Raw genomic sequence first — 57,671 nt, 5'->3', positions numbered from 1 at the left:
TCGATACGCACGATGGCGATATCTTCGCGGCCTTCGGCACGGCGTTTTTCCAGCAGATCGTAGTAGACCTTGCCGCTGCACAGGACCAGACGAGTGACATTCTTCGGATCGAGGGTATCGATTTCCGGGATCACGGTCTGGAACGAGCCTTCGGCCAGTTCTTCCAGGGTCGAGATGGCCAGCTTGTGGCGCAGCAGCGACTTAGGTGTCAGCACGATCAGCGGCTTGCGCAGCGGACGGATGACCTGACGACGCAGCAGGTGGTAGATCTGAGCCGGCGTGGTCGGTACGCAAACCTGGACGTTGTGCTCGGCGCACAGCTGCAGGTAACGCTCCAGACGTGCCGAGGAGTGCTCCGGCCCCTGCCCTTCATAACCGTGTGGCAGCAGCATGGTCAGACCGCACAGACGGCCCCACTTGTGCTCGCCACTGGTGATGAACTGGTCGACAACCACCTGGGCACCGTTGGCGAAGTCGCCGAACTGGGCTTCCCAGATCACCAGCGCATTCGGCTGGGTGGTCGAGTAGCCGTATTCGAACGCCAGGACCGCTTCTTCGGACAGGAACGAATCGTACAGGTCGAAACGTGGCTGGCCTTCAAAGAGGTTCTGCAGCGGGATGTAGGTGCTGGCGTCCTTCTGGTTGTGCAACACCGCGTGGCGGTGCGAGAAGGTACCGCGACCAATATCCTGACCCGTCATGCGAATCGGGTGACCTTCGAACGCGAGGGTGGCGTAGGCCATGGTTTCGGCGTAGCCCCAGTTGATCGGCAAGCCACCGGCCTGCATCTTCTGGCGATCTTCGTAGATCTTCGAAACCTGCCGCTGAACCACGAAGCCTTCCGGCAGCTCCAGCAGCTTGGCCGACAGTTCCTGCAGGGTCTTCAGATCGAAGCGGGTGTCGTGACGCGCAGTCCAGGCGTGGCCCAGGTAAGGACGCCAGTCGACGAACAGCTCTTTGTTCGGCTCTTTGACCAGGCTTTTCACTACGTGCAGGCCGTTGTCCAGCGCGTTGCGGTACTCGTCGACCTTGGCCTGGACGCGCTCGGCGTCAAGACGGCCCGACTGGGTCAGGGCTTCGGCGTAGAGTTCGCGGGTGGTGCGCTGCTTGGCGATCTGCTGGTACATCAGCGGCTGGGTGCCGTTCGGCTCGTCGGCCTCGTTGTGGCCGCGACGACGGTAGCAGACCAGGTCGATGACCACGTCACGCTTGAACTGCATGCGGTAATCGACCGCCAGCTGGGTCACGAACAGCACCGCTTCCGGATCATCACCGTTGACGTGCAGGATCGGCGCCTGAATCATCTTGGCGACGTCGGTGGCGTACTCGGTGGAACGCGAGTCCAGCGGGTTGCTGATGGTGAAACCAACCTGGTTGTTGATCACGATGTGCACGGTACCGCCGGTCTTGAAACCGCGGGTCTGCGACATCTGGAAGGTTTCCATGACCACGCCTTGACCGGCGAATGCCGCGTCACCGTGGATGGAAATCGGCAGTACCTTGTCGCCAACGGTGTCGTTGCGACGGTCCTGACGGGCACGTACCGAACCTTCAACCACTGGCGAGACGATCTCCAGGTGCGAAGGGTTGAACGCCATGGCCAGGTGAACTTCGCCACCGGCGGTCATCACGTTGGACGAGAAGCCCTGGTGGTATTTGACGTCACCGGAGCCCAGCTCGACCTTCTTCTTGCCTTCGAACTCGTCGAACAGGTCGCGCGGGTTCTTGCCGAAGGTGTTGACCAGGACGTTCAGACGGCCACGGTGAGCCATGCCGATGACAACTTCCTTGGTGCCGTAGGAACCGGAGCGTTGAATCAGCTCGTCCAGCATCGGAATCAGGCTCTCGCCGCCTTCCAGGCCGAAACGCTTGGTGCCCGGGTATTTGGTACCCAGGTATTTTTCCAGACCCTCGGCGGCGGTGACGCGCTCGAGCAGGTGGCTCTGAATATCCGCGGAGAAGACTGGACGCCCACGTACGCTCTCCAGACGCTGCTGGAACCAGCTGCGCTGCTCGGAGTCGACGATGTGGGTGAATTCGGCGCCAATGGTGCGGCAATATGTCTGCTGCAAAGCGTCGAAGATTTCGCGTAGGCTCGCTTCCTCTTTGCCGATGAACAGGTCGCCGGCACGGAAGGTCGTATCAAGATCGGCATTGGTCAAGCCGTAATGATTGATCGACAGGTCTACTGGCGCAGGGCGCTGCCACAACCCCAGGGGGTCGAGCTTAGCGGCTTGGTGGCCGCGCATACGGTAGGCCTGGATCAGTCGCAGAACTTCAACCTGCTTCTTCTCGTGTTCACTGCTCACGCTCCCGGCGGAAACCGGTTGGGCGCGGCGCTGGTTCTTTGCCAGCAGTACGAAATGGTCGCGGATTGTAGAGTGCGATACATCGGTAGCGGTGCTGCCTTCGGCGGGCAACTTCTGGAAGTAAGTGCGCCACTCTTCTGGCACAGCGTTAGGGTCGTGCAGGTAAAGCTCGTAGAGCTCTTCCACATATGCAGCGTTACCACCTGAAAGGTGGGCGCTATCCCACATGCGCTGCATCACGCTTTCTTGCATGCTTGGTCACCCTCGGTTAGGGGACGGATCGGCAAGAGCCACAGCACGCCTGGAAAAGTCCTAATGCAGCGACCCAACCAAGCCACCAAGGATCCTACAGATTTTCCGGGTACCAGCCCGGAAGCCCCTGCTGGTCTCATATCTTCATAGGTAAAAGCTTGGGCTTTGTGGGCCCTAGCTCGGGTTTCACCTTGGTGCGGGCAAGGGCCCGCACCTTGGCGTACTACGGGTACAACACTTTTAAAATCAGGTACCGCTTTGCAGCAGCATGTTACGTACGTGACCGATGGCCTTGGTCGGGTTCAGACCTTTAGGGCAAACGTTTACGCAGTTCATGATCCCGCGGCAACGGAACACGCTGAACGGGTCATCCAGCGAAGCCAGACGCTCCTGGGTCTTGGTGTCACGGCTGTCGGCCAGGAAACGATAGGCCTGCAGCAGTGCAGCTGGACCGAGGAACTTGTCCGGGTTCCACCAGAACGACGGGCAGGAAGTCGAGCAGCAAGCGCACAGGATGCACTCGTACAGGCCGTCCAGCTTTTCGCGTTCTTCCGGCGACTGCAGACGCTCGATGGCCGGAGCCGGCGTATCGTTCTGCAGGAATGGCTTCACCTTCTCGTACTGTTTGTAGAAGATGCTCATATCGACGACCAGGTCACGAATGACCGGCAATCCAGGCAACGGGCGAACGATCAGCTTGTTGCGCTTGACCACGGCCGACAGCGGCGTGATGCAGGCCAGGCCGTTCTTGCCGTTGATGTTCATGCCATCGGAACCGCAAACACCTTCACGGCAGGAACGACGATACGAGAAACCTTCGTCCTGTTCCTTGATCAGTGCCAAGACATCGAGAACCATCAGGTCCTTGCCGCCGGTATCGACCTGGAACACCTGCATCTTGGGTGCCGAGTCGGTATCGGGGTTGTAACGATAAACTTCGACTTGCAACATTGTGGCCACCCTTAGTAAGTCCGGACTTTAGGCTCGAACGCCGGAACGGTTTTCGGCGCGAAGTTGACGGCGCGCTTGGCGACGCGCTTCTCACCCGGGAAGTACAGGGTGTGGCACAGCCAGTTTTCGTCGTCACGGTCTTCGAAGTCTTCACGGGCGTGAGCGCCGCGGGACTCTTTACGGACTTCTGCAGCGATGGCAGTGGCTTCAGCGACTTCCAGCAGGTTCTGCAGCTCCAGCGCTTCGATACGCGCGGTGTTGAAGGCCTGGGACTTGTCGTTGATCTTGACGTTGGCGATACGCTCGCGCAGGCCAGCCAGTTGCTCGATACCCTTCTGCATGTATTCGCCGGTACGGAATACACCGAAGTAGTTCTGCATGCAGCTTTGCAGTTCGCGACGCAGGGTAGCCACGTCTTCGCCGGTGTTGCGCTCGTTGAGCTTGTTCAGACGGCTCAGGGCAACATCGATGTCGGTGTCGCTGGCGTCGAGGTATTCGATACCGTCGCTCAGTGCTTTTTCCAGGTGCAGGCCGGCGGCGCGACCGAAGACCACCAGGTCGAGCAGCGAGTTGCCGCCCAGGCGGTTGGCACCGTGAACCGATACGCACGCCACTTCACCGACCGCGAACAGGCCCGGGATGATGTGGTCGACGCCATCGGCGTCCTGGGTCATGGCCTGGCCATGGATGTTGGTGGCAACGCCGCCCATCATGTAGTGGCAGGTTGGCACAACAGGAACCGGCGCAACCACAGGGTCAACGTGAGCGAAGGTCTTGGACAGCTCGCAGATGCCTGGCAGGCGGCTGTGCAGTACTTCTTCACCCAGGTGGTCAAGCTTGAGCATCACGTGGTCGCCGTTAGGGCCACAGCCGTTGCCGGCGATGATCTCTTTAACCATGGAACGGGCCACAACGTCACGACCGGCGAGGTCTTTGGCGTTAGGCGCATAACGTTCCATGAAACGCTCGCCATGCTTGTTGATCAGGTAACCGCCTTCACCGCGGCAACCTTCGGTGACCAGTACACCAGCGCCGGCGATGCCGGTCGGGTGGAACTGCCACATCTCGATGTCCTGCACCGGAACGCCTGCACGCAGAGCCATGCCAATACCGTCACCGGTATTGATCAGGGCGTTGGTGGTGGAGGAGTAGATACGGCCTGCACCGCCGGTGGCCAGAACCGTGGCCTTGGCTTTGATGTACAGGGTTTCGCCGGTTTCGATGCAGATGGCGATCACACCGACGAACGCACCTTCCTGGTTCTTCACCAGGTCAACGGCGTAGTACTCGTTGAGGAAGGTGGTGCCTGCTTTCAGGTTGCCCTGGTACAGGGTGTGCAGCAGCGCGTGACCGGTACGGTCGGAAGCGGCGCAGGTACGGGCGGCCTGGCCACCTTTACCGAAGTCCTTGGACTGACCGCCGAACGGGCGCTGGTAGATACGGCCTTGCTCGGTACGCGAGAACGGCAGCCCCATGTGGTCCAGCTCGAACACGGCAGCAGGACCTTCCTGACACATGTATTCGATAGCGTCCTGGTCACCGATATAGTCGGAACCCTTGACGGTATCGTACATGTGCCAGCGCCAGTCATCGTTCGGGTCGGCCGAAGCGATGGCGCAGGTGATGCCACCCTGGGCCGATACAGTGTGCGAACGGGTCGGGAAGACCTTGGTGATCACGGCAGTCTTGTGACCGCCCTGAGCCAGCTGCAGCGCTGCGCGCATGCCGGCACCGCCGCCACCAATGATGATGGCGTCGAATGAAATCGTAGGAATGTTAGCCATGAATCAGATACCCCAGAGAATCTGCACACCCCAGACGAAGTACGCGAACATCGCGACACCACATACCGCCTGGAACAGGAAACGTACGGCAGTCGCCGACTTGCCCAGCGCCATCGGCGTCAGGTAGTCGGTGGCAATGGTCCACATGCCGACCCAGGCGTGAGCGCCCAGGGCCACAAGGGCCAGCAGACTGAAAATACGCATCGCGTTGTTGGAGAACAGAGCGTGCCACTGGGCAAACTCGATGCCCGGGTGCGCGACCAGGTATCCGATCAGGAAAATGAAATAAGCCGCGAGAACGACCGCAGAAACGCGCTGCGCCATCCAGTCATAGAGGCCCGAACGCGAGAGGTTCGTGACGTTGGTTACCATATCCAAACTCCTGCCAGCACAATCACCACCACGGAAACGGCGATGATAATTTTCGAGCCCAGTCGGCCGCCTTCCAGCGTTTCACCGATGCCCATGTCCATGATCAAGTGGCGCACACCGGCTACCAAGTGATACAGCAAGGCGGACAGGAGGCCCCATGCCACGAACTTGGCCAGCGGACTGGTCAAGCATGCCTTCACCTCGGCGAAACCTTCCTCCGAACCCAGGGATTTGCCCAATGCATAAAGCATGAAGCCAAGGCCGAGGAAGAGGATGATGCCGGAAACACGGTGAAGAAATGACGTAACGCCGGTAATGGGGAGTTTGATGGTCCTTAGGTCTAGGTTTACAGGTCGTTGGCTTTTCACGGCTTTTTTCACACTGAAGAGCCCCTAGCAAGCAGGGCAAAGTTGTTGGTAAGTGTACTGGTCAGGTACCCACCACCCAGGGAGTGACGACCCCAGCAACACGGGCTTGCAAGCCCCTGGCGGTCGGGGGCCGATTATAGACAGTTAGGCTACTAATGACAACGCAGACACCTAGCCCAAATAGCGCATTGCCTTTAGCGAACAAAAGGCGTAAACGGGCGGTAATTTCGAGGAAAAACAGCGCCCAAAGCCCTTTACAACCGTGCTTTAGGCAAATTGACATTCAAATTTATCTCACTATAGTGGTGCGGGCCCTGCGTGGGGGGTCTGTCTGATGATTTCAAGCATTAATAGGAGGCCACATGGCTGACAAAAAAGCGCAGTTGGTCATCGAGGGCGCAGCCCCCGTCGAGCTGCCCATTTTAACCGGCACCGTTGGTCCCGATGTTATCGACGTTAGAGGGTTGGGGGCCACGGGTCACTTCACTTTCGACCCTGGTTTCATGGCGACCGCATCCTGCGAGTCGAAGATCACTTATATCGACGGCGACAAGGGTATCCTGCTGCACCGCGGCTATCCGATCGAGCAACTGGCCGAAAAATCCGACTACCTCGAGACTTGCTACCTGCTGCTCAACGGCGAACTGCCGAATGCCGAGCAGAAGGCTCAGTTCGTCAGCACCGTGAAGAACCACACCATGGTTCACGAGCAGTTGAAGTCCTTCTTCAACGGCTTCCGCCGCGACGCCCACCCGATGGCCGTCATGTGCGGCGTGGTTGGCGCCCTGTCGGCGTTCTACCATGACTCGCTGGACATCAATAACCCGCAGCACCGCGAAATCTCCGCGGTCCGCCTGGTCGCCAAGATGCCGACCCTGGCAGCGATGGTGTACAAGTACTCCATGGGCCAGCCCATGATGTATCCGCGCAATGACCTGTCGTACGCGGAAAACTTCCTGCACATGATGTTCAACACCCCGTGCGAGATCAAACCGATCAGCCCGGTGCTGGCCAAGGCAATGGACCGGATCTTCATCCTCCACGCCGACCACGAGCAGAACGCATCGACCTCCACCGTCCGTCTGGCCGGCTCTTCGGGTGCCAACCCGTTCGCCTGTATCGCTGCCGGCATCGCTGCACTGTGGGGCCCTGCCCACGGCGGCGCCAACGAAGCGGTACTGACCATGCTCGATGAAATCGGCGATGTCTCGAACATCGACACGTTCATCGCCAAGGCCAAGGACAAGAACGATCCGTTCAAGCTGATGGGCTTCGGTCACCGCGTTTACAAAAACCGCGACCCGCGCGCCACCGTGATGAAACAGACCTGCGACGAAGTCCTGCGCGAGCTGGGCATCAAGAACGACCCGCAGCTGGAACTGGCCATGCGCCTGGAAGAGATCGCCCTCACCGATCCTTACTTCATCGAGCGCTCGCTGTACCCAAACGTCGACTTCTACTCGGGGATCATCCTCAAGGCGATCGGCATTCCAACCAGCATGTTCACCGTGATCTTCGCCCTGGCGCGGACCGTCGGCTGGATCTCGCACTGGAAAGAAATGCTCTCCAGCCCGTACAAGATCGGCCGCCCTCGCCAGCTGTACACCGGCTACGAGTCGCGCGACATCGTCAAGCTGGAAGACCGCAAGTAAGCCTTTGGGCCGAACACGAAAAAGGCTGCCCTCGGGCAGCCTTTTTTATTGCGCTCTCATCGCGGGCTGCGGTTCTGTGGGAGCGGGCTTGCCCCGCGATTGCCCAACAGTTGCCTCAAGCCCGCCAACTGATGCAACTGTACTTACGGCTTCTCGGCCCGCTCTTTCAACGCCCTCAAGGTATTGAACGGCGCATCGACCACAAACTTGTTCGCCACCATCGACGGCACGCTGCCGCCCGGCTCGGTGTGCACCTGGTAAGTCACTTCGGTGCCGCCGTCTTTTGGCTGCAGCTTCCAGAACCCATCAACCTTGGCCACCCGCACGAAGCCCTTCTCTTCCGGCAGGTATGTGGGCACGCCTTGAAGCTTGCGGATCAGGCTGCCATCAGCCGCTACGGTAGTGGTGACATGCATGACCGAATCACGCGCAGTCACCGGCCACGGGGTATTGAACTGAGTGTAGGTCCAGCTCTGGTCACCTTCGGTTTTCAGCAGCTTTTGCGTCTTGCACTCATGAATCCAGGCGCAGGCCCCGACAACGTCTTCCTGCAGGGCCCTGACCTTGGCCAGTGGCGCCTTGATAAAGGTAACGCCGCGATAGGCCTTGTAGTCGGAACCGGCAACCTCACTGAGATCGACCTTGATTCCGTCTTCGTTCTTGGCCTGCTTCCAGTCCTCGGCTTGCGCCAGGGGCACCAGCGCCGCTCCCAGACCCAACACCAGTGCCATGTGCTTAAACGATCCCATGCTTTTGTTCCTTATTGTCGAAGATCCGCGTTTCAAACTGCCGTCATTTGCTCCAGCCACCCCAGGATCCTGATCGCCTCGTCGCGGTCGTTGCCGCAGATCTCGGCCTCTGCCTTGAAACCACCACACACCGGCGGGCGCTCGGGCTTGCCGAACAAGCCGCAGAGGTTGGCAACCGACAAGTGCAGGCAGCGCTCACCGGCGGGCTTGCCCTTGGGCATTCCCGGTATCGGCGAGCTGATGGAGGGCGCAATGCAGCAGGCGCCACAACCTTCACGGCAGTTCATGACAACAGAACCCTCGGAGTAACAAATGATGAATGAACTCGGATAGTAACCGCTTAAACAGGCGTTTGAAATTGCTCGCAGGATGAAATATCAACCCCAAAGGGGTGACTGGACAGTCAGTTTGCCCTACTGCTTGAACTCGAACTCTATCGCCGCACCTTCGACGTCCTTGCGACTGTCGTTACGCAGTTGCAGTTGCATTTCGTTGCTGATCAACCGGCCATTGAGCTGAAACGGGCTGTCGGAAGGCGGTTTCTCACCAAACAGGTAGGGCAGCAATGGCTTGGGCAAAGGTGCCTGCTCCTGGGTATCGGGCTTGAGCTCCTTGACCATGCCCGAGGGCAGGCTCAGGTCGAGCTTGGTCTTGGGCAATGGCGCGGGCGCCGCCTTGGCATTTTTGCGTGCGCTGCGCTGGGTGGCCTTGGTGCTTGCCTTTTTACGCACCGGCGGCGCTTTTGCCTGCTTTGGCTTGGCTGCAGGCTTGGCGCTTTTGCTAGTGGAGGTTTTGCCGGCCGGTGCGGTTTCGGCCACTGCTGCCCAGGTGCAAGCCAAGCCACCGAGCAAACACAGGGACAGCCCGATACAACGCAACGCTTTCATAGGCACCGACGATTATCCCTAAAAATGCTTATGCTCCCCGTTCCTGACACGACTGGCAAGTCTAGAAAAAAGCGCCCGAAGCCGATTCCTGGCACAGCTGGCTGGCGAGCATGCCCAGGGTCATCACCGCCCGCTCCGCTTCACGGTTCCACGGGATGCCGCAGTTCAGGCGGATGCAGTGGTTGAACTGCTCGGTATTACTGAAGATCAGCCCCGGAGCGATACTGATGCCCTGCTGCAGTGCGCGCACATGCAACTCCTGGGTGTTGACCCGGCCTGGCAGGCTCACCCAGAGAATGAAACCGCCGGTGGGCCGGGTCATCTGCGTACCTTCCGGGAAATGCTGTTGCACCGCCAGCTGGTAGGCGCTGAGATTTTTCCGATATTCCTGGCGGATGAAACGCAGATGCCGGTCGTAACCACCGTTCTCCAGGTAGGAAGCCACCCCCATCTGCGTCACGCTGCAGGCCGAGTGAGTAGTGAAGGTCTGCAAGCGCTGGATTTCCGCCTGGTACTTGCCGGCAACCATCCAGCCGATACGCACACCGGGCGACAAGGTCTTGGAAAAGCTTGAGCAATAGATCACCCGCCCGAGCCGGTCGAAGGCCTTGAGCGCCTTGGTCTTGCCCTGCTCGAACATCAGCTCGCCATAGATATCGTCTTCGATGATCTGGATGTCGAAATCAGACGCCAGGCGCAACAGCTGCTTCTGGCGATCTTCCGGAATGGTGCCGCCCAGCGGATTGCTCAGGCGCGCGGTCAGCACCAGGGCCTTGATCGACCACTGGTTGGCCGCCAGCTGTAACGCTTCGAGACTGATGCCGGTGGACGGATCGCTGGGGATCTCGATGACCTTCAGGCCGAGCAGGTCGGCCAGTTGCAGCAAACCGTAGTAGGTCGGCGATTCGGCGGCGATCAGGTCGCCCGGCCGGGTCAGCACCCGCAACGACATCTGCAGGGCATCGACGCAGCCATGGGTGACCACCACTTCGCTGGGGTCGACCACCACGCCGGCATCGCGCATGCGAATGGCGATCTGCCGGCGCAACGGCTCGAAACCCGGGCTGAACATGTAGCTGAACGCCCGCGGGCTATGAAAGCGGGTGACCTTGGCCAATTGCTGGTGCAACGCGCGCACCGGCAAATAGTCGACATGCGGCACCGCCGCGCCAAAGGGAAACACCCCGTCGCGCCGGGCTTCGGTCAATACCTGCTGGATGATACTGCTGCGCGTGACCAGCCCCGGGCGCTCGACCCGGGCGATGTCCGGCGTCTGCGCGGTCAACGCAGGGGTCTGGTGCACGTAATAGCCGGACTGCGGCCGCGCGCGAATCAAGCCCTGATCTTCGAGATTGGCATAGGCCTGCAGCACCGTGGCATGGCTGACATTGAGCTGCGAGCTCATCTTGCGCACCGACGGCACCCGCTCACCTGGCTGGTACACACCGCGGCGAATATCTTCGGCCAGTTGCTGGGCGATGCGCTGGTAGAGCAACAGGTTGGTCATGATCAGTTCTCGACACGCAGGCAATGTAGTTGTTTTTGTACGGCTGTTTTCGGCCAAGAATACCGGAACAGTTGCGAAGTGTACTGGGACAGATTGCAGAATAGTCGACAATACAGTTGTGTGACAGAGGCAGGGGTGTGCCATTTGTCACAACCAGGGTGGGGATGTTGAGGCTGCGAGTTTATCCATTCAGTGTGGGGCTGCTGCTGGCCCCTTCCGCCTTTACGGCGGCCTACTTTTCTCTTGGTGTATGGACCGGACACATGGTGGACAGGTGTACGGGGACATGGTTGACACTTTTCGGCAAGCAAACCTGCCGGGAATTCGACCATGCCTTGGAACGCGAGAGACGCCATGAGCTTGAGAGAAGAGTTCGTTCATCTGGCCAATCACCCAGACGCCAATGTCAGGGAGTTGTGCCGACGCTTCGGTATCAGTCCCCAGACAGGTTACAAGTGGCTTAACCGCTACCGGCAGGAGGGTGCGGCAGGCCTTTTGGAACGATCCAGAAAACCTGCCAGCAGCCCTAGGCTGACGGATCGTGGGCTTGAGAAAGAAGTGATCGCCATCCGCAAGGAGCACCCTGCCTGGGGTGGCCGCAAGATCAGGCATCTACTGGGTCAGCGCATTTGCGCCAGTACCGTCACCAATGTTCTGCATCGCCACGGGCTGATCACCTCCGAAGCCAGTGCTGCAGCTACGCCGTGGAAACGCTATGAACGCGAGGCTCCTAATGATCTCTGGCAGATCGACTTCAAAGGCTTCTTCCAGACAGGTCAGGGGCCGTGCTACCCGTGACGTTGATCGATGATCACTCGCGCTTCAACTTGGCGATTCAAGCCTGTGCGCATCAGCGAACCGAATTGGTCCAGGAGCACCTGACCGATCTGTTCAGGCGGTATGGCCTTCCCCTGCAGATCAACGCAGACAATGGCGCGCCCTGGGGGGCACCACGAAACCCTGGAGAGCTGACGCCACTAGGGATCTGGATAGTGCGTCTGGGCATACGCTTGACCTTCAGCCGGCCAGGGCACCCACAGACCAACGGTAAAGACGAGCGCTTCCACCGAACGCTCAAGACAGAGGTGCTCAGGGACCGCACCTTCCGTGATTTGCGGGAGGCGCAGGAGGCGTTCGACCTGTGGCGTGGCGTCTACAACTACAAGCGACCCCACCAGCAGTTGGACTACCAAGTACCGAGGGAGCGCTACCAGATGAGCACACGGCCGTTTCCAAGCCGGGTACCAACCTTTGAATACGGACCCGAAGATATCCTAGTCAAACCCTACGATAGTCAGTTCCGCTTCAGGAAGCGCTCATTCCGGATAGCAAAAGCGCTGGTGGGCCACATTTTGGCTTTGCGCCCGAGCGAGAAGGGACCTGATCACTTCGACGTCTACTTCTGCCACCGCAAGCTGAGAACCATCGATTTCAACAACCCGGATGGCAAGCGATAATGTGTCAACCATGTCCCCGCACATGTGTCCACCATGTGTCCGGTCCATACACCAAGAGAAAAGTAGGCCGCCGTAAAGGCGGAAGGGGCCGGCAGCCGCACCGCACCGAATGGATAAGCCCGCAGCTTCAAAAACCCAACCCAAGCCCCTGAAGAGCCATAAAAAACCCGGAGAGGAACACTCACCGGGTTTCTTCATCCATTACTCAGCGCGCCGCGCCAAGCTTGCCCTTGTCGTCGGAAAAGACGATCTCGACCCGACGGTTCTGCGCCCTGCCCCGCTCCGAGGCATTGGCCTCGACCGGATACTGGTCGCCATAGCCCTCGACCTCGATGCGCTTTTCATCCACACCCAGGTCGATCAGCATATCGGCTACCGCCTGAGCCCGATCCCGGGACAATTTAAGGTTATCCTCAGGCGCGCCCGTGCTGTCGGTATAACCCTCGATACGGATAATGCGCTTGGGGTTGAGCTGGAGGAACTGCACCAGCTTGAGCACCGTGCGGCTGGCCGAGTTTTTAAGCTCCGCATGCCCGGTGTCGAACAGCACGTCGCCCAGGGTCATCACCAAGCCACGGTCGCTCTGCTCGGTGGCCAGGCTGACGATCTGCGCTTCCAGCCATTTGCCCTGCTGCTGCACGCTGGCAAGCTTGGCCTCACGCAACGCCAGCTGCAGGCGCTGACGCTCAAGCTCAAGCTTGGCCAGGCGTTCCTGGTTGAGCACCAGATTGCTGTGCTCGCGGGCAATATCGCTGTAGCGCTGGCTCAGGTAGGCGTAATGGCGCACATCGGCGCCGGTCCCCAGATAACTGGACAGGCGCTCGGCACGGGCCAGCGATTCACCGGCACGAATCACGTCACGCGGCGCGCTGCGCAAAACGTTGGAATCGTCCTTGACCGTCTGGAACTTGGCCGTGGCCTCGTCCAGCGCCGTCTCGCTGCGCTGGCTGGCGCAGCCCTGCAGGCCGACCACACCGACCAACAACAGTGCTGCCAATGGTTTGATCGAACTCACCGCTGCTCCCCCAACTGTTTACGCAGGCGATTGACCCGCGATTGCAGCAAGTCCAGCTGCTCCTTGCTCTTGACCGTCAGCACCCGCGCCTCGGCCAGGCGCGCGTCCAGCTCGGCCTGCTCGGCGCGCATGCGCGCGTCACGGTAGGATTCGCTGGTCATGTTGACTCGGGCCCGAGCCAGTTTTTCTTCGGCCTGCTTCAGCTCTGCCACTTCGTCGGTGGCACCCACCGCCTTGGCCTGCTCCAGTGCCTGCTCGGACAGGCGCAACTGTTCATTCGGGGCCGGGTCATTGGCACATCCGGCCAGGGCCAGCAGTGCCAGAGCGGCGAATAATGGATGAGTTCTCACGCAATCTTCCTACTGTTTAGGGGCATCCAGCGGCGCCTGCATCTGCGCTTTCCAGCGTTCGACATTACGTTGCAGCACCGCCTGGGACACGCCGGAGGCCGGCAATTCTGTCAGCTTTTTTGCCAGTTGTCCGCGCAACCAGGCGTCATTGCATGCCGAATTATGCGACAGCGCCAGGTACAGGCCCGGGCGATCCAGAGGCAAGCCGCGGGCAATCAGCTCGTTGTTCATGCCCAGGGCCTGAGCCATGGCCATCCCGGCGTAGCGCCCGGCCAGCACATAGTCGACCTGACCGAGCAGCAACTTCTGGAAGTCCTGGGTCAGATTCTGCGAAGGTGCCAGCTGCAACTGGCTCTTGGCGTAGGCAGTAAATTCCGGGGTCATGCGCGCTTTTTCCGAGACGCTGCCGCGATGCTCGTGCAAATCGGCCAGGGTGTTATAGACCAGCGGCGAATCGTGGCGAGTCCACACCACGTATTCGTTGCTCAGCAGCGAGGGATGGACGAAGTCGACCGTAGTCAGCTCGGCCACCGCGAAGGGTGAATCGATCAGCAAATCGACACGACCGCTGCGCACCTCTTCCAGGGCCTGGCTGCGGCTGCCGCTGTCGAGGACTTCAACCTTCAGGCCCAGCTCGCTGGCTACCTGCCTGAACAGGTCGACGTTGGCGCCCATCAGGTGCTTGGGGTCTTGCGGATCGCGCCACGAGTACGGCGGCGCATCGGGGCTGCCGGTGGCCACCAGCCGCTCGCACTTGCCCACCGCCCACGCTTGCAACGGCATCAGCACCGCAGCGAACACCAGCGCCGTATTTATCCGGCCACGCCATCCCATGCAACCACTCCCTACTTTCTCGCCAGAATGAAAAAGCCCGATCTGCCGGGCTGTGCAAGGCAGGCCTGCACAGCCCCAACGGACCGGGCTCTTTTATAAGTGAAGCGACTGGATTAAACCAGCTTCTCCAGCTCAGGGATGGCTTCGAACAGGTCAGCCACCAGGCCGTAGTCGGCCACCTGGAAGATCGGCGCTTCTTCGTCCTTGTTGATCGCAACGATCACTTTGGAGTCTTTCATGCCGGCCAGGTGCTGGATCGCGCCGGAAATACCGACGGCGATGTACAGCTGTGGTGCAACGATCTTGCCGGTCTGACCGACCTGCATGTCGTTGGGTACGAAACCTGCGTCGACCGCAGCGCGCGAAGCACCGACGGCAGCGCCGAGCTTGTCGGCCAGGGCGTACAGGTGCTTGAAGTTGTCACCGTTCTGCATGCCACGACCGCCGGAAACGACAATCTTGGCAGCGGTCAGCTCAGGGCGGTCGGACTTGGCCAGCTCTTCGCCAACGAAGGCCGATTTGCCTGCGTCGTGGGCAGCAGCGACAGCTTCAACGGCAGCCGAACCACCTTCAGCGGCAACGGCGTCAAAGCCGGTGGCACGGACGGTGATGACTTTGACGGCAGCGTTCGATTGCACGGTGGCAATGGCGTTACCGGCGTAGATCGGACGCTTGAAGGTGTCAGCCGATTCAACCGAGATGATCTCGGAAATCTGGTCGACGTCCAGCAGCGCAGCAACGCGCGGCAGGATGTTCTTGCCGTTGGAGGTGGCAGGAGCCAGCACATGGCTGTAGCCCTTGCCCAGCTCGGCTACCAGTGGCGCGACGTTTTCTGGCAGCTGGTGAGCGTAGGCGGCGTTGTCGGCAACCAGGACCTTGGCAACGCCAGCGATCTTGGCCGCGGCTTCAGCGACGCCACCGACGTTCTGGCCTGCGACCAGCACATGGATGTCGCCACCGATCTTGGCGGCAGCAGCAACAGTGTTCAGGGTGGCCGGGGCAACGGCACCGTTTTCGTGTTCAGCGATAACCAGGATAGTCATTTAGATTACCTTCGCCTCGTTCTTCAGTTTCTCGACCAGTTCAGCAACCGACTTGACCTTGATACCGGCGCTGCGGGCAGCCGGCGCTTCGACTTTCAGGGTCTTGTTGGTAGAGGCGGTGGAAACGCCCAGCGCGTCTGGAGTAACGGTCTCCAGCGGCTTCTTCTTGGCCTTCATGATGTTCGGCAGCGACGCGTAGCGCGGCTCGTTCAGGCGCAGGTCGGTGGTGACGATGGCTGGCAGGTTCAGCGCAACGGTCTGCAGGCCGCCGTCGATTTCGCGGGTAACGTTGACCTTGTCGCCAGCAACCTCGACCTTGGAGGCGAAGGTGCCCTGGGCGTAACCGCTCAGTGCAGCCAGCATCTGGCCGGTCTGGTTGTTGTCGCTGTCGATGGCTTGCTTGCCAAGGATCACCAGCTGCGGTTGTTCTTTGTCGACCACTGCCTTGAGCAGCTTGGCCACAGCCAGCGAAGTCAGCTCTTCAGCCGATTCGACCAGGATGGCGCGGTCGGCACCCAGTGCCAGGGCAGTACGCAGTTGCTCCTGGGCAGTGGCCGGGCCGACGGTAACGACGACGATCTCGCTCGCAACGCCCTTCTCTTTCAGGCGCACGGCTTCTTCTACGGCAATTTCGCAGAAGGGGTTCATGGACATCTTGACGTTAGCAAGGTCGACGCCGGAGTTGTCCGCCTTGACGCGAACCTTGACGTTATAGTCGACCACTCGTTTGACAGCTACAAGAACCTTCATGGATTCCTCGTTACTCTCCGGTGAAAAGAATGTCGCCTGGGGCAAACCCGGCGATTGCGCGTGGGTACAAGGGCACCTCTAAAAACGATCACAGGTGGACGAATTTAACCCTGACCCAGCGGTCTCGTTTCGGCCTGTCAGTTGCAAAACCCGTGGGTCATTATTTGTCGTGGCGTGTAAACTCCACTACAAAGCGGGTTGTGGCGTAACTGCCCTGCTTTTCGCCTGGTTTTTAGGGGTGCTCCTGCATCCTGCGGTCAGCCTACGGCGAGCGCAAAACCGCTCGTATCTTGACCGTAACGCCCAATCCGGTCAATACGGCAAACCGGTCAGCTTCAAGCCGCGCTTCTTTGATTTTACTGGCCTGCGGCAAATTCAAACAAACGTTTGTATTGGACCCCGCGAGTGGTGTAGATATAATGCGCGGCCAAGAGAAAGCGGTGTAGTCCGTCATCGCTCGAGCTACAGCCCGAGCGTCTGAAAAATGACCGCCTGACACCCGCCAACAAAGAAAAACCGATGAGCCTTGAGTAGGAGAGAACCTGTGGAACGCGAATACATGGAATTCGACGTGGTCATTGTCGGCGCTGGCCCGGCTGGCCTGTCCGCCGCCTGCCGACTGAAGCAGAAGGCCGCCGAAGCCGGTAACGAAATCAGCGTCTGCGTGGTCGAGAAAGGCTCGGAAGTCGGCGCCCACATCCTCTCCGGTGCGGTGTTCGAACCTCGCGCCCTGAACGAACTGTTCCCGGACTGGAAAGAGCTCGGCGCCCCGCTCAACACCGAAGTCAAACGCGACGACATCTATGTGCTCAAGGATGCTGGCAGCTCGATCAAGGTCCCTGACCTGTTCGTGCCCAAGACCATGCACAACGAAGGCAACTACATCATCTCTCTGGGTAACCTGTGCCGCTGGCTGGCTCAGCAGGCGGAGAACCTGGGCGTCGAGATCTACCCGGGCTTCGCCGCCCAGGAAGCCCTGTTCGACGAAAACGGCGTGGTCCGCGGGATTATCACCGGCGACCTCGGCGTCGACCGTGAAGGCAACCCGAAAGAAGGCCTGTATACCCCAGGCATGGAGCTGCGCGGCAAGTACACGCTGTTCGCCGAAGGCTGCCGTGGCCACATCGGCAAACAGCTGATCAAGCGTTTCAACCTCGACAGCGAGTCCGACGTCCAGCATTACGGCATCGGCTTGAAAGAAATCTGGGAAATCGATCCGGCCAAGCACGAACAAGGCCTGGTTGTGCACACCGCAGGCTGGCCGCTGGATGTCATGGCTAAGGAAAACACCGGTGGATCGTTCCTCTATCACCTGGAAAACAACCAGGTAGTCGTAGGTTTGATCGTCGACCTGTCCTACTCCAACGCCTACCTGTCGCCGTTTGACGAATTCCAGCGCCTGAAACACCACCCGGTGATCAGCCAGTACCTCGAAGGCGGCAAGCGCATCAGCTACGGCGCCCGCGCCCTGGCCAAAGGTGGCTTGAACTCGCTGCCGAAAATGGTCTTCGCCGGCGGCGCCCTGATCGGTTGCGACCTGGGCACCATGAACGTGGCCAAAATCAAGGGCAGCCACACTGCCATGAAATCCGGCATGCTCGCCGCCGACGCGGTGGCCGAAGCCCTGCTGGCAGGTGGTGAAGGCGGCGATCAACTCAACAGCTACGTTACAGCGTTCAAAGCCAGCTGGCTGTATGACGAGCTGTTCTCCAGCCGTAACTTCGGCCCGGCCATGCACAAGTTCGGCCCGATGCTCGGCGCGGCGTTCAACTACCTCGACCAGAACTGGTTCGGTGGCAAGCTGCCGTTCACCCTGCACGACACCAAGCCGGACTACGCCTGCCTGAAGCTGGCGGCCGACTCGAAAAAAATCGACTATCCAAAACCGGATGGCAAGCTGAGCTTCGACAAGCTGAGCTCGGTGTTCCTCTCCAGCACCAACCATGAAGAAGAGCAGCCGTGCCACCTGAAACTGGCTGACGCGAGCATCCCGATCGGCACCAACCTGCCGCTGTACGACGAACCGGCCCAGCGCTACTGCCCGGCGGGCGTGTACGAAGTAGTCAGCCAGGAAGACGGCAGCAAGCGCTTCCAGATCAACGCCCAGAACTGCGTGCACTGCAAGACCTGTGACATCAAGGACCCTTCGCAGAACATCACCTGGGTCACCCCGGAAGGCGCCGGCGGCCCGACTTACCCGAACATGTAAGTCAGCCGGCCTAAAAAAGCCCCCTCGCCGTTGTGGCCAGGGGGCTTTTTTACGCTTGTGTCATGCCATTCTGACTTCTTCGAACAACTCAGGGTGGCGATCAAGAAGCTTGAGCAGTTTGACCAGGGCCAGGGGGGGCTTGGTCTTGCCGTTTTCGTAACGGGAAAATGCATTGACCCCACCGCCAAATATTTCCGCTGCTTCCCGCTGATCAAGTGCCAGCTTCTTGCGTACGGCAGCAATAAATTGCGGGTCGACAGCCGCAGCATTGACCTGCCGATTAAAAGCGAGCATCGCCGCACTGACACGCCGCGACTCTGTATCACTGAGCACCCTCTCAGCGCAGGCAGGGCAGTAATCCCCGACAACATCAGTCACCCGGGTTGTCTCACCTTTGTAGGTGTACGGCAGATCGCGCCTGGCACTGACCAGCTCGGCCGCGCCACAGGCTGGACATTTCATTATCACAACTCCTTGAAGGACACGATGAGCACATCATCGATGACCGTCAGTTTCAGGTAGACCCGCCAGCGCCCTGACCGTCGAAAGCCTGCAATGAGGCGTGCCTTTCTCCATGAGCAAATTAACCTAGTAGGTTTAATTTGGCAAATGGGTTGATCCATTTGCCGAGCGCTGGAGTCTGCCCGATCAACGCCCAGGCAGCAGGGAACCATTGTCACAGCAGATGAACTCAGCAGCGCACCGCCTCATCCTCGAAGGGCACCGCTTCGCGTGCGCCAAAGTACAGTGCCGTAAGCAAGCCAACCACACCCATGACCAGGCAGAAGCCCACGCACACCCATGGGCTCCACGGCATCAGGGCGATCAGCAGCAATGGCGTGGTGCTCGCCCACAGGGCGTAGGCAATGTTGTAGGTAAAGGAAATGCCCGAGACGCGAATCTGCGCCGGGAACAAGCCGACCATCACCGATGGCACCACCCCCACCACGCCACAAGACAGGCCAGCAATGGCATAGGCCAGCCCGGTCCAGCCCCAGCCAGCCACCAGGCTGGCGTAAAGGCCGGCGATGCCCAAGGGCAGCAGCAGGCTGTAGATCATCAAGGCCCGCCAGGCGCCGATTCGGTCCACCAGCAAGCCGGCCAGCACACAACTGATATTGAGAAAAACAATGCCCATGCTGCTCAAGGCGAAGGTGTGCCCGGCACTCATGCCGAAGCGTTGCTGCATCACCGTCGGGGTGATCACCACCAGCACCACCACCGCCGAGGTCAGCACGCAGGTGAGCAGCGCTGCCGGTATCAGCGCCCGGCGATGCTCACGCAACACGGTGCGCAAGGGGAAAGCCGGCGGCTGCTCACGGCGCTCGCGCAAGGCCAGGAACACCGGTGTCTCGCTCAACCAGCGGCGCAGCCAGACGCCGATCACGCCGAATACGCCGCCGAGCAGGAACGGGTAGCGCCAGGCGTAATCGAGGATTTCCTGGGGGCTGAACAGCTGCGCCAGGGCCGTGGCAGTCAGGGCGCCGAGCAGGTAACCGAAGGTCAGCCCTGCTTGCAGGAAACCCAGGGCGTAACCGCGGCGCCCGGGCGGGGCGTGCTCGGCGACGAAGGTCCAGGCGCTCGGCACCTCGCCCCCTACCGCGGCCCCCTGAAGGATGCGCAAGGCCAGCAGGATCAGCGGCGCTGCGTAGCCAATATCGGCGTAGGTGGGCATCACCCCGATCAGCAGGCACGGCAAGGCCATCATCAGGATGCTCAGGCTGAACACCCGTTTGCGCCCCAGGTGGTCGGCAAAATGGGCCATCAGGATGCCGCCCAGCGGCCGCGCCAGATAACCGGTTACAAAAATCCCGAAGCTCTGCAGCAAACGCAGCCATTCGGGCATCTGCGGTGGGAAGAACAACTGGCTAAGGGTCAGGGCGAAGAACACGAATATGATGAAGTCGTAGATCTCCAGCGCCCCGCCCAGGGCCGCCAGGCTCAGGGTCTTGTGGTCGCTGCGCGATAGCTGCAGCGAGCGCGCAGGGTCAGTGGCCGTCATAGGGTTATCCGCAAGTGATCGAGTGCCGGTGCGACGGGCGCACCAGGGCAAACGCAAGAGGATAGCAAAAGCTACCCGGCCACACCCAGCGCGGCTTCAGGACTGGCGGCAAAACGCGGTTTGGGCCAGGTCCATTCGCCGTGGGTTGTACGCCGGCCTGGCGGTGCGCTCGGGGATGCCCGGCAAATGGCCGATCACCTGCGGCGAGTCAATGATATGCATGAAGGACTGGATGGTCTCGTTGTCCGGAACCTTGGACAGGCTGACATTCACCGCGCGGCGCTGGTTGTCGGGAATCGAGGGGATCTTCAAGTGTTGCGATTCGTACAGCAAGGCGTGCTGGATCAGCGGATTGACCCGGCAGAACCGCTCCAGATCAACGCCGGCATGGCTGGCCAGGTCGATGTTGCCCAGCAGCAGGTTGAACGGTTGCAGTGCACTCTGCACCAGGCGTTGCAGATCCTCGAAGCTCTCGACCGGGGCTATGCGGTAATAGCCCATGCCATTGAGCATCCGTTCCAGTTGCAGCAACTGCATCGGGTGTTCGTCGGCAATCAGGATCCGCAGCGATTTGTTCGGCATCGTCATGACCAAGGCAGAGAGCGTTAGAGACGTTCCTTGACCATACTGCGCCAGATCATCAATTGCAGGCTATTGGCGGGCACTTCGCCAGAGAGAGGGTCTTTACTGATAGTTGTCGGGAAATCGCCATAAATCAAGCAAGGCCATGACGGAATTTTCACATTTTTTCGACGTTGGCCGGTTACTGCGATTCCCACTGACGCATGCGCAGCCGGCAGTGTTTCATGGCGTTAACAATATGTTTCTCCACTACACTGCGCGAGATGCCCAGCCGCTCGGCGATCTGCGGGTGCGACAGGCCGTCAAGCTTGCGCAGCAGAAAACTCTCGCGACAAGGCTGGCTGAGTTCGGCCAGGGCGCGCTGCATCAGGTCCAGGCGCTGATTGAGATCCATGCTTTGGGATGGCGCGGGGGTAAAGAAACGCTCATCGCTGTCGAGCACTTCAAGCGGCTCGGACTGGCGCAGCAAACCACGTCGATGCCCATCGATCACAAGATTCAGAGCGGTGCGATAGAGAAACGCCCGTGGATGCTCGATATCGTCTTCACCGTTGCGCTCGAGCACGCGGATATAGGCATCGTGGGCAACGTCTTCAGCCGCCTGCCGGTTACCCAGGCGGGCACAGAGAAAACTCACCAGTTCGCGATAGTAGTTTTCCAACACAACACCTGGCCGCGACATCTGCGGGGGTTCCCTGACTCGTGGTTGAGCGGATCTGAATGATGGCAGTATGCAATAATACAAATTATAATTATTCTCAGCAAGATCAGACCTTGATCCCGGTAAATTCCACGGCCCCCACCTCGTTTACCTGGGAGCCTCCCGTGTCTGCCGTGCCGCTTCGGCAGTGAGATGTCACGGGCCATTCCATCCGGCTGGAACCCTGCATGAAACGCTCACCGAATACTCGTCGCCTGCTGTTGTGTGGCCTCGGCCTGCTCAGCCTGGGCGCCCTGCTCGCCTGGAAAACCCTGCCCGCCGGTGGCGACCCGTTGAGCACCGTTACCGTGACCCGTACCGACATCGAAAGCAGCGTCACGGCCCTGGGTACCTTGCAGCCGCGGCGTTATGTGGACGTGGGTGCCCAGGCCTCCGGGCAGATCCGCAAACTGCACGTCGAGGTGGGAGATCAGGTCAAGGAAGGTCAGTTGCTGGTTGAGATCGACCCCTCGACGCAGCAGGCAAAGCTTGATGCCGGGCGTTTCTCGATCGATAACCTCAAGGCCCAGCTGGATGAGCAGAAGGCTCAGTACCAACTGGCCGAGCAACAGTTCAAGCGCCAGCGCAACCTGGCCGCCGGCGGCGCCACCCGCGAGGAAGACGTGCAAAGCGCCCAGGCCCAGCTGAAGGTCACCCAGGCGCGCATCGACATGTACCGCGCACAGATTCGCCAGGCCCAGGCGAGCCTGCGCAGCGACGAGGCTGAGCTGGGTTACACGCGCATTTATGCACCGATGGCCGGCACCGTGGTCGCCGTCGATGCCCGCGAAGGCCAGACCCTTAACGCCCAACAGCAAACCCCGCTGATCCTGCGCATCGCCAAGTTGTCGCCAATGACCGTCTGGGCCCAAGTGTCCGAGGCTGACATCGGCCATGTCAAACCGGGCATGAGCGCCTACTTCACCACCCTGGCCGGCGGCAAGCGGCGCTGGACCAGCAGTGTGCGGCAAATTCTGCCGGTGCCGCCCAAACCCCTCGATCAATCCAGCCAGGGCGGTGGCAGCCCGGCCAGCGCCAGTGGTAGCGGCGCCAGCAGCAAAGTGGTGCTCTATACCGTACTGCTGGATGTCGATAACCCGGACAACGCCCTGATGGCAGAGATGACCACCCAGGTGTTCTTCGTTGCCGGGCGTGCCAGCAAGGTGCTCACCGTACCGGTGGCAGCCCTGGATGATCATGCCGACGGCAATGACCTGCGCATTGCCCAGGTGCTCGACAGCAAGGGCAAGGTCAACCAGCGCCAGGTCCGCACCGGCCTCAGCGACCGCTTGCGGGTGCAGGTGCTCGACGGCCTTGCCGAGGGCGAGCGCCTGCTGATCGGCGCACCTGCCGCAAGCGGGGGTTGAATGTCCACGCCCCTGATCGAACTGCGCGACATCCGCAAATCCTACGGTGGTGTCGATACGCCCAAGGTTGAAGTGGTGCGCGGCATCAGCCTGGCCATTCACCCTGGCGAGTTTGTCGCCATTGTCGGCGCCTCCGGCTCCGGCAAGTCGACGCTGATGAACATCCTCGGCTGCCTTGATCGTCCGACCTCAGGCAACTACTACTTCGCCGGCAAGGACGTCGCCGACCTAGACAGCGATGAGCTGGCCTGGTTGCGCCGTGAAGCCTTCGGCTTCGTGTTCCAGGGCTATCACCTGATCGCCTCGGGCTCGGCCCAGGAAAACGTCGAGATGCCGGCCATCTATGCCGGCACCCCCGCCGCCGAACGCCATGCTCGCGCCGCCGCCCTGCTCGACCGCCTGGGCCTGGCCAGCCGCACCGGCAACCGTCCGCATCAGTTGTCTGGCGGCCAGCAGCAGCGGGTGTCGATCGCCCGCGCCTTGATGAACGGCGGACACATCATCCTCGCCGACGAACCGACCGGGGCACTGGACAGCCAGAGCGGCGCCGAAGTCATAGCCCTGCTCGACGAACTGGCCAGCCAGGGCCACGTGGTGATCCTGATTACCCACGACCGCGAAGTCGCGGCGCGGGCCAAGCGGGTCATCGAGATTCGTGACGGCCTGGTGCTCAGTGATTCGGCAGAGCAATCTGCTGCTCCCGCCGCCAGCGCTCCCGGCCTGCAAGCCGAAGACCTGCGCCAGCGCCTGAACCTCGGCGCCACCGCCAGCGGCGCCTGGAAAGGCGAGCTGGTCGAAGCCCTGCAGGCGGCCTGGCGGATCATGTGGATCAACCGCTTCCGTACTGCCCTGACCCTGCTCGGGATCGTCATCGGCGTGGCCTCGGTAGTGGTCATGCTGGCCGTCGGCGAAGGCAGCAAGCGCCAGGTCATGGCGCAGATGGCAGCCTTCGGCTCGAACATCCTGTACCTGAGCGGCAGCGCCCCGACACTGCGTGAACCGGCCGGGGTCATCACCCTCGACGATGTCGCCGCGGTATCCAGCCTGCCGCAGGTGAAGATGATCATGCCGGTGATCGGCAACTCGCTGATGGTGCGCTACGGCAACAATAACCAGCAGTTCTATGTGGGTGGCAACAACACCTACTTCAGCGAAATCTTCAATTGGCCGGTGGTCGAAGGCAGCTTCTTCACCGAGGCCGATGAACAGAGCGCGGCAGCCGTGGCGGTCATCGGCCAGAAGGTGCGGGAGAAACTATTTGGAGCCGGTAACGACCCCATCGGCCAGTACATCCTGGTCGAAAACGTGCCCTTCCAGGTGGTCGGCATTCTCGCCGGCAAAGGCGCAAGCTCGGGCGACCAGGACAGCGACGAGCGCATCGTGGTGCCCTACTCGGCCGCCGCCATCCGCCTGTTCGGCAGCCGCAACCCGGAGTACGTGACCATCGCCGCCGCCGACTCACGGCGCGTGGCCGACACGGAAGCGGCCATCGACCACCTGATGCGCAAGCTTCACAACGGCAAACACGACTATGAACTGACCAACGACGCGGCGCTGATCCAGGCCGAAGCGCGCACGCAGAATACCCTGTCGCTGATGCTCGGCTCGATCGCCGCGATCTCGCTGCTGGTCGGCGGGATCGGGGTGATGAACATCATGCTGATGACGGTGCGCGAGCGCACCCGCGAGATCGGCATCCGCATGGCCACCGGCGCCCGCCAGCGCGACATCCTGCGCCAGTTCCTCAGTGAGGCGGTGCTGCTGTCGATGGTCGGCGGGGTCACCGGCATTGCCCTGGCCCTGTTGATTGGCGGCGTGTTGCTGCTGGCCGATATTGCCGTGGCCTTCTCCTTGCCTGCCGTGCTTGGCGCCTTTGCCTGCGCGGTGGTCACCGGCGTGGTGTTCGGCTTCATGCCCGCGCGCAAAGCCGCCCGCCTCGACCCGGTCAAAGCCCTTACCAGCGAATAATCCATGAACCTGCCCAGCCGTCTCAGTGTCCTGTCGATCAGTTTGGTGCTTGCCGCCTGTACCTCAAACACCCCTGCACCTTCGAGTGGCCTGCAGGCACCAGCGCAGTGGCAGGGCCAGGCAGCCAGCACCCCGCTGCCCCACGAGAACTGGTGGCAGCAGTTCTCCAGCCCCGCGCTCGATCAACTGATCGAACACGCCCGGCGCAACAGCTTCGATCTGGCCGCTGCCGCCGCGCGTATTCGCCAGGCACAGGCCTCGGCGGTCATTGCCGGCGCGCCGTTGCTGCCTGAACTCAAGTTCGGCCTGGATGCCAGACGCCAACGCCTGCTGCATGGCAACGGCTTCGACCAACTCGATGCCAGCAGCCGCGAACGCACCAGCACCTCGTTCGGCACCCGCTTGAGCGCCAGCTACGAAGTGGATTTCTGGGGCGGTAAAACGGCCGCACGTGACAGCGCCCTGTTCAACCTCGATGCCAGCCGTTTCGATCGCCAGACCGTCGAACTGACCTTGCTCAGCGGCGTTGCCAACAGCTACCTGCAGAGCCTGGCACTGCGTGAGCAGGTGCGTATTGCCCGCCTCAACCTGAGCAACGCCGAGGATGTCCTGCGCCTGGTCGAAACCCGCTATCAGTCTGGCTCGGCCACCGCTCTGGAACTGGCCCAGCAACGCAGCCTGGTCGCCGGCCAGCAACGCCAGGTGCCGTTGTTCGAGCAGCAGTTGCAAGAGGCGCGCATCACCCTGGCAACCTTGCTCGGCGAGCCGGTGCAGGCGCTGCCCGCCCTTGAAGAATCAATTACCCGCCTGAACTGGCCGCAGATCGGCAGCGGCGTGCCCAGCGAGCTGCTCAGCCGCCGTCCCGACATTGCCACCGCCGAAGCCAGCCTGGCCGCCGCCCAGGCAGACGTGCAGGTTGCCCGCGCAGCAATGCTGCCGAGCCTGACCCTGGGCGCCGACCTGGGCTCGGGTGCCGACACCTTTGCCCAGGTGCTGCGCAGCCCCTACTACACCCTGAGTGCCGGGCTGGCTGCGCCGATCTTCAACAACGGCCGCCTGCGCGCCGAGCGCGACAAGGCCCGCGCCAAGCAGGACGAACTACTGGAGAATTACCGCAGCAGCATCATCAACGGCTTTGCCGATGTCGAGAAGGCGCTCAATGGCATCAGCGGAGTAGACCAGCAGCGCCAGTCGCAGGATGAGGAAGTGCAGCAGGCGCAGATCGCTTTCACCCTCTCCGAGCGCCGCTACCAGGCCGGTGCCGAGACCCTGCTGACCGTACTGGAAACCCAGCGCACCCTGTACCAGGCGCAAGACCAGCAGGTGCAACTGCGCCTGGCCCGCCTGCAAGGCAGCGTGGCGCTGTACAAGGCATTGGGCGGCGGATGGCAGGTGGTTCGCTAAATCATTGATCTGCCTGCACAAAACCTGTGGGGCCGGCCTTGCCGGCGATGGCCTGCACAGCAGGCCCAATACAGCCAATCAGCTCACAATCCCGCGCAACGACAAATGCCGCGCATACCAGGGCCGCTGCGGCACCCGGCGCACCAGGTCGCCGATCTTGTCGTCTTCACCAAAGGTAATGCGCAGAGCCAGCTTCATGATCTCGACATCCATTTCCACCGATTTGCCCGGGAACATCCCCGGCGTGGTGCTGCAGCCATGGGTCACCGGCCCCAGCCACGGGTCGTCGACCTCGACCCAGCGCCCCGGGGCGAACCACTGCACGCCATTGACCTCAAGACGCCGAACCTGCCCCGGGTTGTAGCGCTCATGGGCGCGGTACCAATCCTCGATGCGATCATCGATCCAGCCGTGAAAACCCCAGAATACCGGGTTGACATGGGACGAGAACGGATCGCCGAGAAAGTCGTTTTCCGCCTCGTACCAGCGCCCGGCAAAATCGGCCGGGTCCCGGGCAAACGGCACTGGCGCACCGTTGACCGGATCACGTGGCACCGAGGCCCAGCACATGTGCAGCCAATCGTGCAGGTTCATTTCCAGCTCCGAACCGAACGCACCGAGGGTCAGCTTCGACAGGTACAGCGGGTCCTGGTACTGCGATTCCCAGACCTGGAAATTACTGCAGAAGGTCTCGCCGGCCTTGATCGCCGAGACCCATACGCCATAAGCCTCGTCGCCCGGTGCCCGCCAACCGGGCGGTACACAGTAACCGTCATGGTTGTCGTAATAGCGGGCAAAACCCTGGCGGTCGTGTTCGACGCTGGGTTGCGGCAAGGGGAAATGCGGCCACGACGGCAGGTCCTGCATCGACCGCGCCGTACCGAGCATATGCCGGTGCATGAACAGGAAGTCCACCCCCGAACCATTGCGATGCTTGCGCGGGCCGCGGGCATCACGCTCCTTGTCACGCGGGCCGGGCTGCCAGCCCAGGCCACGCAAGGCACCGTGTTTTTCTTCAGACAGCCGATGCCATTTGTCACGGGTCGCGTGCCAGAGCTGATGGAACAAGCGGTGCTCGGCGCTGATCAGCCAGGCTTGCAACTGCGGTGTATAGGGCAGCCGCTCACGGGCTTCAGGAAACAGGCGCTTGACGGCAACGAAGTGACTGTCGGCCAAGGGCAAGACCATCGAGCGATCCAGCGGTTGCAAGCGGCCACTGAGGGTAGCGCTGCCAGCGTTGCCAAAACTGCCCCAGACTTCATCCAGGCTCGCGGTACATTCATAACCCGGCCCGCCCTGGGTGCTCATCAGCCGCCAGCGCACCGTGGCGGTGGACGCCCCGACCAGGTCGCCAAGCACTCGGTAGGCGGCCGGGGCGTCGCTGCGCAGAACCAGTTCGGTATCGACAAAACCACGCAGGCCACGGCCTTTGGCGGCGACGTCGAGGTACATCTGCAAGCCTTCCACAGGCAGCCCGGCGAGCTCGCCATCGGCACCGCTCAAACGCAAATCCCAGACGCCGCGCAATTGATCGGCCAAGTGCTGGCCAGCGGCATCCGCAAGCTCAACGCTGGCCTCGCCGGGGGTGACGATGTCGTCCTGTGGATCGTGGGTCAGTTGCTTGTGCGCGTAATAGGCGGCTGGCACGGTCGCGCCCGCCACCGCCAGGCCCGCTATGAATCCTCGTCGCGAAATCGTCATCGTCCTACCCGTATCAGCCATGAAGCAGGCTTTATCCAAGCTAGGACGTTTCCTGGAGGGGGAAATTTAACCACTGCCGCCCTGTGCTAATTCGATCGGCGGCTATTTCGTTTTCAAGGAACCTCCCTTGGAAAAGGTACCGCCCATGTCAGCCTCCACCTCCCTGACCAACGCCCTGGGCAACGGTCTGCGCAAGCTGGTCGGCAAACCTGCCAGAACCAGTGCCTACGGAGTGTTCGATGTGCAGCTCAAAGCCATCATGCCCCTCAGCCCGTCCCTCAGCCGCTTCGTGTTCAGCGGTGAGGATGTCGGGCAGATGCGTACCCTGGCTGCCGACCAGCGCATCAAGATCTTCTTTCCCTCTGCCGATGGCCAATACCCGAACCTGCCCAAGCAAGGTTCCTGGCAGCAAGCGCGTCGCGGCCTGAGCGCCGAGCAGAGCCCGCCGATGCGCACCTACACCATCCGCGACCTGCGCCGCGAGGCACTGGAAGTGGATGTCGACTTCGTCCTGCACGGCGTCAACGGCCCGGCATCGACCTGGGCGACCCAGGCACGCATCGGCGATCGCCTGCAGATGGTCGCCCCGAACCTGGCCTTCGACGCCGACCCCGGCGGCTACGAATGGCGCCCCCCGAAGAACCTGCGCAACCTGCTGCTGATCGGCGATGAAACCGCCCTGCCGGCAATTGCCGGCATCCTTGAGCAGATGGCCGCAGACCTGCCCGAAGTCCCGGTACAGGCGTTCATCGAAGTCCCCTGCGAAGCCGATTGCCTCGACCTGACCTGCAGCCGCGCCACCGAACTGAACTGGCTGCCACGCGAAGTGCTGCACTGCACCCACGGCGAAGCGATGATCCATGCCATCCGCGAGCTGGCGCGCCTACCGGCAGCCGCAGCGGGCACAGGTGCGAAGGTCGCCCTGGAGGAGGTCGATATCGACCGGCAGATCCTCTGGGAACTGGCTCAACCCGGCAACGGCGACTTCTATGCCTGGATCGCCGGCGAGTCGGCAGCGGTGATGAATATCCGTCGCTACCTGATCACCGAGCGCGGGCTGGATCGCAGCGCCCTGACGCTGATGGGCTACTGGCGCGCGGGTCGCACGTTCGACTGAGAGCCATAAAAAGGGCTCTTCACTGAATCCTGGGTTGGGGGGCGCGAGCTTATCCATTCGCTGTGGCGCTGCTGCCGGCCCCACACTGAATGGAAGCTCGCAGCCTCAACATCCCAACCCAACCCAACTCAACCCAACCCAAGAATCATAGTCCCCAGGATAGCGTGAAGATCCATAAAAAAGCCCGGTGCACTGCCCCGGGCTTTTACATGCCTGGGCCGTTTACAGTCTGGCCACCGCCGCAGCAACCGCCCGAGCAAAGCGCGCCGCCACCTCATCAACCTGCTCGGCAGTAATGATCAGCGGTGGCAGGAAACGCACCACGGCGCCCTGACGCCCGCCCAGTTCCAGAATCAGCCCACGCTTCAGGCATTCACGCTGCACCAGTGGTGCCAGACGCGGGCAGACCGGCGGATGCCCCTGGGCATCGAGCTGCCCTTGCGGATCAACCAGCTCGACCCCCAGCATCAGGCCACGGCCACGAATATCCCCCAACTGCGCGAAGTCCGCCTGCAAGCGGCGCAGATGGCCGGCCAGGCGTTCGCCCATGGCCTGGGCATGGCTGCACAGGTCGTGTGACTTGAGGTAGTTGATCACCGCCGAGCCTGCGGCCATGGCCATCTGGTTGCCACGGAAAGTACCGGCGTGCGCCCCCGGCTGCCAGGTGTCCAGCCACTGGCGATAGACCACCACCGCCAACGGCAGGCTGCCGCCAATGGCCTTGGACAACACCACCACATCCGGAGTGATGCCTGCATGTTCGAAGGCAAACATTTTTCCGGTGCGGGCAAAACCACTCTGGATCTCGTCGACGATCAGCGCCACACCGGCCTTCTCGGTAATGCGCCGCACACCGCGCAGCCATTCGATGTCCGCCGGGATCACCCCGCCTTCACCCTGGACCACTTCGACGATCACCGCCGCCGGCAGTTGCACGCCGCTCTCCGGGTCGCTGAGCAGGTTTTCCAGGTAGTGCAGGTTGACCTTCACGCCCTCTTCGCCGCCCAGCCCGAAAGGGCAGCGATAGTCATAAGGGTACGGCAGGAACTGCACGCCATTGGCCAGCAAGGCGGCCAGCGGCTTCTTCGGCCCCAGGCTGCCCATCAGGCTCAGGGCGCCCTGGGACATGCCGTGGTAGCCACCCTGGAACGACAGCACGGTGTTACGCCCGGTAGCGGTGCGCACCAGTTTCAACGCCGCTTCAACCGCGTCGGTGCCGGTCGGCCCGCAAAACTGGATCTTCGCTTCGCCGCGCAGTTGCTCGGGCAGCAGGCTGAACAGGTCCTGGACGAACTGGTCCTTGACCGGCGTGGTCAGGTCCAGGGTGTGCAGCGGCAGTTCATCGGCCAGCACCTGCTGGATCGCTTCGATCACCAGCGGATGGTTATGCCCCAGCGCCAGGGTCCCGGCGCCGGCCAGACAGTCGATGAACTGACGCCCTTCGACGTCTTCGACATAGATGCCACGGGCGCGCTTGAGCGCCAGCGGAATGCGCCGCGGGTAACTGCGGGCATTGGATTCCTGCAGGCTCTGGCGGGCCAGCAACGGCGACTCATTGAATGCATAAAGTGTTTCAGCAGCGTCTGCGGTGGAAGACACCGGCAGCGCCTGGGCAAGGCTGATAGCGACTGACATCTGGGAAACCCTCGCAAGCAAGCGGATGTGCCCGTCACGCGCCTGTTGCCAGAGGAGTGCGGGTTGTTATCGCTTGAAAAACGCTTCAGCGCCCTGCGGATTTAGCCGATGCCCATCAACGCTGCGGATTTTTTCAACTGCCGCTTTGCACTGACCGGTCACGACGGGTTTGCACGCAACGGAATGTGCAACAACACCCGCAAGCCATCGCTGCGGCTGTCAAAGCGCAAGCTGCCGGCACAGCGCTGGACGATCGCCTGGACAATCGCCAGGCCCAACCCGCATCCGCCGCTCTGGCTATGGCGCCAGAAGCGCTCGGTCAGGTGCTCGATGTCCTGTTCGGGAATACCGGGGCCGTGATCGCGCACCAAAAATGCCACCCGGTCCTGTTCCATCTGCACTGCCAGCTCCACCGGTTCGCTGCCACGGGTATGACGCAGGGCGTTGTCGAGCAGGTTGCGCAGGGCCGTGACCGCCAGTGGCGTGGGCATCCCGAGGTAGAGCTGGGCGGCACCGGGCGCCAACTGCAGATCGATACGCCCGGCGTTGTCGACCCCGGTGTCCAGGATTGCCTGGCGGGCGATCTGCTCGGCGTTGCATTGCAGGCCGTCTTCAAACGACAGTCGGCCTTCCACCCGGGCCAGCAGCAACAGTTGTTCAAGAGTCCGGTGCAGACGATCGGCGCCCTGCTCGGCGTGTTCAAGGGCCTGCTCGCGCACCTCGCCGTCGGTCATCCGTGCCACCTGCAGGTGGGTTTTGATCGCGGTCAGCGGGCTGCGCAGCTCATGGGCGGCATCATCGGTCAGGCGCCGTTCGCGCTCGATGGTCTGGCCAATGCGCAAAAACAGCTGGTTCTGGGTTTCCAGCAAGGGTTGCAGCTCACTGGGCAAGCCGCGCACCTGCAAGGGCTCAAGGGAGTCCGGGCTGCGCCGGCGCAAGGCATCGCGCATCCGGTTGAGCGGCGCCAGCCCCTTGCCAACACCCATCCACAGCAAGCCGAGGCTGCCGAGCAAGGCCATCAGCACCGGTGCCGAGGCCGCCAGCAGGATCGAACGGTTGAGGGCCTCGCGCTCCTGATGGCGGTCGGCGGTGGTAATGCGCACATCGCCATGGGCATAGGTGAAACTGCGCCAGCGAGCGCCGTCGATGGTCTGGTCGCGAAACCCGCTGCGCTGGTCGTCGAGGGGCTGCTCATTATTGTGGCTGCGGGCAAGAATCTCGCCGCGCAGCGAGCTGACCTGGCAGGCCATGCCGTCGACGCTCAACTGGTCGGCGCTCAGGCGCGTGCCCTCGCCCTTGCTCGACAGCGGTTGCGGCAACTGGTCGACCAGGCCGGCAACCATGCGTGCCGATGCCACCAGGCGCTGGTCGAGGGAGAACATCATCTGCATGCGCAGGTCGCGCAGCATCCACGCCGCGGCCAGCACCCAGATGACGATGAAGGCAGTGCCCAGGATCAGGGTCAGGCGCAAACGCAGGGTCATGCTTGCGGCTCCTCCGGCAGTTGCGCCGGGCCCAGGCGATAACCCAGGCCGCGCACGGTTTCGACGATACCGTTGCCCAGTTTGCGCCGCAGGTGATGGATATGCACGTTCAGGGCGTTGCTCTCGACCTCGTCGCCAAAGCCGTAGACGCTGTCCTTGAGCTGTTCGCTGGAGAGCACCCGGCCACGGTTGTGCAGCAGCGCCTGCAATAGCGCCTGCTCGCGCCGCGACAGGTCGACCGGGCGGCCACCCAGGCAGGTTTCGCGGCTGCTGGGGTCGTAGCTTAGCGGGCCATGCTCGATGATGTTCACCGCTCGCCCGGCGGCGCGGCGCAGCAAGGTGTGCAGACGTGCGGCCAGTTCACGCAGGTCGAACGGCTTGAGCAGGTAATCGTCGCCACCGGCCTGCAGGCCCTCGACCCGGTCAGTGACCGCATCGCGGGCGGTGAGGATCAGCACCGGCAGCTCATGGCCCTGCTGGCGCAGGCGCTGCAGCAACTTGAGGCCGTCTTCGTCGGGCAGGCCGAGGTCGAGCACCATGACGTCGAACGCCGCGGCCTGGAGCATGGCCTGGGCCGCGCCGGCGCTGGCCACCCGGTCGACGGTCATGCCCTGGGCGCCCAGGCCGGCGCTGATGCCGCTGGCGATCAGGTCATCATCCTCGCAGAGCAGTACGTGCATGGTCGGGTCTCGATCTTAAAAGGCTTATTCAAGCCCAGGCGGATTAACCCAGGATTATGCCGCGCCAGGCCACAGCCGTCGCGGCCTTGGCGACAGCCGTCAGCCAACGGGTTAACTTTCGGTTAATCGGACTGGGCCAAGCTGAGCCCTTCATCGCATTGCCAAGGCGTCGACATGCGCGTTTTTCTGTTTGCCCTGATGTTCCTGCTAAGCGGCCTGAGCCAGGCCAACCCCTTTGCCCAGAGCGATTTTTTGCCGGTCAACAAGGCCTTCGTGTTCAGCAGCGAACGCCTGGAATCGGGGCAAATGCGCCTGCACTGGCAGATCACCGATGGTTACTACCTGTACCAGAAACGCCTGAAATTCGACGGCCTGGCCTCCGAGCAGCAACCGCAACTGCCACCCGCCCTGCCCCACAGCGATGAGTACTTTGGTGAAACCCAGGTCTACCGTGGCGAGCTGGAGCTGATCCTGCCCGCCAGCGCCAGCGGCGAACTGCGCATGGGCTGGCAGGGCTGCGCCGACGCCGGGCTGTGCTACCCGCCACAAACCAGTGTGGTCAGCCTGGGTGGTACAAGCGCCGCCGCGCAGGCCAGCGACCAGGCCCTGGCCGGCGGCCTGCAACAGTCGACCCTGGCCTGGAACCTGCTGGCCTTCCTCGGCCTGGGCCTGCTGCTGGCCTTCACCCCGTGCTCGTTGCCGATGCTGCCGATTCTTGCAGGTCTGGTACTGGGCAGTGGTGCCAGTGCCCGCCGCGGCTGGTTGCTGGCCAGCGTCTATGTGCTGAGCATGGCCCTGGTCTACGCCGCCCTGGGCGTGGTTGCCGCACTGCTGGGCGCAAGCTTTCAGGCCTGGCTGCAGCAACCCTGGCTGCTGGGCACCCTGGCCGGGCTGTTCGTGCTACTGGCCCTGCCGATGTTCGGCGCCTTCGAGCTGCAGCTACCTGTATGGATCCGCGACCGCCTGGAGCGTGCCGGGAATGGCACCCGCGGCGGCAACCTGTACGGCGCGGCCTTGCTCGGGGCCTTGTCGGGCCTGCTGATGGGCCCGTGCATGACCGCACCGCTGGCCGGCGCCCTGCTGTACATCGCCCAGAGCGGCAATGCCGTGCATGGCGGCCTGGTACTGTTCACCCTCGGCCTGGGCATGGGCCTGCCGTTGCTGTTGCTGGTCACCCTCGGCAACCGCTACCTGCCGCGCCCGGGCGCCTGGATGAACCGGGTCAAGGGCCTGTTCGGCTTCGTCTTCCTGGCCATGGCCCTGTATACCCTGCGTGCGGTGCTGGAGCCTTCGCTGTGGCTGGGCCTGGCCGGTGCCTGGCTAATCGCCCTGGCCTGGGCTGCGTGGCCGGCCTTGCAAGCTATGCGGGCGCTTCGGGCACTGTCGCTGCTGCTGGGCTTGTGGGGCAGCCTGTTGATCGTCGGCGCGGCAGCCGGTGGCAACGACCCCTGGCAGCCGCTGCAGCCGTTCACCGCCGCCAGCGCGCCAATGGGCCTTGCCGTGCCGCATGATGCCTTCACCACCGTCAGCCAGCCGGCCGAACTGCAGCGCGAGCTGGAGGCGGCCAAGGCCCAGGGCCAGTGGGTGATGCTCGACTACTATGCTGACTGGTGCGTGTCGTGCAAGGTCATGGAGAAACAGGTGTTCGCCCGCGCCGACGTACTGGCGGCGCTTGGCGGCGTGCGCCTGCTGCGCCTGGATGTGACCGCCGACGCACCGTCCAGTCGCGAGTTGCTGCAGCGCTACCAGGTCCCGGGCCCGCCCAGCCTGATCTGGATCGGCCCGGAGGGCAACGAGCGCCGGGCCCGGCGCATCACCGGTGAAATCGATGCGGCGAACTTCCTCCAACACTGGGCCGCTACCCGGAGCCAAGGATGATGCTGACCGTCGCACTCGGGCCACTGACCATGGCCCTGAACCACCTGCTGCTGATCTGCGCCCTGGCCCTGGCCAGCCTTGTTGGCTGGCGCGTCGCCAAGCGCGGCGGCGACAACCCCGAGTCGGTGCTGTTCGGCCTGTTCCTGCTCGGCCTGCTCAGTGCACGCCTGGGCTTTGTCATCCAGTACTGGGCGATGTACCGCGAAGACCTGCTGCAGGTCATCGACCTGCGCGATGGCGGCTTTCTGCTCTGGCCAGGCCTGCTGGCGGTAGCCATCGGCGCCTTCTGCCTCGGCTATCGCCGCCCGGCCCTGCGCCGGCCGCTGGGCTGGGGCCTGCTCAGCGGTGGCCTGTTCTGGCTGCTCGGCAGCCTGGCCAGCCACCTGTATGACCAGGGCACTCAACTGCCGGAAATGAGCTTGCGCAAGGCCAGTGGCCAGTCCGTCGAGCTCACCGACTACCGCGGCAAGCCACTGGTGATCAACCTCTGGGCTACCTGGTGCCCGCCGTGCCGGCGCGAGATGCCGGTGCTGCAACAGGCCCAGGGTGATTACCCGGACATCACCTTCCTGTTCGTCAACCAGGGCGAGGCGCCACAGACCGTGGTCACCTTCCTCGCCACCACCGGCCTTAATCTGTCCCACGTGCTGTTCGACAGCGGCGGCCAGCTGGCGCAGAAGGTCGGCTCCATGGCCCTGCCCACCACCTTGTTCTATAACGCCGAGGGTCGCCTGGTCGGCAGCCATCTTGGCGAGCTGTCGCGGGCCAGCCTCAGCCATGCCCTGCAATCTTTCGAGCACGCGCCCGCGCCTGCCGCCCCATCCCCCACAAGGAACGTCGCATGCGATCTCTGCTGAAACTGCCCCTCACCCTGGCCGTGGGCCTGATGACCAGCCAGCTGGCGCTGGCTGAAACACTCCCCAAGGCCATCCAGCAACTGGAGGCCAAAGGCGCAAAAATCAAAGGCAGCTTCGACGCCCCCGATGGCCTGCGTGGCTACGCGGCCGAATACCAGAACCGCGGCCTGGCGCTGTACCTGACCGCCGATGGCAAGCATGTGCTGGTGGGCAGCCTGTTCGACGAGCAAGGCAAGGACCTGAGCCAGGCGCCGCTGGAAAAACTGGTGTACGCCCCCATGGCCAAGGAGGTCTGGGCAAAGATGGAAAAAACCGCCTGGATCGCCGACGGCAAGGCCGATGCACCACGCATCGTCTACTTGTTCAGCGACCCCAATTGCCCGTACTGCAACATGTTCTGGCAGCAGGCGCGGCCCTGGGTCGAATCGGGCAAGGTGCAGTTGCGGCACATCATGGTCGGTATCATCCGCGAAGACAGCCCGGGCAAATCGGCCGCCCTGCTGGCCAGCAAGGACCCGGCCAAGGCCCTGGCACAACATGAAAAGGCCGGCAAGGCCAGTACCCTCAAGGCCCTGGACAAGGTTCCCGAAGCGGTACAAGCCAAGCTCGACGCCAACCTCGCGGTCATGGAAGAACTCGGTTTGTCAGCAACCCCGGCGATCTTCTACCTCGACGACCAGCAGCAACTGCAAACCCAACAGGGCGCTCCGCGTCCGGAGCTGCTGGGCAAGATCCTCGGCAAGCGTTGAGCACGCGATTGATGTAACAACAGGGCGGTCACGGCGTCTTGAGGATACCTGCCTCATCCCACCACAGGACCTCGCCATGACCCGCCCTGCCTACCTTGACCGCTTCATCCGCTCCTCCCTGGACATCCAGCTGCTGCGCTGGAGCCTGATCCTGATTTTCTTCGGCTTTGGCTATGCCAAGTGGTTCGATTACGAAGCCCAGGCCCTGATCCCGCTGATCGACAACAGCCCGTTGCTGTCCTGGCTGCACCTGGCCTTTGGCATCCACGGCGCCAGCTATGCGCTAGGCGTGGCGGAATGGGCGATTGGCGCGGCGTTGCTGGCCGGCATCTGGCAGCCACGGCTGGCGGTGATCGGCGCCCTGGGCTCGGTGCTCACCTACGCCACCACCCTGACCCTGATCGTTACCACTCCGGGCGGCTGGGAGAACAGTGCTGGCGGGTTCCCGGCCATGGGCGGGGCGACGTCCTTCCTGATCAAGGACGCCGTGCTGCTGGCCGCTTCAGTCGCCTTGCTCAAGCACGACCTGCAGCGCAACAGCCCCACCCCGGCCTGAAGCCCTACAGCGCTTCCAGTTCAGCCATCAGGTCACTGAGACGGTCGACCTTGTCATCGCTCAGCTCACTGGCCTTCAGGCTGTCGACATAGGTCGCCAGCTCCTCGACCGTGCTGCACTCGAACATCGCCCGCAGCGGCACGTTCAGTTGCAGCACCTTTTGCACCCGCGAGGCGATCTGGGTGGCCAGCAGCGAATGCCCGCCCAACTCGAAGAAGTTGTCGCGCACCCCGACCCGCTCGGCCTTGAGCACCTCGGCCCAGATCCCGGCCAGGGTGCTCTCCAGTTCGCTGCGCGGCGCCAGGTAGGCCTGGCTGTGCTGGGCGCCGATGTCGATGGCCGGCAAGGCCTTGCGGTCGAGCTTGCCGTTGGCATTGAGCGGCAGTTGCTGGAGCCAGGCCCAGTGCAGCGGCACCATGTACTCCGGCAACTCGGCACGCAGGCGCTGCTTGACTTGCTCCAGCAGCACGCTGGTATCGACACCCGCAGTGCTGGCCACCAGATAGCCGACCAGGTGCTTGCCATTGACCCCGTCCTGCACGCCGACCGCCGCATCGCGAATCTCGCTTTGCTCATGCAGGCGCGCTTCGATCTCGCCCAGCTCGATGCGGTTGCCGCGGATCTTCACCTGATGGTCGATACGGCCGACGTATTCGAGCACGCCGTCAGGCCGCCGGCGCGCCAGGTCGCCGCTGCGATACAGGCGCTCGCCCGGTGCGCCGAACGGGTGCGGGATGAACGCTTGCGCAGTGCGCAGCGGGTCGCCGACATAACCACGGCCGACACCGGTACCGGCCACACACAACTCACCGACGGCGCCCAGCGGCACCAGTTGCTGATCGTCGCCTATCAGGTACAGGCGGTTGTTGTCGGTCGGCGTACCGATTGGCAGGTAACTGCCACGGGTCGAGGCAGCATCGACGCGGAAGAACGCCACGTCATCGGAACACTCGGCCGGGCCATAGGCATTGACCAGGCCGATGTGCGGGTAGCGCTGCAGCCACTGCCAAGCCAGCTCCGGCGGCATCGCCTCACCGGTCGGCAGCATCCAGCGCAAGCCATCGAGCTGTTGCGGATCGCTGGCGAGCATGCCCTGGATCAGCGACGGCACGCTTTCCAGCACGGTGATGCCGGTGCCCTGCACGTGTTCCAGCAACCCTTGCGGGTCGTGGGCAATGGCGTTCGGCACGATGGCTACCTGGGCCCCGAACAGCGGTGCGGCGAGGAACTGCCAGACCGAGATATCGAAACTTTGCGAGGCGGTCTGGGCAATCACATCCTGCTCGTCCAGTTGCAGGTACGGCACCTTGCTCAACTGGTTGTTGAGCATGCCGCGTTGCTCGACCATCACCCCCTTGGGCAGGCCGGTGGAGCCTGAGGTATAGATCACATAGGCAAGGTTGTCCGGCCCGCTGTAGATACCTGGATTAGCATCCGGCCCGGCGACTGCCTGGACCTGCTCCCAGACCAGCAACTTCGGCCGCCCGGCACAGCTGAGCTCATCAAGCAGAGCACGGCCCTGCTCGGCACAGGCTGCGCTGCACACCAGCACCGGGGTACGACTGAGTTCGATGATCCGCTGCAGGCGTGCACCCGGCAGGCCAGGGTCCAGCGGCAGATAGCCGGCGCCGGCCTTGAAACTGCCGACGATCATGCCCAGCAGCGGCAAGTCGCGTTCGGCCAGCAGCGCCACAGGCTGGTCGATTGCCACGCCGGCGGCCACCAGCGCATGGCCCAGGCGGTTGGCCTGGCGGTTGAGCTCGAGGTAACTCAGCGACTGTTCCAGGCAGCGCGCGGCAGTGCGTTGCGGATGCGCGGCGACCCGCGCCTCAAACAGTTCGACGTAGCTTTGCTCAAGGCTGTAGGCCTGCTCGCTGCGGTTGCAGTCGTCGAGCAAGAAGCTGCGCTCGGCTTCACCGAGTAATGGCAACTCGCTGACCTCACCCTGAAAGCCGTCGGCCAGGGCCAGCAGCAGGCGCTTGAATTCGGCCAGCAAGCGCTCGACCGTGGCAGTGTCGAAGTAGCGCTGGTCGAACGACAAATGCAGGCCGAGGTCATCGCCCGGGTAGCAGACCGCGGTCAACGGGAAGTTGGTGTGGGTGCGCCCGGAATCGGAACTGGCGTTGAGGCTTTGTGCGCGATCGAGTACGGCAACCTCCACCGGCGCGTTCTCGAACACGAACAGGCTGTCAAACAGCGGCTGGCCCTTGGGCAGTTCGCTGCATTCCTGGATGCTCACCAGCGGCAGGTACTCGTACTCGCGCAGTTCCATGTTGCGTTCCAGCAGGTCTTGCAGCCACTGGCGCACGCTGCAGCGCTCGCCCGCGGCCGGCAGTTTTACCCGCAGGGCGATACTGTTGATGAACAGCCCTACGGTGCGCTGCATCTGCGGCATGCTCACCGGCCGGCCCGCCACGGTGACGCCGAAAACCACGTCGCGCTCGCCGCTGTAGCGGCTTAGCACCAGCGCCCAGGCGGCTTGGGCAAAGGTGTTGATGGTCAGCTGATGAGCCTGGGCCAGCTCGCGCAAGCGGGCGCCATCGGTGGCATCGAGGCGCGTGTAGCAATCGCCGACTACCATTCCGGCATTTTCCACCGCATGGTCACGCAGCAATGGCCGGTCGCTGGGCACCGCGGTGCTGCGCTCGAAACCTTCGAGGTTGTTGCGCCACCACTGGCGCGCCTCGTCCAGGTTCTGGTGCTGCAGCCAGCTGATGTAGTCGCGGTAGCGCGGCGGCACCGGCAGTTGCGCCTGACGGCCCTCGCCCAGGGCCAGGTAGATCTCGAAGAAGTCATTCATCAGCAGCGAACGGCACCAGGCATCGATGAGGATGTGGTGGTTGCTCATCATGAACCAGTAGCGGTCCTCGCCCACCCGCACCAGGCGCAGGTGGAACGGCGCCTGCTGAAGCAGGTCGAAACCGGCCTCGCGCTCGTGCTTGTGCAATGCCTGCAGGCGCGCTTCCTGTTCAGCTTCAGGGATACCCGACCAGTCTTGATAGTCGACCGCCGTCGCCCCCGGTTTGTGAATGATCTGTAGCATGGCCTCGCCGGCGTTCCAGCAGAACGAGGCGCGCAAGGCTTCGTGACGGCCGACCACCGCTTGCCAGGCCTGGGCAAAGCGCTGCGGGTCCAGCGCGCTGTTGATCCGGTAGCGGTCCTGCATGTAGTAGATGCCGGTGCCCGGCTCCAACAGAGTATGCAGCAGCAGGCCCTCCTGCATCGGCGTCAGCGGATAGACGTCGTCGATTTGTGCAGCGGCGACCGGCAAGGCATCGATCTGCTCCTGGCTCAATTGCGCCAGCGGGAAGTCCGATGGCGTGAAGCTGCCAGTGCCCGGCGCCAGGCAATGCTCGATCAGGGCAATCAGTTCGAGCCGGTAGGCTTCGACCAGGGTTTCGATGGTGTCCTGGTCATAGCGCTCACGGCTGAAGGTCCAGCGCAACTGCAACTCACCACCGTACACCTGGCCATCGACGCTCAGCCAGTTGGGCAGCGGCGCCTCCAGCGCATGGGCAAGCCCGACGCTTTCATCCACCGGCTGGTACAGCGCGCCGGCCTGGAACTGCTGGTCGAACTGGCCCAGGTAATTGAAGGTGATCCGCGCCTGGGGCAGCGCGGCCATGGCTTCGCGCACCGGCGCATCGGCCAGGTAGCGCAGCACACCGTAGCCCAGGCCCTTGTGCGGCACCGTGCGCAATTGCTCCTTGATGGCCTTGATCGAAGCGCCCTGCCCAGCCGCCTCTTCGACGTTATGCGGGCTCAGGCTCAGCGGATAGGCACTGGTGAACCAGCCGACGCTGCGGGTCAGGTCCATGTCTTCGAACAGGTTCTCGCGACCGTGGCCTTCCAGTTGCACCAACACCGAGCTGTCGCCGCTCCAGCGGCACAGCACGCGAGCCAGGGCGGTCAGCAGCAGGTCGTTGACCTGGGTGTGATAAGCAGCGGGCGCTTCCTGCAGCAATTGCCGGGTATGGGGCGCGTCTAACTGTACGCTGAGGGTCTGCGCCTGCTGGTGCAGGTTCGCCCCCTGCGGGTGATCGCAGGGCAGTTCGCGGCTGGCGCGGCTCAGTTGCGCTTGCCACCAGCTTTGTTCGTCACGCAGCGAATCGCTGCCGGCATAGGCCTGCAGGCGTGCTGCCCAGTCGCTCATGGCGCGGGTCTTGGCCGCCAGCGGCTGGCCGCGGTACAGCGCTTGCAGATCTTCCAGCAACACCCGCCACGACACACCATCGACCACCAGATGATGGATCGCCAGCAACAGCCGCTGGCGGCCCTCGCCGTCTTCGACCAGCAAGGCGCGCAGCAGCGGCCCGTCTGCCAGGTCAAGGCTGCGCTGGACATCGCTGTACAGCGCCTGGCAGTCGCCCAGGTCGGCTACCGAGGCCTGCCAGAGCAACTCGCGCTGGTCGGCCTGGGCGTATTCACCGTGCCACTGACCACCTGCCTGGGTGAAGCGCAGGCGCAAGGCATCATGCTGCTGCAGCAACTGCTGCAAGGCCTGCTCCAGGGGCTTGCCGTGCAAACGCTCGGCGGGTGCCAGCAGTACCGCCTGGTTCCAGTGCTGGGGTTGCGGCACATCGCTGTCGAAGAACCAGTGCTGGATCGGCGTCAACGCCGCGCGGCCGCTCAGCGGGCCCTGATCGATCTGGCTGGTTTCGCTGCGACTGACCACGGTCGCCAGGGTCTGGATGGTCTGGTGCTGGAACAGATCGCGCGGGGTGAAATGCAGCCCGGCCTGACGCCCACGGCTGACCACCTGGATCGACAGGATCGAGTCACCGCCCAGTTCGAAGAAGTTGTCCTGCAGGCCGACCTGCTGAACGTTCAGTACCTCGCGCCAGATCGTCGCCAGTTGCTGCTCCAGCTCGCTGCGCGGCGCTTCATAACGTTGGCGGCCCTGCTCCAGGTCCGGCGCCGGCAAGGCGCGGCGGTCGAGCTTGCCATTGCCCATCAGCGGCAGCTGTTCAAGCAGCACCAGGTGAGTCGGCACCATGTAGTCCGGCAGCTGCAGGCGCAGTTGCGCCTTCAGTGCATCACGCAGCGCGGCCTGTTCGGCGGCATCCGCCAGGGCCTGGTCGCAGACGAGATAACCCGCCAGTTGTTTGCCCCCGGGCATGTCCAGGGCCAGCACCACGGCTTCGCGCACCGCCGGGTGTTCGAGCAGGCGGGTTTCGATCTCGCCCAGCTCGATGCGAAAGCCACGAATCTTCACCTGATGGTCGATTCGACCGACATACTCGACCAGCCCGTCAGCACCCTGGCGCACCAGGTCGCCGGTACGGTACAGGCGCCCGCCATTGGCGCTGAACGGATCGGCAACAAAACGCTCGGCGCTCAAGCCCGGGCGCTCGTGGTAACCCTGGGCCAGGCCCGCGCCACCGACGTACAGCTCGCCAATGCCGCCTTGCGGCAACAGGGCCAGGTCGGCATCGAGGATGTACGCGGTGCGCGCACCGACCACGCTGCCGATCGGCACGCTAGCGGCGCCGGCTTCCAGTTGCGCGGGGGCCAGGCACGCCAGGGGCATGACCACGGTTTCGGTCGGGCCATAGGCGTTGAAAAACTGCTGTGGGGTAAAGGCCTGGCGAATGCGCTGCAGGTGCTCGCCGGTCAGTGCTTCACCGCCGGTGATCACCAGGCGCACCGGCAGCGCTTCGTTGCGGCTGGCCAGCCATTGCGCCAGCTGGCTGCCGTAACTTGGGGTAAAGCCAAGGATCGATACCTGCTGCTCGCGGATCAGCGTGCAGATTTCTTCCGCGCCCCACTGCCCCTGGGCACGCAGCACTACCCGCGCGCCACAGAGCAGCGGCACCAGCAGGCGCTCACTGGCCGCGTCGAAATTGATCGAATAAAAATGCAGCTCACAGTCGTCGCTGCGCATGCCGAAGCGCTCGATCACCGCCTGGCAGTGCATGGCGATTTCACCATGGCTGACCACCACGCCTTTGGGCTTGCCGGTGGAGCCGGAGGTGTAGATCAGGTAGGCCTGATGGGCCGGCAGGGTCAGCGACGGCAAGGCTTCGCGGCTATACGCGGCAAGGCCGTCACGGTCGTCTTCCAGGCACCAGCGGCCGACCTTGGCCGGCAACTCGCCGAGGGCTTCGAACAGTGCCCGCTGGCCCAGCAACAGGGCGATGCCGCTGTCCTCGATCATGTAGTGCAGGCGCTCCAGCGGGTACTCAGGGTCGAGCGGCACATAGGCGCCGCCAGCCTTGAGGATCGCCAGCAAGCCCACCACCAGTTCCAGCGAACGCTCCAGGGCCAGGCCGACACGCACCTGCGGGCCGACGCCGCGCTCGCGCAGCACCCGGGCCAACTGGTTAGCGCGGGCATCGAGCTCGGCATAGCTCAGGTGCTGACCGGCAAAGGTCAGGGCCAGGGCCTCAGGCTGGCGCGCAGCTTGCTCGCTGAACAGCTGCTCAAGGGTCTGATCCAGCGCCAGGCTGTTGTCGCCCTTGAGCAAGTCGCACAACGCCTGCTGCTCGACCGCCGCCAGCAACGGCAACTCGCCCAGGCGCTGCTCGGGATCACCCAGCAGCGCCACCAGCAGGTTCTGCCAGTGGCCGGCCATTTTTGCGATGCGTGGTTCGTCGAACAGGTCGCGGCTGTAGGTCAGGCAGCAACCCAGGCGGCGGTCGAGGTCGGTGACTTCCAGGTTGAGGTCGAACTTGGTCGCACGGGCGTCGTTGACCAGGTACTCGACCTGCATGCCGGCAAGCTCCCGGCTTTGCTGGAACTCCCAGCGCTGGACGTTGCACATCACCTGGAACAGCGGGTTGTAGGCACTGCTGCGGGGCGGCTGCAGGGCCTCGACCAATTGATCGAAAGGCAGGTCCTGATGGGATTGGCCATCGATCACGGTCTGGCGTACCTGCTCGATCAGTTCGCTAACGCGCATCTGCCCGTCGAGCTGGCAACGCAGCACCTGGGTGTTGAGGAAGGCGCCGATCAGGCCTTCGCTTTCCGGACGAATGCGGTTGGCCACCGGCGCGCCGATGCGCAGGTCGCGCTGGCCGCTGTAGCGGTACAGCAGCGCCGCCAGGGTGGCGGTCATGGTCATGAACAGGGTCAGACCGCGCTCGGCATTGAAGGCACGCACCCGCGCCGCCAGCTCCGGGCTCAGGTCGAAACGATAGAGCTCGCCACGGTGGCTTTGCACCGCCGGACGCGGGCGGTCGGCAGGCAGTTCCAGCACCGGGTGCTCATCGCCCAGCTTGGCTTGCCAGTAGTCGAGCTGGCGCTGACGCTCGCCGCTCTCCAGCCACTGGCGCTGCCATACGCTGTAGTCCAGGTACTGCACCGGCAAGGGCTGCAGCGGCGATTCGCGCTCGTCGACAAAGGCCTCGTACAGCTCGCCCAGCTCACGGGCAAAGATGTCCATGGCCCAGCCTTCGGTGACGATGTGGTGCAACGTCAGGACGAAGTAGTGCTCACGCTCGCCGGCCTTGACCAGGCAGGCGCGCAGCAGCGGCCCGCGCTCCAGGTCAAACGGCTGGTGCGCCTGCTCATCGGCAAAGGCCTGCAGGCGTTGCTGGCGATCCACCACGCCATAACTGGAAAAATCCAGCCAGCTCATCTGCAGGTTGCTGTCTTCGGCCACGCACTGATACGGCACGCCGTCGATGCTCGGGAAGGTGGTGCGCAGGGTTTCGTGGCGCACGATCAGCGCCTGCAACGCCTGCTCGAAGCGGCTGACATCCAGCACCCCGCTCAGGCGCGCCATGCCGCCAACGTTATAGGCCGGGCTGTCGGGTTCCATCTGCCAGAGGAACCACATGCGCTGCTGGGAGTAGGACAGCGGCACCGCCTGGCGACGGTCGATGCGCTGGATCTCGCCCTGCAGGTTGCGCGCGCCACTGTGCTGGATCGCCTCGACCGCAGCGGCAAAGGCACCCAGTTCGCTGGCCTCGAACAGCGTGCGCAGCGGTAACTCGACGTTGCAGGCCTGGCGGGTACGGGAAATGATCTGGGTGGCCAGCAACGAGTGGCCACCGAGGGCGAAGAAGTCATCCTGCAGGCCAACCCGCGGGATGCCCAGCACCTCGCGCCAGATCGCGGCGATCTGTTGCTGCAGGGCACTGCCCGGCTCGATGTGTTCACGCGTTTGCCATTGCGGCTCGGGCAAGGCCTTGCGCTCGATCTTGCCGCTCGGGCCCAACGGCATTTGCGCCAGGTGCACCAGTTGCGCCGGCACCATGTAGGCGGGCAACTGCGCTGCCAGTGCTGCCAGCAATTGCGTGCTTGCTTCAACGCCGCTGTAGTAACCGACCAGTTGTGGGCCGGCGGCGGTGTCGCGAATCATCACCAGCGCCTGCTCTACGCCCGCCTGGGCCAACAGGCAGGCCTGGACTTCTTCCGGCTCGACCCGAAAGCCGCGCAGCTTGACCTGCTGATCAAGGCGGCCCAGGTACTCCAGCGCCCCCACGTCAGCCAGCCAGCGCGCCCGGTCACCACTGCGGTACAGGCGCTGGCCGTCGCCATCGGGCTGCGGCACGAAACGCTCGGCGGTCAGTCCCGCGCGTCCCAGGTAACCCCGGGCCAGACCGACGCCGCCCAGGTACAGTTCACCCGGCACGCCGGGCGAGGTAAGTTCGAGTTCATCGTCGAGCACCCTACACAGTACGTTAGCCAGCGGCCGGCCGATCGGCGAACGCGTGCCGTCGGCAGCGCTGCACGGCCAGTGGGTAACGTTGATGGCGGTTTCGGTCGGGCCGTAACGGTTGTGCAGGGCCACCTGCGGCAGTACCTGAAGCACCCGCTCACGCAGGCTGGCCGACAGCGCCTCACCGCCAGAGAACAACCGGCGCAAGCTGCTGCACTGCGCCGCCAACGGCTCCTGGACAAACACCTGGAGCAAGGCCGGGACAAAATGCAAGGTGGTCACGCCATGCTCGCGCACCCGCTCGGCGATGCGCTGCGGGTCACGGTGCTCGCCGGGGCCGGCCAGCACCAGCTGGCAACCGTTGACCAGCGGCCAGAAGCATTCCCACACCGACACGTCGAAGCTGATCGGCGCCTTCTGCATCAGCACGTCGCTGTCATTGAGTTGATAGCTGTCCTGCATCCACTGCAGGCGCTCGGCAAGTGCCGCGTGGGTATTGCCGACGCCCTTGGGCTGGCCAGTGGAGCCGGAGGTGTAGATCACATAGGCAAGGTTGTCGCCGTGCAGGTGCAGGCCCGGTGGCTGGCACGGCCAACTGTCGAGCTTGAGGCGGTCCATGGCGATGGCGCTGACATCCGCGGGCAGGCTCAGGCGCTCGAGCACGTCGCTGTGGCTCAGCAGCAGGCTGGCACCACTGTCGGCGAGCATGTAGGCCAGGCGTTCTGCAGGGTAATCGACATCCAGCGGCACATAGGCGCCCCCGGCCTTGAGGATGGCCAGCAGGCCGATCAGCAGTTGCGGCGAACGCTCGGCGGCGATAGCCACGCACACATCCGGGCCAACGCCCTTGTCGCGCAGGTAATGGGCCAGGCGGTTGGCCTGCTGATGCAAGCTGGCGTAATCGAGGCTGCCGCCTTGCCACACCAGGGCGGTGCGTTCCGGAGTCTGGCGGGCTTGTTCGTTGAGCTGCTCAACTAACCACTGTTGTGCCGGTGCCGCCGGCGCCTGGCCCCAGGCGAGCAATTGCGCACGGCCATCGGCGTCCAGCAGTTGCAGCGCACCGATGGCGACCTGCGGTTGCGCGCAGACTTGCTCCAGCAAGCCGACCAGTTGGGCGCTGATGCGCGCCACGGTCGCGGCATCGAACAGCTCGTCGGCATAGTCGAACGACAGGCTCAGGCGGCCCTGATGGTCTTCTTCACTGTGCAGTTGCAGGTCGAACTTGGCCTCGCGGCTGTGCCACGGCAGCTCATCGGCCAGCAGCCCGGGAAGCCGACGCAGGGCGCTGAGGTCACGCTGCTGGTGGTTGAACATGACCTGAAACAGGCCCTGCTCGCGCGCTTGCGGGAAGGCTTCGAGCAGTTGCTCGAACGGCAGGTCCTGATGCGCCTGGGCCTCCAGGCTGCGCTCGCGCACCTGGGCCAACAGCTGGTTGAACGGCAGGCGTGAGTCAAGCTCGGCGCGCAGCACCTGGGTGTTGATGAAAAAGCCCACCAGGCCCTGGGTTTCCAGGCGCGGGCGGTTGGCGTTGGGCACCCCGACACGGATGTCGGTCTGCCCGCTGTAGCGGTGCAGCAGGCTCTGAAAGCCGGCCAGCAACACCATGAACAGCGTTGCGTCATGATCACGGGCCAGGCTGCGCAAGGCTTCGGCCAGGGTCGGCTGCAGGCGCACGTTCAGGCGCGCGGCGGCGTTACTTTGGCAGTTGGCGCGCGGGTGGTCGGTGGCCAGGTCCAGCACCGCGTGCTGCTCACCAAGCCGTTCCTTCCAGTACGCCAGTTGCCGGGCACTTTCACCCTCGGCAAGCCACTGGCGCTGCCAGCTGCCGTAGTCGGCGTAGCCCAGGCTCAAGGCCGGCAGCCGGGCCTGCTGGCCCTGGCAATGGGCGGCGTACAGGCGCGAGAACTCATCAATGAGGATATTCATCGACCAACCATCGGCGATGATGTGGTGCAGGGTCACCCACAGCTGATGGTCTTCACTGTCCAGCCGAACCAGGGTCACGCGCAGCAGCGGGCCCTGTTGCAGGTCGAAGGGCTGCATGGCTTCGGCTTCGCGCTGCGCCAATACGTCCTGGCTGCTGGCGGCAGACAGGTCCAGGCGCTGCAGGTTAAACACCTGGCTCGGCAAAATGCGCTGCAAGGCCTGGCCGTCTTCCTCGGCAAACACCGTGCGCAAGGCTTCGTGCCGCGCGACCAGGGCCTGGAAGCTGGCCTGCAGCGCCGCTTCGTCCAGCTCGCCGCGCAGGCGCAGGGCGCCGGGAATGTTGTACGCCGCACTGTGCGGCTGCAGTTGCCAGGTCAGCCACAGGCGGTTTTGTGCCAGTGACTGCGGCAGCGCCTGGGCGCGGTCGAGACGGCTGATGGCGCCACGGGCGACACCGCCATCGTGTTGCAACGCCGCCACTGCCGCGCTGAAGCCGGCCAGGGTCGGCGCTTCGAACAGCACCCGCACACCCAGCTCAATGCCCAACTCATCGGCCAGGCGCGCGCACACCTGGGTGGCGGCGATGGAGTTGCCGCCAAGCAGGAAGAAGTGATCGTCTGCGGCGATCTGCTCAAAGCCCAGCAATTGGCCCCACAGGCGGGCAACCCGGGCTTGCATACTGGTCGCCGCAACCGCCTGATCAGCCACCGCTGCTGCTTGCGGGTCGGGGAAACGCGCGTAGCAATCGAGGCTGCCATCGTCCATGCGCAAGCGGCAGGCCGAGCGCTGCAGCTTGCCGCTGGAGGTCTTCGGCAAGGCGCCAGGGTTGAGCAGCAGGACCACCGCCGGCGCCTGCTGACAGGCATCGGCGATCACCTGGCGCAGGGTCTTGATCAGGCTCGCAGGGGTGATGATTTTCTGTACGTTGCGGCTGACCTCGACGGCCACGCCGATGCCCTCCTCGCCGCAGTCATCGACCGCGAACACCGCCACCCGGCCTTTGCGCAGCACCTCGACTTCACGCTCCAGGGTCTTTTCCAGGTCCTGCGGGTAGAGGTTGTGGCCGCGTACGATCAGCAAGTCCTTGAGCCGACCGGTGACGAACAGCTCGCCATCGCGCAAGAAGCCCAGGTCACCGGTGCGCAACCAGGTCCGCCCGCCCTGCTCGACAAAGGTGCGCGCCGAGGCTTCGGGGTTGCGCCAATAGCCCTTGGCGATGCTCGGGCCAGTGGCCCAGATTTCACCGACCTGGTTGTCGGCCAGCGGTGCCAGCGCGTGTGGCTCGACGATCTGCACCGCATGCAGCGGCTGGCTGCGCCCGCAACTCATCTGCACCGTGCCCCGGCCCGCTTCGGCGCTGTTGCGCGCCAGCGCCTGGCGATCAAGCTCCACTGTGCCAATGCCTTGGCCGCGGGTGCTGCCGCTGACGAACAACGTGGCTTCGGCCAGGCCGTAGCTTGCAAAAAAATTCTCCGGTACAAAGCCGCAAGCGGCGAACTTGTCGGCGAAGGCCTGCAGGCTGTCCTGGCGGATCGGCTCGGAGCCGGAATAGGCCACCCGCCATTTACTCAGGTCGAGGCTGGCCATTGCCGCGGCGCTGACCCGTTCGCTGCACAAGCGATAGGCAAAGTCCGGCCCGCCGCTGATGGTGCCGCCGTGATCGCTGATCGCCTGCAGCCAGCGCTGCGGCCGGGCAAGAAAATACGCCGGGGCCATCAACACGCAGGGCACGCCACTGAAGATCGGTTGCAGCAGGCCGCCGATCAGGCCCATGTCGTGGTACAGCGGCAGCCAGCTGACGATCACGTCATCGGGGTTCACATCGATGCCGAAGCCCTCGCGGATCAGCACTTCGTTGGCTACCAGGTTGCCGTGGCTGACCTGCACGCCCTTGGGCAATGCGGTGGAGCCGGAGGTGTACTGCAAAAAGGCGATGTCGTCGCCCTGCAGGGGCGGCGCCTGCCAGCCTGCGGCCAGTTCAGCGGCCAGGCTGTCGACTGCCAGCAGTTGTGGCGCGCCGGGCCCGGCCAACACTTCGAGAGCCTGCAGGCTGTCGTGCAGGGCGCTGGTGGTCAGCAGCAGGCGCGGCTCGGCATCGTCGATGATCGACAGCAGGCGCTCCTGGTGGTGACGGCGCGATGACTCTGGCGGATAGGCCGGTACAGCGATCACCCCGGCATACAGGCAAGCAAAGAACGCTGCGACGTAATCCGGGCCACTGGGGAACAGCAGGATGGCGCGGTCCCCCACCTCGGTACGTGCCTGCAAAGCCGCGGCGATGGTCCGCGCCCGCTGATCGAGGTCGTGATAGGAAAGCACGGCTTGATCACGCGGGTCTTCGGCCAGAAAGCGCAAGGCAACCCGGTCGGGTGTGCGCGCAGCACGTTGAACCAGCGCCTGGACCAGCGTAACCGGGAGTTCGAAGGCGTCCGTCATGAGGGGTTCCTGCCAGAGTCTGTACGTGAAATCAGGTCTCGGCCAGCGCAGGGCGGGCACACTGGCACCGCGTTGCGCCTTGCCGGAGCCGAGGATGTACAGAGAGGAACGGATGGCCGGAGGAAATAATTAAGACGTGCGCAGCCGGTCGGGCCGGGTGAAAAAATCTGGAGTTTGAAGCCGGTCACAAAGTAAAAGCTTAGAACCAAAAAGCATAGAGACTTATTAACTTTCGCATTTGACAATAATTATCATTACGAATAGTTTGTCGCACGTCGTAGGAAGCCTCCGAAACTGGAGCGCTCCACTTCCCTCTTAGAGATAAGGTGATTTCCATGGCGGAACAACTATCCACAAGTAAGTGCGATTCACCGTTACTCCAGGCGTTTGTCGACAACCGCAGCATCCTCGTGAAGATTGCCGCGCGCATTACCGGCTGTCGCTCCCGGGCCGAAGACGTGGTCCAGGATGCCTTCTTCCGGCTCAGCGCAGCGCCGCAGATCACCTCCTCGTTCAAGGCCCAGCTCAGCTACCTGTTCCAGATCGTGCGCAACCTGGCCATCGACCACTACCGCAAGCAGGCCATGGAGCTCAAATACTCCGGCAGCGAAGAGGAAGGCCTGAACGTCGTTATCCAGGGGGCTTCGCCAGAAGCCACGCATATCAACTTCGCCACCCTGGAACACATTGCCGAGGCGCTCAACGACCTGCCCCAGCGCACCCGCTACGCCTTCGAAATGTACCGCCTGCACGGCGTGCCACAAAAAGACATCGCCAAGGAACTGGGCGTCTCGCCGACCCTGGTCAACTTCATGATTCGCGATGCTCTGGTACATTGTCGGAAAGTCTCAAGCCAGAGGGCTTGAGAGCGACAAGCTGCAAGCTTCAAGCGGCAAGTGGGTGGTGATGCCGCTTGCCGCGCTTGCGGGTCAAAGCAACCTGCAACCTTCGAAGAACCGCTCCCGCCACAGAATCATCAATGCCGCACGCTTGTGCGGAAAGTCGAACTCCTTCTCGCAATGAAAACACTGCTCGTGCATGTAGCCGATCATCTTGCCGTTGTCGGCACGTGGCTCGGCCACTACTCGCTGGGTGCGCGGATCGTCCAGGAACAGGTAGTGGACCAGCGCTGACAACCAGCTGGCGACCTTGTGCGGGCCACGATGCTGCTCCTCCCCCACCAGCATGTGGATGCCGCGATCGTAGTCGTCCACCGCATAGAATGGCGCGATGCGGTCTTCCTTGGCCCAGTAGGCTTCGAAGTAGGCGAACGGCTGGTCGTCGAAGCTACCGATCAGGGTCAGGCTGTGCGGATCGGCTTCGAGCTTGCTCAGGTAGTCGCGGTGCTGTTCGAGGCTGCCGCCCTCCTGCCAGAAGTTGAGCACCCGCGGGTTGTTCTGCCAGCGGTTGAAACGCTCCAGGTCCTGGTCGATTTCCAGGGTACGTAACGAGATCCAGGCGCCGAGCCGGGCATCGAAGCGCCGATACACTTCGCCACGCGGCTTTGGTGCGCGGCGGGGGTGGCGCTTGCCGTCACTGAGCTGCATCTGCTGCGGGTACACGCCTGCGAAGGGCTGGCCGAGCCAGGGTTGTGGCAATTGCCAGAACAGGCTGCGTTCGCACAGGTACTGGCCCGGGCTCGGTGTGCTGACCAGCAAGCCGCTGTTCAGGGCGTCCTGCGGCGCTTCATGCAGCTGCCAGGTCAGGCGCTGACAACCAGGGTCGCGTGCAAACAACCAGTAACAGACAGCCCACAGGGCTTGCTGCGCGCGGTCGCGCGCGTAGTCTTCAAGCTGCACCTGCAAGGTCTCGCCCCGCTGCAGGCGCACCCGCACCAACGGGCTGCCTTCAAGTACCAGGCTCAGGTGGCAATCACCTTCATCGGCGCTGAGGCTGCGCCAGCGCGGCAAGGACAAAGTCGGCGAAGCGGAATCGAATGGCATGATCGAGGCTCACGGAAGGAATGATCGGCTCACCCTTGTGAACGTAGCCTGTGCAGGCAAATTTAGTCGCCCTTGGGCGTGCTGACGCTGATGCGATAGGGCTGGAAGATTTTCAGCATCGCGCCGTTGTCGCGCAGCGACTGCAACAACCTGGCAAACGCCGGCGCGCTGATCGGCGCACCCGGACGCAGCAGTGCGTAGTGATGGTAGACCTGGTCGACCCGGTCGGAGGCCAATAGCTGGTCGGCGCTTTGCGGGTTACGTACGAGAAAATCGCTCAGGTAAGAACGGGTCACCAGGGCGATATCGGCGCGACCACGCTGAACCATCAGCAGGTTGCTGTCATGGGAATAGGTCAGGGTCGCGTTGTAGGTGTCGGCCAGGTACTTGGGGTCGGGATTGAAACTGGCGAAGGCGTAGTGATAGCCGCTGTACAACGCCAGGCGCTTGCCCTTGAGGTCGTTGAAGTAGTGCTGATCGCGGCCGGACTGGCGATGGGTGACGAAGACTTCGGCGTCTTCCAGGCCCATGTCGACACTTTCATGGGGGATCTGCTGCCAGCCCCATTCGGGGTTCTCAAAGATCGCCATGTCGGTGCGCCCCTGCTGGAAGTCGCCAAAACGACGCGGGATCGAGGTCGGCACAAGGACGAAGCGATAACGTTGCTGGGTGTTGTTGAGCGCCTCGATCAATTGCGGCAACAGGCCGGTATCGGCGCCCTGCTCGGGCCTTACGGTATAGGGTGGAAAATGCGCCGCGCCGACCTTGACCTCGATTTCCTCTGCTGCCCAGGCTGAGGGCGACAGCCAGGTCGCGGCAAGCATGAACAGCAAGGGCACGGCCTGTGGCATGGGCGTCGAACTCAAAGCAACACACTCTTTGCGGATTTGAACCGGAATCCGCCTAAGCTAGGCGTTTTCCGGGCGTTGCACAACTGTCGGTTATGCCAAGCGCAGCAGGCAAAACGCCAGGGGATACCCGCCGCGCCCGAGTTTGGCTACGCTCTATCGAGTCTTGTATGGGAGCCTACTATGGGCCATTGGCTGGTGATCGACCTTGAAGCAACCACAGACGATGGCGGCTGGCCGGTCACGGATATGGAAATCATCGAAATCGGCGCGACCCTGGTGGATCGCCAGGGCCGTGAAGTCGGGCATTTCCAGCGTTTCGTGCGCCCGCGGCGACGCCCGCAACTGACGCCGTTCTGCCGTGAACTGACGCACATCAGCCAGGCCAACGTCGACACGGCGGCCACCTTCACCGAGGTCTGGGCGCAGTTCGAGCGCTGGCTCGGCCATCATGCCAAGCACCTGCAAGGCTGGGTCAGCTGGGGCGACTACGACCGCAAGCAACTGCTGCAGGAATGGCAGCAGTACCAGCTCGCCAGCCTGCTGCAGACCCTGCCGCACATCAACCTCAAGCAACGCTTCGCCAAGGCCCGCCAGTTGCAGCGCCCGCTGGGCCTCAATGGCGCGTTGCAACTGGCCGGCCTGCAGTTCAGCGGACAGCAGCACCGCGCCCTGGAAGACGCGCGCAACACTGCCCGCCTGCTGCCCCTGACCCTGCCGGCCAATGGCACCTGAAAGCGGATGACGACGCTGCGGGCCTTGGGCATACTGGCCTGCCTTTTTAGCCCCTGTTCAGGAGTCGCCCATGTTTAAAGTCAACGAGTACTTTGATGGCACGGTCAAGTCGATCGCCTTCGGCACCGCTGAAGGTCCGGCCACGGTTGGCGTAATGGCCCCGGGTGAATACGAGTTCGGCACTGCCCAGCGCGAAATCATGCACGTGGTCTCGGGCGCGTTGACGGTCAAACTGCCAGACAGCGACAACTGGGAAACCTTCAGCGCCGGCAGCCAGTTCAATGTCCCGGCCAACAGCAAGTTCCAGCTCAAGGTGGCGGTTGATACGGCTTACCTGTGCGAGTATCGCGGTTAAGCCGCTGTAGGAGCGGGCTTGCCCCGCGATCAGCGAGTGGCCACACCGCCGTAATCGCGGGCAAGCCCGCTCCTACCATCAGTGCAAAAAACCTGTGATCCTCTGCGCCGCCGTCGCCAGATGATCGGCATGGCTGAACCCCGAAGCCTTCAGCGGCTTCAGGTCATGATCCCCCGCCTGCAGCCAGCACAGCTCGATCGCTGACGACAGCGCATAACCTTCCACCGTCTGCCGGTTGCCCAGGGCATCGCGCTCGCCCTGAACAATCAGGGTCGGTGTCTGCAATCCGGCCAGATGCGCCACCCGTGGTTTTTCCGGCTTGCCCGCGGCATAGAACGGATAGCCCAGGCACACCAGCGCATCAGCGCCCAACTCATCGGCCACGAGACTGGCCATGCGCCCGCCCATGGACTTGCCACCGATCGCCAGCGTCCCAGTGACCAATGGTCGCACCTGGCTGTACACCTCACGCCAGCATTCGAGCAGTTTGGCCTGGGGATTTGGCGGCCTTTTGCCACCATCGATGCGTCGCAGGGCCATGTAGGGGAACTCGAAGCGCAGCACCCCCAGGCCTTGCTCCGCCAGCCTTTGCGCGATTTCCTCCATGAACCCGCTGTCCATCGGCGCACCCGCGCCATGGGCCAGGATCAGGCACCCCGAATGCTGGCCATCCCCCTGATTTTGCGGGGCATTCCACAGCCAGCCGCGGCTTTTGACCAGCCGCGCCCATTGATCCCCGTCAATACCGGCCAGTTGCCCATTACTCATGCTTGCCTCGCTGTTTAGTCTGCCTATAACCGTGGATGGGAACCCATACATGAACACAACCAGCAGTACCGCCTACAACTACAAGGTGGTCCGCCAATTCGCCATTATGACGGTGGTGTGGGGAATCGTCGGGATGGGGCTCGGCGTTTTTCTCGCCGCGCAACTCGTCTGGCCTTCGCTCAACTTCGACCTCCCCTGGACCAGCTTCGGCCGCCTGCGACCCTTGCACACCAACGCGGTGATCTTCGCCTTCGGTGGTTGCGCACTGTTCGCCGCTTCCTACTACTCGGTCCAGCGTACCTGCCAGACCACCCTGTTCTCGCCACGCCTGGCGGCTTTCACCTTCTGGGCCTGGCAATTGGTGATCCTGCTGGCTGCCATCAGCCTGCCGCTGGGTTATACCAGCTCCAAGGAGTACGCCGAACTGGAATGGCCGATCGACATCCTGATCACCATTGTCTGGGTGGCCTACGCCGTGGTGTTCTTCGGCACCCTGATGAAGCGCACCACCAAGCACATTTATGTGGGTAACTGGTTCTTCGGTGCGTTCATCATCACCGTGGCGATTCTGCACATCGTCAACAACCTGGAAATTCCGGTCAGCCTGACCAAGTCCTACTCGCTGTACGGTGGCGCCACCGACGCCATGGTCCAGTGGTGGTACGGCCACAACGCCGTAGGCTTCTTCCTGACCGCAGGCTTCCTGGGCATGATGTATTACTTCGTGCCGAAACAGGCCGAGCGTCCGGTGTATTCCTATCGCCTGTCGATCGTGCACTTCTGGGCGCTGATCACCCTGTACATCTGGGCAGGTCCGCATCATTTGCACTACACCGCCCTGCCCGACTGGGCGCAGTCGCTGGGCATGATCATGTCGCTGATCCTCCTGGCGCCAAGCTGGGGCGGCATGATCAACGGCATGATGACCCTCTCGGGTGCCTGGCATAAGCTGCGCAGCGACCCGATCCTGCGTTTCCTCGTGGTATCGCTGGCGTTCTACGGCATGTCGACCTTCGAAGGCCCGATGATGGCGATCAAGACCGTCAACGCCCTGTCGCACTACACCGACTGGACCATCGGCCACGTACACGCCGGCGCCCTTGGCTGGGTTGCGATGATCTCGATCGGCGCCCTGTACCACATGATCCCGAAAGTGTTTGGCCGCGAACAGATGTACAGCCTTGGCCTGATCAACGCGCACTTCTGGCTGGCGACCATCGGCACCGTGCTCTACATCGCCTCGATGTGGGTCAACGGCATCGCCCAGGGCCTGATGTGGCGCGCAGTCAACGAAGACGGCACGCTGACCTACTCCTTCGTCGAAACCCTGGTGGCCAGCCACCCAGGCTTCATCGTGCGCTTCGTCGGCGGGGCGATCTTCCTCACCGGCATGTTGCTGATGGCCTACAACACCTGGCGCACCGTACGTGCCCCGGTGGCCGCGACCGCCCCTGCCGCTGCGCAGCTGGCCTGAGGAGACCCTGATGAAACACGAAGTAATCGAGAAGAACGTCTTCCTGCTGGTGCTGTTGATGGTGTTTGCCGTCAGCATCGGCGGCCTGACCCAGATCGTTCCGCTGTTCTTCCAGGACGTCACCAACAAGCCAGTGGAAGGCATGAAGCCCTACACCGCGCTGCAACTGGAAGGCCGCGACATCTACATCCGTGAAGGCTGCGTGCAGTGCCACTCGCAGATGATCCGTCCGTTCCGCGCCGAAACCGAACGCTACGGCCACTACTCGGTCGCCGGTGAAAGCGTCTGGGACCACCCGTTCCTCTGGGGTTCCAAGCGCACCGGCCCGGACCTGGCCCGCGTCGGTGGCCGCTACTCCGACGACTGGCACCGTGCGCACCTGTACAACCCGCGCAACGTCGTGCCCGAGTCGAAGATGCCGGCCTACCCATGGCTGGTCGCCAACCCGGTCGACAGCAGCCACACCGAGACCAAGCTGAGCACCATGCGCACCCTCGGCGTGCCGTACACCGATGCCGACATCAGCGGCGCGGTGGAATCGCTCAAGGGCAAGACCGAAATGGACGCGCTGGTTGCCTACCTGCAGGTGCTCGGCACCGCGATCAAGAACAAGAGGTAAGGGCCATGGACTTCACACTGGATATCGGCCAATTGCGCGGCCTGGGCACCCTGCTGGTGGCCATCGCCTTCATTGGCCTGTCGCTGTGGGTGTTCAACGGCCGGCGTGACCGTGAATTCGCCGAAGCCAGCCTGCTGCCGTTTGCCGACGACCGCCTGGCACCTGCCGCCAACGAACCCGAACCGAGGAGTAACGGGCAATGACCACCTTCTGGAGTACGTACATCTGCGTACTGACCATCGGTAGCCTGATCGGCCTGACCTGGCTGCTGCTGGGCACCCGCAAGGGCGAAACCAAAGGCACCACCGACCAGACCATGGGCCACAGCTTCGACGGCATCGAGGAGTACGACAACCCGCTGCCCAAGTGGTGGTTCTGGCTGTTCGTCGCCACCCTGGTGTTTTCGGTCGGCTACCTGATCCTCTATCCAGGCCTGGGCAACTGGAAAGGCATCCTGCCGGGCTATGAGGACGGCTGGACGCAGACCAACGAATGGCAAAAGGAAATGAACAAGGCCGACGCCAAGTTCGGACCGATCTTCGCCAAGTTCGCCGCCATGCCGGTGGAAGAAGTGGCCAAGGATCCGCAGGCGCTGAAAATGGGCGGCCGTCTGTTCGCCTCCAACTGCGCTGTTTGCCACGGTTCCGACGCCAAGGGTGCCTACGGCTTCCCTAACCTCACCGACAAGGACTGGCGCTGGGGTGGCGAGCCGGAAACCATCAAGGCCTCCATCATGGGCGGCCGTCACGGGGTAATGCCGGCCTGGGCCGACGTGATTGGCGAACAAGGCGTT

43 protein-coding genes and 1 pseudogene (2 of these 44 cut by a window edge) are annotated in these 57,671 nt (G+C 63.0%); 18 read left to right on the top strand and 26 right to left on the bottom strand.

What is annotated here, in order from left to right; all coding sequences use genetic code 11:
- From LOY37_RS08695 to sdhC, 5 genes are all read right to left on the bottom strand, one after another.
- Positions 1-2,561 carry the 5' portion of a 2-oxoglutarate dehydrogenase E1 component gene (locus LOY37_RS08695; protein ID WP_258716647.1) on the bottom strand. The gene continues 271 nt to the left of window position 1, outside the view, so the window shows 2,561 of its 2,832 coding nt (coding positions 1-2,561); it begins with the start codon at positions 2,559-2,561; its stop codon lies off the left edge, out of view.
- Between the two features lie 246 nt (positions 2,562-2,807).
- Positions 2,808-3,512: a succinate dehydrogenase iron-sulfur subunit gene (locus tag LOY37_RS08690; protein WP_010224678.1), complete on the bottom strand. Its 705-nt coding sequence runs from the start codon at positions 3,510-3,512 to the stop codon at positions 2,808-2,810.
- A gap of 11 nt (positions 3,513-3,523) precedes the next feature.
- Positions 3,524-5,296: a succinate dehydrogenase flavoprotein subunit gene (sdhA, locus tag LOY37_RS08685; RefSeq protein WP_045200538.1), complete on the bottom strand. Its 1,773-nt coding sequence runs from the start codon at positions 5,294-5,296 to the stop codon at positions 3,524-3,526.
- A 3-nt stretch (positions 5,297-5,299) separates the two neighbouring features.
- On the bottom strand, positions 5,300-5,668 hold the full coding sequence (gene sdhD / locus LOY37_RS08680) for a succinate dehydrogenase, hydrophobic membrane anchor protein (RefSeq protein WP_028945358.1): 369 nt from the start codon (positions 5,666-5,668) through the stop codon (positions 5,300-5,302).
- Entirely contained in the window at positions 5,662-6,048 is a 387-nt protein-coding gene (gene sdhC / locus LOY37_RS08675) for a succinate dehydrogenase, cytochrome b556 subunit (protein ID WP_174242293.1), read from the bottom strand. Before sdhC ends, sdhD begins: the two co-directional genes overlap by 7 nt.
- Before the next feature lie 350 nt (positions 6,049-6,398).
- On the opposite strand from sdhC, the gene gltA reads away from it, so the two are divergent.
- The gene (gene gltA, locus LOY37_RS08670) at positions 6,399-7,688 is read left to right on the top strand and encodes a citrate synthase (RefSeq protein ID WP_258610163.1); all 1,290 of its coding nucleotides are present in this window, start codon (positions 6,399-6,401) and stop codon (positions 7,686-7,688) included.
- A gap of 143 nt (positions 7,689-7,831) precedes the next feature.
- On the opposite strand, the gene LOY37_RS08665 is transcribed toward gltA, so the two are convergent.
- From LOY37_RS08665 to LOY37_RS08650, 4 genes are all read right to left on the bottom strand, one after another.
- Positions 7,832-8,437, bottom strand: a complete 606-nt coding sequence (locus LOY37_RS08665) for an START domain-containing protein (RefSeq protein WP_258716646.1) — start codon at positions 8,435-8,437, stop codon at positions 7,832-7,834.
- Positions 8,438-8,469: 32 nt separating this feature from the next.
- Complete coding sequence (locus tag LOY37_RS08660; RefSeq protein ID WP_258716645.1) at positions 8,470-8,724, bottom strand: YkgJ family cysteine cluster protein; 255 nt, start codon at positions 8,722-8,724, stop codon at positions 8,470-8,472.
- A 126-nt stretch (positions 8,725-8,850) separates the two neighbouring features.
- A complete protein-coding gene (locus LOY37_RS08655) occupies positions 8,851-9,168 on the bottom strand; it encodes a translation initiation factor 2 (protein WP_309475546.1) in 318 nt (105 codons plus the stop codon).
- A 217-nt stretch (positions 9,169-9,385) separates the two neighbouring features.
- Positions 9,386-10,831, bottom strand: coding sequence for a PLP-dependent aminotransferase family protein (locus LOY37_RS08650; protein WP_045200530.1), 1,446 nt, complete (start codon positions 10,829-10,831; stop codon positions 9,386-9,388).
- 330 nt (positions 10,832-11,161) lie between these two features.
- Here LOY37_RS08650 and LOY37_RS08645 point away from each other — a divergent pair.
- Positions 11,162-12,288 (top strand): annotated as a pseudogene (locus LOY37_RS08645) (IS481 family transposase).
- A 205-nt stretch (positions 12,289-12,493) separates the two neighbouring features.
- Here the strand turns inward: LOY37_RS08645 and LOY37_RS08640 are convergent.
- The 5 genes from LOY37_RS08640 to LOY37_RS08620 all read right to left on the bottom strand — a co-directional run bounded on the left by LOY37_RS08640 (position 12,494) and on the right by LOY37_RS08620 (position 16,280).
- Positions 12,494-13,303: an OmpA family protein gene (locus LOY37_RS08640; RefSeq protein WP_045200527.1), complete on the bottom strand. Its 810-nt coding sequence runs from the start codon at positions 13,301-13,303 to the stop codon at positions 12,494-12,496.
- Positions 13,300-13,653: a DUF4398 domain-containing protein gene (locus tag LOY37_RS08635; protein WP_045200525.1), complete on the bottom strand. Its 354-nt coding sequence runs from the start codon at positions 13,651-13,653 to the stop codon at positions 13,300-13,302. Before LOY37_RS08635 ends, LOY37_RS08640 begins: the two co-directional genes overlap by 4 nt.
- A 9-nt stretch (positions 13,654-13,662) precedes the next feature.
- Positions 13,663-14,487, bottom strand: coding sequence for an ABC transporter substrate-binding protein (locus LOY37_RS08630; protein ID WP_258716644.1), 825 nt, complete (start codon positions 14,485-14,487; stop codon positions 13,663-13,665).
- 113 nt (positions 14,488-14,600) lie between these two features.
- Positions 14,601-15,530: an electron transfer flavoprotein subunit alpha/FixB family protein gene (locus tag LOY37_RS08625; RefSeq protein WP_045200521.1), complete on the bottom strand. Its 930-nt coding sequence runs from the start codon at positions 15,528-15,530 to the stop codon at positions 14,601-14,603.
- Positions 15,531-16,280, bottom strand: a complete 750-nt coding sequence (locus LOY37_RS08620) for an electron transfer flavoprotein subunit beta/FixA family protein (protein WP_010224703.1) — start codon at positions 16,278-16,280, stop codon at positions 15,531-15,533.
- A 544-nt stretch (positions 16,281-16,824) separates the two neighbouring features.
- Here LOY37_RS08620 and LOY37_RS08615 point away from each other — a divergent pair.
- On the top strand, positions 16,825-18,489 hold the full coding sequence (locus LOY37_RS08615; protein ID WP_045200520.1) for an electron transfer flavoprotein-ubiquinone oxidoreductase: 1,665 nt from the start codon (positions 16,825-16,827) through the stop codon (positions 18,487-18,489).
- 60 nt (positions 18,490-18,549) lie between these two features.
- Here LOY37_RS08615 and LOY37_RS08610 read toward each other — a convergent pair whose 3' ends face one another.
- From LOY37_RS08610 to LOY37_RS08595, 4 genes are all read right to left on the bottom strand, one after another.
- The gene (locus LOY37_RS08610) at positions 18,550-18,951 is read right to left on the bottom strand and encodes a type II toxin-antitoxin system MqsA family antitoxin (RefSeq protein ID WP_258716643.1); all 402 of its coding nucleotides are present in this window, start codon (positions 18,949-18,951) and stop codon (positions 18,550-18,552) included.
- Positions 18,952-19,180: 229 nt separating this feature from the next.
- Positions 19,181-20,491 carry an MFS transporter gene (locus LOY37_RS08605; protein ID WP_258716642.1) on the bottom strand — a complete coding sequence of 437 codons (1,311 nt, stop codon included), beginning with the start codon at positions 20,489-20,491 and terminating at the stop codon, positions 19,181-19,183.
- 96 nt (positions 20,492-20,587) lie between these two features.
- On the bottom strand, positions 20,588-21,073 hold the full coding sequence (locus LOY37_RS08600; protein ID WP_045200513.1) for a hypothetical protein: 486 nt from the start codon (positions 21,071-21,073) through the stop codon (positions 20,588-20,590).
- A 181-nt stretch (positions 21,074-21,254) separates the two neighbouring features.
- Positions 21,255-21,734 (bottom strand): sigma-70 family RNA polymerase sigma factor, encoded by a 480-nt coding sequence (locus tag LOY37_RS08595; protein WP_093387632.1) that lies wholly within the window; start codon positions 21,732-21,734, stop codon positions 21,255-21,257.
- Between the two features lie 227 nt (positions 21,735-21,961).
- Here LOY37_RS08595 and LOY37_RS08590 point away from each other — a divergent pair, with 227 nt between their 5' ends.
- The 3 genes from LOY37_RS08590 to LOY37_RS08580 are packed head-to-tail and all read left to right on the top strand — an operon-like array spanning position 21,962 to position 26,512.
- Positions 21,962-23,140, top strand: coding sequence for an efflux RND transporter periplasmic adaptor subunit (locus tag LOY37_RS08590; RefSeq protein WP_213602007.1), 1,179 nt, complete (start codon positions 21,962-21,964; stop codon positions 23,138-23,140).
- Complete coding sequence (locus tag LOY37_RS08585) at positions 23,141-25,108, top strand: MacB family efflux pump subunit (protein ID WP_258716641.1); 1,968 nt, start codon at positions 23,141-23,143, stop codon at positions 25,106-25,108.
- Between the two features lie 3 nt (positions 25,109-25,111).
- A complete protein-coding gene (locus LOY37_RS08580) occupies positions 25,112-26,512 on the top strand; it encodes an efflux transporter outer membrane subunit (protein ID WP_258716640.1) in 1,401 nt (466 codons plus the stop codon).
- Between the two features lie 78 nt (positions 26,513-26,590).
- On the opposite strand, the gene LOY37_RS08575 is transcribed toward LOY37_RS08580, so the two are convergent.
- Positions 26,591-28,213: a twin-arginine translocation signal domain-containing protein gene (locus LOY37_RS08575; RefSeq protein ID WP_213602012.1), complete on the bottom strand. Its 1,623-nt coding sequence runs from the start codon at positions 28,211-28,213 to the stop codon at positions 26,591-26,593.
- A gap of 145 nt (positions 28,214-28,358) precedes the next feature.
- On the opposite strand from LOY37_RS08575, the gene LOY37_RS08570 reads away from it, so the two are divergent.
- Positions 28,359-29,330, top strand: a complete 972-nt coding sequence (locus LOY37_RS08570; RefSeq protein ID WP_258716639.1) for a siderophore-interacting protein — start codon at positions 28,359-28,361, stop codon at positions 29,328-29,330.
- Positions 29,331-29,552: 222 nt separating this feature from the next.
- On the opposite strand, the gene LOY37_RS08565 is transcribed toward LOY37_RS08570, so the two are convergent.
- The 3 genes from LOY37_RS08565 to LOY37_RS08555 all read right to left on the bottom strand — a co-directional run bounded on the left by LOY37_RS08565 (position 29,553) and on the right by LOY37_RS08555 (position 33,129).
- Positions 29,553-30,965, bottom strand: a complete 1,413-nt coding sequence (locus LOY37_RS08565) for an aspartate aminotransferase family protein (RefSeq protein ID WP_093385389.1) — start codon at positions 30,963-30,965, stop codon at positions 29,553-29,555.
- Positions 30,966-31,123: 158 nt separating this feature from the next.
- Positions 31,124-32,449: an ATP-binding protein gene (locus LOY37_RS08560; protein ID WP_045200499.1), complete on the bottom strand. Its 1,326-nt coding sequence runs from the start codon at positions 32,447-32,449 to the stop codon at positions 31,124-31,126.
- Positions 32,446-33,129: a response regulator transcription factor gene (locus LOY37_RS08555; protein WP_045200496.1), complete on the bottom strand. Its 684-nt coding sequence runs from the start codon at positions 33,127-33,129 to the stop codon at positions 32,446-32,448. The genes LOY37_RS08560 and LOY37_RS08555 overlap by 4 nt, the downstream gene beginning before the upstream one ends.
- A 174-nt stretch (positions 33,130-33,303) precedes the next feature.
- Between LOY37_RS08555 and dsbD the strand changes: the two genes are divergently transcribed.
- From dsbD to LOY37_RS08535, 4 genes are all read left to right on the top strand, one after another.
- On the top strand, positions 33,304-35,007 hold the full coding sequence (gene dsbD / locus LOY37_RS08550) for a protein-disulfide reductase DsbD (RefSeq protein WP_258597112.1): 1,704 nt from the start codon (positions 33,304-33,306) through the stop codon (positions 35,005-35,007).
- The gene (locus tag LOY37_RS08545; protein ID WP_045200576.1) at positions 35,007-35,864 is read left to right on the top strand and encodes a TlpA disulfide reductase family protein; all 858 of its coding nucleotides are present in this window, start codon (positions 35,007-35,009) and stop codon (positions 35,862-35,864) included. Before dsbD ends, LOY37_RS08545 begins: the two co-directional genes overlap by 1 nt.
- Positions 35,849-36,613, top strand: a complete 765-nt coding sequence (dsbG, locus tag LOY37_RS08540) for a thiol:disulfide interchange protein DsbG (RefSeq protein ID WP_045200491.1) — start codon at positions 35,849-35,851, stop codon at positions 36,611-36,613. The genes LOY37_RS08545 and dsbG overlap by 16 nt, the downstream gene beginning before the upstream one ends.
- Positions 36,614-36,689: 76 nt before the next feature.
- Entirely contained in the window at positions 36,690-37,169 is a 480-nt protein-coding gene (locus LOY37_RS08535; protein ID WP_045200489.1) for a YkgB family protein, read from the top strand.
- 4 nt (positions 37,170-37,173) lie between these two features.
- Here the strand turns inward: LOY37_RS08535 and LOY37_RS08530 are convergent, their stop codons facing one another.
- The gene (locus LOY37_RS08530; protein ID WP_258716638.1) at positions 37,174-50,136 is read right to left on the bottom strand and encodes a non-ribosomal peptide synthetase; all 12,963 of its coding nucleotides are present in this window, start codon (positions 50,134-50,136) and stop codon (positions 37,174-37,176) included.
- A 335-nt stretch (positions 50,137-50,471) separates the two neighbouring features.
- Here LOY37_RS08530 and LOY37_RS08525 point away from each other — a divergent pair, with 335 nt between their 5' ends.
- Positions 50,472-51,002, top strand: a complete 531-nt coding sequence (locus LOY37_RS08525; protein WP_093385407.1) for an RNA polymerase factor sigma-70 — start codon at positions 50,472-50,474, stop codon at positions 51,000-51,002.
- A gap of 63 nt (positions 51,003-51,065) precedes the next feature.
- Here LOY37_RS08525 and LOY37_RS08520 read toward each other — a convergent pair whose 3' ends face one another.
- Entirely contained in the window at positions 51,066-52,079 is a 1,014-nt protein-coding gene (locus LOY37_RS08520) for a GNAT family N-acetyltransferase (protein ID WP_258716637.1), read from the bottom strand.
- Between the two features lie 62 nt (positions 52,080-52,141).
- Positions 52,142-52,903, bottom strand: a complete 762-nt coding sequence (locus LOY37_RS08515) for an ABC transporter substrate-binding protein (protein WP_045200574.1) — start codon at positions 52,901-52,903, stop codon at positions 52,142-52,144.
- A gap of 207 nt (positions 52,904-53,110) precedes the next feature.
- Between LOY37_RS08515 and LOY37_RS08510 the strand changes: the two genes are divergently transcribed.
- Positions 53,111-53,662, top strand: coding sequence for an exonuclease domain-containing protein (locus tag LOY37_RS08510; RefSeq protein ID WP_195883411.1), 552 nt, complete (start codon positions 53,111-53,113; stop codon positions 53,660-53,662).
- 70 nt (positions 53,663-53,732) lie between these two features.
- Positions 53,733-54,017, top strand: coding sequence for a pyrimidine/purine nucleoside phosphorylase (locus LOY37_RS08505; RefSeq protein ID WP_010225980.1), 285 nt, complete (start codon positions 53,733-53,735; stop codon positions 54,015-54,017).
- A gap of 78 nt (positions 54,018-54,095) precedes the next feature.
- Here LOY37_RS08505 and LOY37_RS08500 read toward each other — a convergent pair whose 3' ends face one another.
- On the bottom strand, positions 54,096-54,785 hold the full coding sequence (locus LOY37_RS08500; protein ID WP_258716636.1) for an alpha/beta family hydrolase: 690 nt from the start codon (positions 54,783-54,785) through the stop codon (positions 54,096-54,098).
- Positions 54,786-54,834: 49 nt separating this feature from the next.
- Between LOY37_RS08500 and ccoN the strand changes: the two genes are divergently transcribed.
- The 4 genes in view from ccoN to ccoP are tightly spaced (at most 10 nt apart) and all read left to right on the top strand, a layout consistent with a single transcriptional unit that may run on beyond the window.
- Entirely contained in the window at positions 54,835-56,259 is a 1,425-nt protein-coding gene (gene ccoN, locus LOY37_RS08495) for a cytochrome-c oxidase, cbb3-type subunit I (protein ID WP_038996264.1), read from the top strand.
- Between the two features lie 10 nt (positions 56,260-56,269).
- Positions 56,270-56,878, top strand: coding sequence for a cytochrome-c oxidase, cbb3-type subunit II (gene ccoO, locus LOY37_RS08490; protein ID WP_038996265.1), 609 nt, complete (start codon positions 56,270-56,272; stop codon positions 56,876-56,878).
- 5 nt (positions 56,879-56,883) lie between these two features.
- Positions 56,884-57,081: a CcoQ/FixQ family Cbb3-type cytochrome c oxidase assembly chaperone gene (locus LOY37_RS08485; protein WP_010225988.1), complete on the top strand. Its 198-nt coding sequence runs from the start codon at positions 56,884-56,886 to the stop codon at positions 57,079-57,081.
- Positions 57,078-57,671: the 5' portion of a cytochrome-c oxidase, cbb3-type subunit III gene (gene ccoP, locus LOY37_RS08480; protein WP_045200477.1), read on the top strand. It continues 354 nt past the right edge of the window; the window shows 594 of its 948 coding nt (coding positions 1-594); the start codon lies at positions 57,078-57,080; its stop codon lies off the right edge, out of view. The genes LOY37_RS08485 and ccoP overlap by 4 nt, the downstream gene beginning before the upstream one ends.

It is taken from the genome of Pseudomonas sp. B21-012, assembly GCF_024749305.1.
In the GTDB taxonomy this organism is placed as follows: Bacteria; Pseudomonadota; Gammaproteobacteria; order Pseudomonadales; family Pseudomonadaceae; genus Aquipseudomonas.
The sequence above is the reverse complement of the archived record's forward strand: the minus strand, read 5'-3'. Positions and strand labels throughout refer to the sequence as shown.

Excerpts from the sequence above, each read along its gene's own strand:
- LOY37_RS08690 (WP_010224678.1), bottom strand. The coding sequence starts at position 3,512 with ATGTTGCAAGTCGAAGTTTATCGTTACAACCCCGATACCGACTCGGCA.
- sdhA (WP_045200538.1), bottom strand. The coding sequence starts at position 5,296 with ATGGCTAACATTCCTACGATTTCATTCGACGCCATCATCATTGGTGGC.
- sdhD (WP_028945358.1), bottom strand. The coding sequence starts at position 5,668 with ATGGTAACCAACGTCACGAACCTCTCGCGTTCGGGCCTCTATGACTGG.
- gltA (WP_258610163.1), top strand. The coding sequence starts at position 6,399 with ATGGCTGACAAAAAAGCGCAGTTGGTCATCGAGGGCGCAGCCCCCGTC.
- LOY37_RS08665 (WP_258716646.1), bottom strand. The coding sequence starts at position 8,437 with ATGGGATCGTTTAAGCACATGGCACTGGTGTTGGGTCTGGGAGCGGCG.
- LOY37_RS08660 (WP_258716645.1), bottom strand. The coding sequence starts at position 8,724 with ATGAACTGCCGTGAAGGTTGTGGCGCCTGCTGCATTGCGCCCTCCATC.
- LOY37_RS08650 (WP_045200530.1), bottom strand. The coding sequence starts at position 10,831 with ATGACCAACCTGTTGCTCTACCAGCGCATCGCCCAGCAACTGGCCGAA.
- LOY37_RS08630 (WP_258716644.1), bottom strand. The coding sequence starts at position 14,487 with ATGGGATGGCGTGGCCGGATAAATACGGCGCTGGTGTTCGCTGCGGTG.
- LOY37_RS08625 (WP_045200521.1), bottom strand. The coding sequence starts at position 15,530 with ATGACTATCCTGGTTATCGCTGAACACGAAAACGGTGCCGTTGCCCCG.
- LOY37_RS08620 (WP_010224703.1), bottom strand. The coding sequence starts at position 16,280 with ATGAAGGTTCTTGTAGCTGTCAAACGAGTGGTCGACTATAACGTCAAG.
- LOY37_RS08610 (WP_258716643.1), bottom strand. The coding sequence starts at position 18,951 with ATGAAATGTCCAGCCTGTGGCGCGGCCGAGCTGGTCAGTGCCAGGCGC.
- LOY37_RS08605 (WP_258716642.1), bottom strand. The coding sequence starts at position 20,491 with ATGACGGCCACTGACCCTGCGCGCTCGCTGCAGCTATCGCGCAGCGAC.
- LOY37_RS08600 (WP_045200513.1), bottom strand. The coding sequence starts at position 21,073 with ATGCCGAACAAATCGCTGCGGATCCTGATTGCCGACGAACACCCGATG.
- LOY37_RS08590 (WP_213602007.1), top strand. The coding sequence starts at position 21,962 with ATGAAACGCTCACCGAATACTCGTCGCCTGCTGTTGTGTGGCCTCGGC.
- LOY37_RS08585 (WP_258716641.1), top strand. The coding sequence starts at position 23,141 with ATGTCCACGCCCCTGATCGAACTGCGCGACATCCGCAAATCCTACGGT.
- LOY37_RS08580 (WP_258716640.1), top strand. The coding sequence starts at position 25,112 with ATGAACCTGCCCAGCCGTCTCAGTGTCCTGTCGATCAGTTTGGTGCTT.
- LOY37_RS08575 (WP_213602012.1), bottom strand. The coding sequence starts at position 28,213 with ATGACGATTTCGCGACGAGGATTCATAGCGGGCCTGGCGGTGGCGGGC.
- LOY37_RS08570 (WP_258716639.1), top strand. The coding sequence starts at position 28,359 with ATGTCAGCCTCCACCTCCCTGACCAACGCCCTGGGCAACGGTCTGCGC.
- LOY37_RS08565 (WP_093385389.1), bottom strand. The coding sequence starts at position 30,965 with ATGTCAGTCGCTATCAGCCTTGCCCAGGCGCTGCCGGTGTCTTCCACC.
- LOY37_RS08560 (WP_045200499.1), bottom strand. The coding sequence starts at position 32,449 with ATGACCCTGCGTTTGCGCCTGACCCTGATCCTGGGCACTGCCTTCATC.
- LOY37_RS08555 (WP_045200496.1), bottom strand. The coding sequence starts at position 33,129 with ATGCACGTACTGCTCTGCGAGGATGATGACCTGATCGCCAGCGGCATC.
- dsbD (WP_258597112.1), top strand. The coding sequence starts at position 33,304 with ATGCGCGTTTTTCTGTTTGCCCTGATGTTCCTGCTAAGCGGCCTGAGC.
- LOY37_RS08545 (WP_045200576.1), top strand. The coding sequence starts at position 35,007 with ATGCTGACCGTCGCACTCGGGCCACTGACCATGGCCCTGAACCACCTG.
- dsbG (WP_045200491.1), top strand. The coding sequence starts at position 35,849 with ATGCGATCTCTGCTGAAACTGCCCCTCACCCTGGCCGTGGGCCTGATG.
- LOY37_RS08535 (WP_045200489.1), top strand. The coding sequence starts at position 36,690 with ATGACCCGCCCTGCCTACCTTGACCGCTTCATCCGCTCCTCCCTGGAC.
- LOY37_RS08530 (WP_258716638.1), bottom strand. The coding sequence starts at position 50,136 with ATGACGGACGCCTTCGAACTCCCGGTTACGCTGGTCCAGGCGCTGGTT.
- LOY37_RS08525 (WP_093385407.1), top strand. The coding sequence starts at position 50,472 with ATGGCGGAACAACTATCCACAAGTAAGTGCGATTCACCGTTACTCCAG.
- LOY37_RS08520 (WP_258716637.1), bottom strand. The coding sequence starts at position 52,079 with ATGCCATTCGATTCCGCTTCGCCGACTTTGTCCTTGCCGCGCTGGCGC.
- LOY37_RS08515 (WP_045200574.1), bottom strand. The coding sequence starts at position 52,903 with ATGCTTGCCGCGACCTGGCTGTCGCCCTCAGCCTGGGCAGCAGAGGAA.
- LOY37_RS08510 (WP_195883411.1), top strand. The coding sequence starts at position 53,111 with ATGGGCCATTGGCTGGTGATCGACCTTGAAGCAACCACAGACGATGGC.
- LOY37_RS08505 (WP_010225980.1), top strand. The coding sequence starts at position 53,733 with ATGTTTAAAGTCAACGAGTACTTTGATGGCACGGTCAAGTCGATCGCC.
- LOY37_RS08500 (WP_258716636.1), bottom strand. The coding sequence starts at position 54,785 with ATGAGTAATGGGCAACTGGCCGGTATTGACGGGGATCAATGGGCGCGG.
- ccoN (WP_038996264.1), top strand. The coding sequence starts at position 54,835 with ATGAACACAACCAGCAGTACCGCCTACAACTACAAGGTGGTCCGCCAA.
- ccoO (WP_038996265.1), top strand. The coding sequence starts at position 56,270 with ATGAAACACGAAGTAATCGAGAAGAACGTCTTCCTGCTGGTGCTGTTG.
- LOY37_RS08485 (WP_010225988.1), top strand. The coding sequence starts at position 56,884 with ATGGACTTCACACTGGATATCGGCCAATTGCGCGGCCTGGGCACCCTG.